This is a genomic window from Geobacter metallireducens GS-15 (genome assembly GCF_000012925.1).
Classification (GTDB): Bacteria; Desulfobacterota; Desulfuromonadia; order Geobacterales; family Geobacteraceae; genus Geobacter; species Geobacter metallireducens.
Genome location: NC_007517.1, coordinates 2,057,572 through 2,115,242, shown reverse-complemented (window position 1 = coordinate 2,115,242; position 57,671 = coordinate 2,057,572). Strand labels below are relative to the sequence as shown.

Here is a 57,671-nt window from a genome sequence, read left to right as displayed (position 1 = left end):
CAGCGCCCCGTGGACGCGGCGGACCGCTCCATCCTGATTTCATCCTGCCACAGCCCCATGCGTGAGGTGGAGGTGCTCCACGACACCCTCCTGAACCTCTTTGCCTCCGCGGACGATCTCACCCCCCGCGATATCCTCGTCATGACGCCGGACATCGAGACCTACGCCCCCTATATCTCCGCCGTGTTCGACGGGTGCCGGGACCCGCGGCTGAAGATTCCCTACTCCATCGCCGACCGGAGCATCCGGAGGGAAGGGGGGCTTGCGGAGACGTTCCTGGCAATCCTCGACCTTTCCGGCAAGCGGTTCCCGGTGACCGCGGTCACGGAGATCCTGGCCTCCTCCCCGGTTCACGGCCGGTTCGGCCTCGATGCCGGCCATCTGGAACTGATCCGCACCTGGCTGGAGGAGACCCGCATCCGGTGGGGAATGGACGGTGAGGAGCGGCGCCGTGCCGGGTTTCCCCCCTACCGGGAACACAGCTGGCGGGCCGGGCTGGACCGGCTCATCCTGGGATATGCCATGCCAGAGGAGGATGGCCGGATGGTGGAGGGGATTCTCCCCTTCGACGCCATGGAAGGGGAGGGACCGGCGGTCCTGGGACGGTTTGCGGGCTTCGTGGAAGGGCTCCACGCCTTGGTGGACGAACTGGACCGCCCCCGCACCCTGACGGAGTGGGTGCGGCTCTGCCGGCGGATTCTCGACGACTTTTTCGCCCCTGGGGAGGAGGGGGCTTTTGACCTGGCCACCCTGAACGGCATTCTCACCGAGTTGGAGACGGTGCGGGACGAGGCGGGATTCGGCGGCGCGGTGGCGCTGCCGGTGATCCGCGCCTGGCTCCGGGGACGGCTCGACCGGGAGGTGCGGGGGCTCGGCTTCATGACCGGCGGGGTCACCTTCTGCGCCATGCTTCCCATGCGGAGCATCCCCTTCAAGGTCATCGCGCTCCTTGGCATGAGCGACGGTGCTTTCCCCCGCCGGAACACCCCCCCCGGCTTCGACCTCATAGCCCGGGACCGGCGGCGGGGAGACCGCTCCCTGCGGGACGAGGACCGTTACCTCTTCCTGGAGGCCCTTCTGTCGGCCCGGCGGCATTTTATCATCAGCTACACGGGGCAGAGCATCCGGGACAACAGCACGCTTCCTCCATCGGTCCTCGTGGACGAGTTTCTCGACTACCTGGGGCGCCGCTTCTCGGACGGCACTCCGGACTTCCCGAAAAAACTCGTGAGCAAGCACCGGCTTCAACCCTTCAGCCCGACCTACTTCACCGGCGACGGCACGCTTTTCAGCTACTCGGAGGAGAACTGCCGGGCCGTGGCCCAACGCCTGAAGGGTGCCGTGGCGGTACCTACCTTCATCACCGAGCCCCTGCCGGAGCCTCCGGATGAACTGCTGACGGTCTCCCTTTCAGCTCTCCTTTACTTCTTCGATAACCCGGCCCGCTACTTCGTGCGGACCCGGCTCGGCATCCGGCTCGACGAGCTTCCGCCTCCCCTGGAAGACCGGGAGCCCTTTGCCATTGATTCCCTCGACGCCTACCGGCTCAGGGAAGAGATGCTGGACCTGGCCCTGGCGGGACGGGAACCGCGGGAAACCTTTGCCGTGGCCCGGGCCCGGGGGATACTGCCGCCGGCCCGCCAGGGGGAGCTCCTGTTCCGGGGGCTTGGCGACGGAGTTGAGGATCTGGCTGCACAGATCAGGGCGCTGACCGGTGGAAGGTCGCCGCTGGATCCTCTCCCCGTTGACCTTGCCCTGGGGCCTTACCGGATCACCGGGATGTTGGGGGATATCTGGCCCGTGGCGCTTCTGCGCCATAAGGGGGCGAAATGTTCGGGGCGCGATCAGGTACGGCTCTGGATCGAGCATCTGCTGCTGAATCTTCTCGCCCAGGAGGGGTATCCGGCCGCAAGCATCCTTGTTGCAACCGATGTTTCCCTGCGGTTTGAGCCGGTGCCGAATCCCATGGTGCACCTGGAGACCCTTCTCGGCCTCTACGGGCAGGGGCTCCGGGAGCCGCTCCGGTTCTTCCCCCGCACGGCGGCGGCCTATGCGGTAAAGGGAGAGCTTTCCGCTGCCCGCAACGCTTGGGGAGGGGAGTTCTTCCCCGAGGGGGACGACCCCTACTACCGCCTCTGCTTCGGCGGCATCGACCCCCTCGACGGGGAATTCGAGCGGATCGCCCGGGCGGTATTCGGCCCCCTGAACGAGCATCGGCAGGGCAAGGGGGAGTAAGCGATGGAAACCTATAACAACCTCACCATCGACCTATCGGGCCGCAACCTCATAGAGGCCAGCGCCGGCACCGGCAAGACCTACGCCATTGCCTGCCTCTACCTGCGACTTGTGGTGGAACGGGGGCTCAAGCCCGAGGAGATCCTCGTGGTCACCTTCACGGAGGCGGCCACCAAGGAGCTTCGCTCCCGGATCCGGGAGCGGCTGCGGGAGGCCCGCGATGTCTTCGCCGGGGCCGGAACGACTGACGACTTCCTCCTGAAGATGGGCGACACCAACCGGAAAGAATGGCCGGGGACCGAGGAAGCCCTCCGGCGCCTCGACCTGGCCCTGCGGACCTTCGACTGCGCCGCCATCTCCACCATCCACGGCTTCTGCTCCCGGGCCCTGCAGGAAAACGCCTTCGAGAGCGGCTCCCTCTACGACACGGAGCTTCTGGCCGATCAGAACCCCCTCATTCAGGAGATCGTTGACGACTTCTGGCGCCAAAGCTTCTTCGGGGCCGAGGCGCCGCTCCTTCCCCACGCCCTGCGGCTCAAGTGGTCCCCCGAAGGGCTTGCCCGCTTCCTCCGGGGGAAGCTCGGCAACCCTGAACTGCTGGTGGTTCCCCTCTACGGCGACGACGAGGTGGCGGCCCTTGTCAGTGAGTGCGAGGCCCTCTACGGCGAACTGACCCGTATGTGGGAGTCGAGGCGGGGTGAGATCGAGGAGATAATCGCCACCCACAAGGGGCTGCGCCGAGCCCAGAAAAACTATCACCCTGACCTGGTTCCCGGCCTTCTGGAGGGGATGGCGGATTACACTGCCTCGGGTAATCCGTGGGATCTCTGCCCGGGGTTCGAGAAGTTCACCACCGCCTATATCCAGGGCCAGGCCCTGCAAAAGAACGAGCCGCCGGAGCACCCTTTCTTCGACCTCTGTGACCGGCTGTTCCGCATCGTGGAGAAGCGATTCCTGGCCCTCAAGGGGAGCCTCTTTACCTTTGCCAGGGAGCGTCTCTCCCTCCTCAAGGCTGAGCGGGCCGTCCGCTCCTACGACGATCTCCTGACGGACCTCTACCGGGCGCTCCAGGGGCCCACCGGGGCTGATCTGGCCGATCGGCTCGCAAGCCGCTACCGGGCGGCCCTCATCGACGAGTTCCAGGACACCGATCCGGTCCAGTACCGGATCTTCAGGGAGATCTACCTGGATGCGGCCACACCCCTCTTTCTCATCGGTGATCCCAAGCAGGCCATCTACAGCTTCCGGGGGGCCGATATCTTCGCCTACCTGGAGGCCCGGAACGATGTCCCCGCGGAGAACCGCTTCACCATGGGGGAGAACTGGCGCTCCACCCCATCCATGGTGGAGGGGATCAATGCCCTGTTTCGGCAGAAGCGTGAAACCCCCTTTGTGGTGGAAGCCATCGGCTACCCGGAGGTGACGGCGGCTAAACGGGAAGAGCCCCTCCTTCTCGACGGCCGCGACCCGGCCCCCCTCCAGCTCTGGTTCATGGCACGGACTCCGGAGGACGGCGCGGGCATATCCATGGGGCCGGCCAGGGAACGAATAGTGATGGCTGTGGGGGCCGAGATTGCCGGGCTGCTCGCCGACGGCCGGGAGGGGCGAGCCACCATCGACGGCAGGGGGGTGGTGCCCGAGGACATTGCCGTCATCGTCCGGAGCCACAAGGAGGCTGCCCTTGTCCAGGAAGGGCTGCGGGGGCTCGGTATCCCGTCGGTGGTCCAGAGTGCCATGAGCCTCTTTGCTACGGAAGAGGCCCGGGAAATCTGCCGGATATTGGAAGCTGTCGCCGAACCATCCAGCGAAACCAGGGTGCGGGCCGCCCTTGCCACGACCATCCTTGGCATGTCTGGCAACGATATCGCCCGCCTCCTGGAGGACGAGCGGGGCTGGGAGGAGCGACTCGAAGCGTTTCGGGAGTACCACGATTTCTGGCAGGGACGCGGCTTCATGACCATGTTCCGGACCCTCCTGGCCCGGGAGGGGGTGCGGGAGCGGCTTCTCCCATTTGTGGACGGGGAGCGGCGGCTTACCAACGTCCTCCATTGCGGTGAAGTTATCCATGGAGCCGCCATGGAGGGGAGTCTCGGTGTGGCCCCCCTATGCGCCTGGTTCGGCGAGCGGGTAAATTCGCCCCCTCCCGACGAGGAGTACCAGATCAGGCTCGAATCGGACGAAAAGGCGGTACGGATCGTTACCGTCCACGTGAGCAAGGGGCTCGAATACCCCATCGTCTTCTGCCCCTTCACCTGGGGGGGCGTCCGGGATGACGACGATACGGCCGTCTGCCACGACGGCTACCGGATGGTGGCCGATTTCGGTTCTGACGACTATAAATCCCGACGCCTGAAGGCGCGCAACGAGGCCCTGGCCGAAAACGTCCGGCTTCTCTACGTGGCCCTCACCCGGGCCAGGCACCGCTGCTATCTGGTCTGGGGCAAGTTCCGCTACGCCGAGACCTCGGCCCTGGCCTATCTCCTCCACCATCCCGCCGACAGCCGCGAATGCGACATTAAGGCGGTACTTGGCGAGGTGATGAAGGGTATCTCCGATGAGGCGCTCCTGAAACGCCTTGATGGCCTGAAAGAGGAGGGGGGAGGGGCCATTGCCGTTACCGTTGATCCTGCGCCCGAAGCCGCAAGTTTTCGGTCAGGGCCGGAGGGAGCGGCAACTCCAGTTTGTCCCCCCTTCGGCAGAAAGATCGAGAGCGACTGGAGGGTTGCGAGCTTCACCTCCTTTGCGGCACGGCACCGCCCCGAGGAGGAACTTCCCGACCGGGACCAGCCTGCCACCGTCGTTGCCGATTCCGAAACGGCAGTTTTTGAGGTTTTGCCGGCAGAGGGGACTATTTTTGCCTTCCCCAAGGGATCCCAGGCGGGGATTGTCCTCCATGCCGTTTTCGAGAACCTTGATTTTGCCGCTGCCACCGACGCAAAGGTGGTAAGCGTCGTGGCCCAGGAACTGGCGCGCCACGGTTTCGGCGAAGAGTGGCGCGGGGCGGTTTGTGCCATGGTTCGCAACGTCCTGGATGCCCCCTTGGACAAAGGGGATAGTGCTTTCCGGTTGGCCGACCTGGCGCCGCACAGTTGGCGCGCTGAGATGGAATTCTTCTTCCCCCTCCGGTTCGTGGGATCAGAACAGGTGGCTGCGGTGCTGCGCAGGTGGGGTGCACTTCCCGACGGTGCCACCCTTGCGGAAGTGGCCGCCCGGCTTGATTTCTCTCCAGTGCAGGGGATGGTGCGCGGCTTCATGGATATGGTCTTTGAGCACCGGGGAAAATATTACCTGATCGACTGGAAATCGAACCATCTTGGCAACCGTGTTGACGATTATGGCCGTGAGAACCTGGGCCGGGAGATGGAGCGCAAGCTCTATCCTCTCCAGTACCTCCTCTACACGGTGGCCCTCAACCTTCACCTGAAGCAGCGGGTTCCCGGATACCGGTATGAGACCCACTTCGGCGGTGCCCTGTATGTCTTTCTCAGGGGGGTGGAGCCCGGGCGTCCCGGCTGCGGCATCTACCACGATATCCCCCCGAAGGGGCTGATAGACGAGCTTACCTCGTGCCTGGTGGCACTGAAGGAGCACAATGATGGCGCCTGAAACCAGCGACTACCGCGACATAGATTTCCGTTTCGCCGATTTTATCTGCCGCCTTGCCGGGAACGGGAGCGATGAGTTGCGGCGGGCGGCCCTCCGGGTGAGCAATGCAGTTGGCCAGGGACACATCTGTGTCGACCTCGCCGCTGAAGCGGAAGGGGAAGAGGAGAGCGGCTGCTATACCGAACTCCTGCGCTCATCCGGTGTTGTGGGAAGTCCCGGTGAATTTGCCACGCTGATCCTTGACGATACCCGGCTCTACCTCTACCGATACTGGAAGTATGAGAGGGAACTTGCTGAAAAAATAAGAGATAACGCTGGGCGGACCTATCCGGTGGATTGCCGTTTGCTGGGAGAGGGGGTGGTACGGCTCTTCGGCCCTCCCACCGATGGGGGGGAGACCGACTGGCAGCGGATAGCGGCGGCAGCCGCACTGCGCAGCGGCTTCACGGTCATTTCCGGCGGGCCGGGAACCGGAAAGACCTCCACCGTCGTCAAGATCATCGCCCTGCTCCTGGAGCAATCCGGCGACGACGGGCTGGGCATCGCCCTCACGGCGCCCACGGGAAAGGCTGCCGCGCGGCTCAAGGATGCGATCCGCGGGGCCAGGGAAGGGCTTGCCGGCTTGACCCCGGTGCAGGACCGGATTCCTGATGATGTGACGACCATCCACCGGCTCCTGGGGGTGATTCCGGGGGCAAACCGTTTCCGGTACAACCGGGGGAACCCGCTACCCCACGACGTGGTGGTGGTCGATGAGGCCTCAATGGTGGCACTCCCCCTCATGGCCCGCCTTGTGGAGGCAATGGCGCCCAAGGCCCGCCTCATCCTCCTGGGGGACCGGGATCAGCTCGCCTCGGTGGAAGCCGGCGCCGTCCTGGGCGACATCTGCGACACTGGCGATACACCTATGTATTCGACGGAGTTCCGTCGCTATGTTGAAGAGGCCACGGGGGAGCGTCTGGAAATGGGCTCAGGTGATGAACCACTTTCACCCCTTGCCGATTCCCTAGTTATCCTCCGCAAAAACTATCGTTTTGGTGCCGACAGCGGCATCGGCGCCCTCAGTCGCGCCATCAACGACGGGGACGGGGACAGTGCTCTGGCGCTCCTTCGCGAAGAGGGCACCTCCGGCGTTGCCTGGCGCGAAACCCCGTCCGTCGAAGCACTGGAGCAGGCCCTTGCCCCCGAGGTCATTTCGGGATACGGCGATTACCTCTCCCATGACGATCCCGCAACGGTCCTGGCCGACTTCGACCGGTTCCGGGTGCTTTGCGTCGTGCGGGAAGGTCGGTATGGCGTTGCCGGCCTCAATAGTGCAATCGAGCGGATACTTGCCGGCAGGGGGATCATCTCTCCGAACCGGCGCTGGTACCGGGGGCGGCCGGTCATGGTGACCGTCAACGATTACGCTTTGCGACTCTTCAACGGCGACGTCGGGATCACACTTCCCGACCCGGAGAATCCCGATACCCTCGCTGTTTTCTTTCCATCCGCAACCGAAGGTGTCCGGAAGGTGTCGCCTCTGCGCTTGCCGCCCCACGAAACGGTCTTTGCCATGACGGTCCACAAGAGCCAGGGGAGCGAGTTCGACAGGATACTCATGGTGATCCCCCCCGTCGAAAACCCGGTGCTGACCCGGGAACTGCTTTACACCGGCATCACCCGCGCCCGCGCGGCGGCTGGACTCTGGTGCGGAGAAGCGGTGTTCAATGCCGCCGTGGCCCGCCGGGTCGAGCGCAGGTCGGGTTTGCGGAATGCTCTGACCAAGTAAGGGACAGGGGTGTTGTGAGAGTTTTTTCTTGACACCTGATAAAAGATGGGGTATTTGTCACGTCTCTTTTGCGGCGGTGTAGCTCAGCTGGTTAGAGCATACGGCTCATATCCGTAGTGTCCGGGGTTCAAGTCCCTGCACCGCCACCATATCTAGACTGACCCCTCTTGGACTAAGAGGGGTTTTTTAGTTTATCCCCTTTGCATGAGAGCTTCCAGGAGTGAGCCGGTGAGATCGGTCCACGCAAAAGTCCTTGCCTTTTCCACTGAGCATTCCCTTTTCACTCCCGGTGATACGGTTGTTGTTGCCGTTTCCGGCGGTGCCGACTCTGTTGCCCTTCTCGATATCCTCATCTCATTGTCAGACCTCCGTTTGAACCTTGTCGTCGCCCACTTGAACCATTCTCTGCGTGGCGCCGAGTCTGACGGAGACGAGCGCTTTGTCGCCGACCTCGCCGCCTCCCGCGGCCTTCCTTTCGCAGGTGAAAAAGCTGACGTGCGGGCCTTGAGTATCCGGGAGCGCCTCTCCCTGGAGGATGCTGGTCGCCGTGCCCGTTATGAATTCTTCGACCGGGTAGCGACGCAGTACGGCGCCCGCTCCGTGGCCCTTGCCCACCATGCCGACGACCAGGCCGAGACCCTGCTGCTGAGGCTTCTTCGAGGGGCTGGCGTCACGGGGCTTTCTGCCATGGCCCCCCGCAGGGACGGGCGGTTCGTGCGTCCGCTCCTCACGCTCTCACGGTCCGAGATTGAAGGGTACCTCCATGGCCGGGGGCTTCGCTTCCGTATCGACTCATCCAACGCTGACACGGCCTTTCTCCGTAATCGCATCCGTCACGAGCTCATCCCCCATCTCGTTCGTTTTAATCCTGAGATTTCCCGACGCCTCGCGGTGACTGCCGATCTTCTTGCCGTAGATGAGGAGGTGCTTGAAACCGTTGCTGACGAGGCTCTGAAGCGGACTGCACGGGAGCACTCCGGTGAAGGCGTGATTCTTGACGTGGCCGGGTTGCTCCGTGAGCCACGGGGAGTGCGCTACCGTATCTACCGCCGGGCCGTTGCCCTCGCAATGGGAACGTTACGGGGGCTTAGCTACAAACACGTACTGCAGATAGATGGTCTTGTCCGATCACCAAAACCGAACCTCCATATCCCTGTACCGGGAGGGGTAGGGGTTGTTCGTGCTTACGGACTCGTAACATTCAAGGCGGCGGGAGTTGCCGGTATTGAGTGGGAAGATGAACTCATCATCGAGGGGCCGGGATGTTATCCGCTGCCCGATGGTGGGGAGATGGTGATTGATGTCGTTTCGCCCCCCGCGGATTTGGTAACGCTCCCTTCGGAGCGGGCATGCTTTGACCTTGATTGCGCGCCGTTTCCCTGGGTGGTGAGAGGGTTTCGCCCCGGCGACCGGATCAACCCCCTCGGAATGACGGGGACCAAGAAGGTCAAGGATATCTTCATCGACGAGAAAGTCCCGCGGGAACGCCGGCGGCTCGTTCCCCTGGTTTTCAGCAACAGTGAACTTGTCTGGGTCTGCGGGTACCGTACCGGCCACCATGCCCGTGTCACTGAAAAGACTGTATGCACCGTGCTCGCAGAGGTCCGAACCAGCACGGGAATTGCCCTTAAATGACTTGTCAACGGCCATGGGTTATGATAGCTTTTTTCAATTAGTTAGATACATCGCACATACAATGGCCGAAAGGCCGTAGGACACATCCACGGGGGTTATCCTTGAACCAGTTCTACAAAAACCTGGCGCTCTGGCTTGTGATCAGCTTGATGATGATTCTTCTCTTTAACCTGTTCAATAAACCGCGCACCACCTCTGAGCGGTTGAGCTACAGCGACTTCATCACCGCCGTCGACGCGGGCAAGGTGAATGCGGTAACCATTCAGGGAAATGAAATTATCGGCAAGTTTGCCGACGGCAAGGAGTTCAGAAGCTACAAGCCCTTGGACGCCACGCTCTCGGACAAGCTTCTCGAGAAGAAGATCAGCATTTCAGCCAAGCCGGAGGAAGAGAAGGTTTCCTGGTTCTCCATCTTCATCTCCTGGTTCCCGCTTCTTTTTCTGGTGGGTGTCTGGATATTCTTCATGCGTCAGATGCAGGGGGGTGGCGGCAAGGCCATGGCCTTCGGCAAGAGCCGGGCTAAGCTCCTTACCGAGGCCCAAGGACGGATCACCTTCGAGGACGTGGCAGGCGTCGACGAGGCCAAGGAAGAACTGGAGGAGATTATCCAGTTCCTGAAGGATCCGAAGAAGTTTACCAAGCTCGGCGGTCGTATCCCCAAAGGTGTGCTCCTGGTTGGCCCTCCGGGAACCGGCAAAACCCTCCTGGCCCGTGCCGTGGCCGGCGAGGCGGGCGTTCCCTTCTTCTCCATCTCCGGTTCCGACTTTGTCGAGATGTTCGTGGGGGTCGGTGCATCCCGAGTCCGTGACCTCTTCGTCCAGGGGAAGAAGAATGCCCCATGCATCATCTTCATCGACGAGATCGACGCTGTCGGCCGCCACCGCGGGGCAGGACTCGGCGGCGGACATGATGAGCGCGAACAGACCCTTAACCAGCTTCTGGTTGAAATGGACGGTTTCGAGTCCAACGAGGGTGTCATTCTGATCGCCGCAACCAACCGTCCCGACGTTCTCGACCCGGCTCTCCTTCGTCCCGGCCGCTTCGACCGCCAGGTCGTTGTTCCCCAGCCCGACGTGAAGGGGCGGGAGATGATCCTCAAGGTTCATACCAAAAAGACCCCCCTGGGGCCCAACGTCAATCTCGATGTCATTGCCCGCGGAACCCCCGGTTTTTCGGGCGCCGATCTGGCCAACGTGGTGAACGAGGCAGCGCTTCTTGCTGCGCGCAAGGACAAGAGTGTTGTGGATATGCAGGATTTCGACGATGCCAAGGACAAGGTCCTCATGGGGGTCGAGCGCCGGAGCATGGTCATCTCCGAGGACGAAAAGAAGAACACCGCCTACCACGAGGCGGGCCATACCCTGGTGGCAAAGCTCATCCCCGGTTCCGATCCTGTTCACAAGGTTTCCATCATCCCCCGCGGCCGGGCCTTGGGAATCACCATGCAGCTCCCCAGCGAGGACAAGCACAGCTACTCGAAGGAAGCACTCCTCAATCGCATCGCCGTTCTCATGGGGGGGCGTGCCGCAGAGGACATCATCTTTGGAAGCCTCACCACCGGTGCGGGCAACGATATCGAGCGGGCCACGGATCTTGCCCGCAAGATGGTCTGCGAATGGGGCATGAGCGACAAGATGGGCCCCGTGTCCTTCGGCAAGAAGGAGGAGTCGATCTTCCTGGGCCGCGACATGTCCATGCACAAGAACTACAGCGAGGCCACAGCCGTGGAGATCGACGGCGAGATCCGCAAGATCGTCGAAGATAGTTACAGCCGCGTAACCACGCTTCTCAGGGACAACATCGATATTCTCCACAAGCTTTCCCTGGAGCTTATTGAGAAGGAAAACCTGACTGGCGACGAAGTGGAGCAGATCGTCAGGTCCGTCAGGGGAACGGTTCCGGCTTCCGAGGAAATTCCTGCCTCCTGATGGGAAAATCCGATGAAATCGTGGTTCCGTCTTTCTGGAGGCTAGCGAAGCGGTCTCTTGACCTCTCCCGGCGTCCCTGCATCATGGGGATCCTGAACGTAACCCCTGACTCCTTTTCCGACGGCAGCCGCTACCTTGATCTTGACCGTGCGGAAGAGCGCGCTCACCAAATGGTTGAACAGGGGGCGGACATCGTCGATATCGGGGGGGAGAGCACCCGCCCCAATATTGCACCGGTGGATGCCGATGAGGAACTTCGGCGGGTCATTCCTCTGGTCGAACGGCTTGCAGGACGCATTCCGGTGCCGATTTCGGTGGATACCTACAAGGCTGTTGTGGCTCGTGAGGCGCTCCGCGTCGGCGCCGAAATCGTGAACGACATAAGCGGCCTTACCTTTGACCCGGCCATGGCTGCCACAGTGGCGGAAGCCGATGCCGGGCTGGTGGTGATGCATACCCGCGGCAGACCCGACACCATGCAAAGGGATACCGCTTATGGCAACCTGATCGCCGAGGTGATTGATTTCCTTCGTCAGTCCGTGTTGATTGCGGAAGCCGCTGGAGTTTCCAAGGAACGGATTGTTGTTGATCCGGGAATTGGCTTCGCCAAGAGCGTTCAGGGCAACCTCGAGATACTGAGGCAACTTCGGGATGTTGCCAGTCTCCAACTCCCCATACTTGTGGGAACCTCTCGCAAGTCGTTTATCGGTACCATTCTCGGCCGCAACGTGGATGAACGCCTGTTCGGCACAGCGGCAACGGTGGCCCTTGCAGTCGCCAACGGTGCCTCCATCATTCGGGTCCACGAAGTACGTGAGATGCGCGACGTGGCGGATATGGCCCATGCCGTGCTTCACCCCCACGCGTATTGATTCACTGAACGAGCTTTCCGTGTTTGTAACGCCGCCGAACTTCCAGCGGCCTGGTGCCTACGATGCCCGATTCCCTTCAGCTTTTCGGGTGGCGAGATCTGGTAGACATCACGCTCGTCACCTTCATTATCTACCGGGTTATCCTTCTCCTGAAGGGGAAGGTAGCCGCACGCCTTCTTCTCATTCTTGCCATTCTCGGCACACTTTACTTTCTTACCAGTCTTGTCGGCCTTGACACACTTCACTGGATTTTGAGGTCTCTGTTCGGCTCCTTCATCATCATACTCGTCATTGTGTTCCAGCATGACCTGCGTCGTGCGCTGGTCAGCCTGGGAAGGAGTGGCAAGGAAAGGGATTATGAGGTTGAAGAGGCCTCTGAGGCCATCGACGGCCTTACAACGGCGCTGGCTGATCTTTCAGCCCGCCGGCATGGTGCTCTTATCGTGATCGAACGTGAGATGGGAGTCTCGGCCCACCTCCAGACCGGAACCGAGATCGATGCAAAGATAACGAGCGAGATTCTAACCTCTATTTTTCTCCCCTATTCGCCCATCCATGACGGTGCTGTCGTTATCCAGCGTGGTAAACTGACAAAGGCCGGCTGTTTTCTCCCCCTCTCCCAGAACCCGGCCATCAGCAAGAGCCTTGGCACCCGACACCGGGCAGCCTTGGGGCTTACTGAAGTGGTTGATGCCGTGGCCCTCGTGGTTTCCGAGGAGACAGGCCAGATGTCTGTGGTTATCGGTGGCAAACTTATGCCCATGCCCGATGGGGGTAGTCTCCGTAAAGCTCTCAAACGGCTCATAGAGCCCCAATGGCTGTCGTCATGAACTGGAACAATTTCTCAACCAACTGGGACCTCAAGCTTCTTTCCCTCATTCTGGCAGTGATCGTATGGGGTGGCGTATCCGGAGGACGCACCGCCGAACTGGAACTTACGGTGCCCCTGGAACTGCGCAACCTACCTCCCGGCTTTTCTGTGGCTAGCGCCGTTCCCACGGAGGCCTCAGTAACCGTTGCCGGGCCGAAAATTCTTTTATTGAAGCTCCGTAGTGAAAGGATTATCATTCCGCTCGACGCACGGGGGGTGGGCGAGGGAACCACGCTGTTCACGGGTCTTGAACGCAGGCTCGGTCTCCCTCGGGAAGCAACAATCACCCGTCTTTTTCCTGCAACGGTTGAAGTAAGGCTGATCCGTTCCAAAACAGTCCAGAAACCGTAATTTCGCTATCCAGGAGTTGTTATATGAAGAAGCTTTTCGGTACTGATGGCGTTCGCGGCGTGGCGAACGTTTATCCCATGACGACGGAAATGGCCATGCAGATCGGCCGTGCCGCAGCCTATCTGTTCAAGAACGGCAACCGGCGGCACCGGATCGTCATTGGCAAGGATACCCGCCTTTCCGGTTACATGCTGGAGAACGCCCTGGTGGCCGGTATCTGTTCCATGGGAGTAGACGTACTCGTGGTAGGGCCACTGCCAACCCCGGGCATTGCCAATATCACCTCGTCCATGCGGGCTGACGCGGGAGTGGTCATCTCGGCATCCCACAACGCTTTTCAGGATAACGGCATCAAGTTCTTCTCCCGGGATGGTTTCAAGCTCCCCGATGAGATGGAACTCAAGATCGAGGAGCTGATCTTTTCCAAGAAGATCGATTCCCTGCGCCCCATTGCCACCGAGGTGGGGAAGGCCTACCGGATCGACGATGCGGTGGGGCGCTATGTGGTCTTTCTCAAGAACACCTTCCCCAAGGAGCTTGATCTCACGGGGATGAAGATCGTCCTCGACTGCGCCAACGGTGCCGCCTACAAGGTGGCGCCGGCAGTCCTGGAGGAGCTTGGGGCGGAGGTCATTCCCTACGGCATCAAGCCCAACGGCACTAACATCAATGCCGGCTTCGGATCGCTTCACCCCGAGGTGATCAGCGAGGCAGTCAAGGAGCACCGGGCCGATCTGGGCATAGCCCTTGACGGCGACGCCGACCGGGTCATTTTTGTGGACGAATTCGGCAACGAGGTGGACGGCGACCACATCATGGCCATCTGCGCCACAGATATGCTCAAACATAAGAAACTCCGCAAGAATACCCTCGTGGCAACGGTTATGAGCAATATGGGGCTCGACATAGCCGTGAAAAAGGCTGGCGGGAAGGTGATCAAGACGGCAGTCGGGGACCGCTACGTGGTGGAGGAGATGCTGAAGGGAGGCTACAACCTCGGCGGCGAGCAGTCAGGGCACATGATCTTCCTTGATCACAACACCACGGGGGACGGGATGCTCTCCGCCCTCCAGGTCCTCGCCATCATGCGTCGAAGCGGCAAGACTCTCTCCGAGCTGGCCGAGGTGATGATTCCGCTTCCCCAGGTCCTCGTCAATGTGCGGGTTACCGAGAAAAAGGATATCATGACGATCCCCGAGGTGGCTGCACTCATCCGGGGGGTAGAAGATAAACTGAAGGACGAGGGGCGCATCCTCATCCGCTATTCCGGCACTGAGCCGCTGTTGCGGATCATGCTGGAAGGTCAGGACAAATACCAGATTACCGGGTGGGCCAAGGAGATTGCCGACCTGGTTGAGAAGAAGATCGGAGGGAAGTAGGTGGCAAAGCTTGGCGTAAATATTGACCACGTGGCAACAATCAGGCAGGCGAGGGGAGGAGTGGAACCCGATCCCGTGGCTGCCGCCGCTCTGGCGGAGTTGGCCGGAGCCGACGGGATTACCATTCACCTGCGGGAAGACCGCCGTCATATCCAGGACCGGGACCTGAAACTCCTTCGCCAAACCGTGAAGACCAAGCTCAATCTGGAGATGGCGGCAACGGCAGAGATGGTTGCCATAGCCCTCTCCGTAAAGCCCGACATGTGCACTCTCGTTCCCGAAAAGCGTCAGGAGCTCACTACCGAAGGTGGACTGGATGTGCGAATTGCCATGCAGGGGATTGCTGAAGCGGTGGAAAGGCTCCAGAATGGCGGCATCGCGGTGAGCCTCTTTGTCGATCCCGACCCCGACCAGGTGAAGGCTTCCAGCAAGGTTGGATCCGACTACATCGAGATACACACCGGGGCCTTTGCCGACGCAAAGGATTGGAAGTCCGAGCAGGATGAGTTGGAGCGGATTGGGAACGCCATTAAGCTTGGCGCCAAGCTCGGTCTCGGTATCAATGCCGGTCATGGCCTTAATTACACCAACATCAGGAAGGTTGCGGCCCTGGGGGGCATCGAGGAGTATAACATCGGCCATTCCATCATCTCCCGGGCGGTCCTTGTGGGACTCGACCGGGCAGTGCGCGACATGGTGGATCTCATCAAGTACGCCTGAGGTATCCGTGATTTTCGGCACCGGCATTGATATCGTCGACATAACCCGCTTCGAGCGTTTTCTGGAAGAGAGGAATACGCGTCTGTTCGAGCGCCTGTTCACCATTCATGAGCAAGAATACTGTGCGGGAAAGGCCCACAGTGCCCAGCACTATGCCCTTCGTTTCGCAGCCAAGGAGGCCTTTCTCAAGGCGTGCGGCCTCGGGCTTCGCGAAGGATTGACCTGGCATGACGTGGAGGTTGTCAACGACTCCCTCGGCAAGCCGGACCTGCGACTTTACGGCAAGGCACAACAGCTATTCGCTGATATGAATCTCTCGAAGACATTTGTATCCCTTTCCCATGACGGGAATTTTGCCGTCGCCATGGTGGTTCTGGAGCGGGTATGAAGGTTGTTACCGGCGAAACCATGCAGCGGATGGACCGTCGCTCCATCGAGGAATTCGGCATACCGGGCATTGACCTCATGGAAAATGCCGGCCAGGGGTGCGCTGCGGCCATTATTGAACGATTCGGACCGGCTGCGGGACGGATGGTGCTCGTTGTTGCCGGCAAGGGGAACAACGGTGGCGACGGATATGTAATTGCCAGGCTTCTGCAGCAGGAAGGGTGGGAAGTTCAGACCGTCGTCCTTGCCCTGCGCGAAGAGATTGCCGGTGATGCCAAGGTTAACCTGGATCGCCTTGATCCAGAAACCGTCATGTTTTCGCCTCCTCCGGCAGGGCTCGCTCCTTTTGCCCCCCACCTGGAACGGGCATCGGTGATCGTAGACGCCCTCTTCGGCACGGGTCTCAAGAGTGAGGTTCAGGGTAGCTTTGCCGAGGCGATTAACCTTCTGAACGCTGCGGGAAAACCGGTCGTGGCCGTTGATATTCCCTCGGGGATAGACGCAGGGACCGGTCGGACTCTCGGCGTCGCGGTCAAGGCTGATGTAACCGTTACCTTTGCCCTTGCCAAGCTTGGCCATGTCCTTTATCCCGGTGCCGAGCTCTGTGGCGATCTCCGTGTAGTTGATATCGGCATCCCTCTTCAGGTTGCCGCTGATGCCGAAGGGTACGATTTTGTCGACCATGGGACGGCTTGTCGTCTGGTTCGTCCTCGGGATCGTCGCGCCCATAAGGGGAGCTTCGGCCATTGTCTTGTTGTTGCCGGCTCCACCGGCAAAACCGGTGCCGCTGCCATGGCTGCAAACAGTGCGGTTCGTGCCGGCTCGGGACTGGTGACTTTGGCGGTTCCCGAACGCCTCAACGCCATTCTGGAAATGAAAACCACCGAGGCCATGACCCTGCCACTTCCCGATGGCGGTGCCGGACGCTTGGTGCAGGATTCTGCGCCGGCACTGCTCGAAGCCATTGGCGGCAAATCAGCCGTCGCGTTGGGGCCGGGCATCTCGTGGCATTTAGACACTGCACGCCTTATCCGCCATCTCGTCACCAAGATCGAGACCCCTCTTGTGATAGATGCCGATGGTCTGAACGCCCTGTCCGAAGACCCCGCCATCTTGCAGCGAAAACGGAGCAACTGCATCGTCCTTACCCCGCATCCGGGCGAAATGGCCCGTCTTACCGGCACCTCCACCGCGATTATCGAGGCAGACCGGATTGCTGCGGCGCGTGAGTTTGCAGAACAGAATGGCGTGTATATGATACTGAAAGGTGCCCGTACGGTCATTGCTGCGCCGGACGGACGGGTCGCCATCAACGGGAGCGGTAACCCTGGTATGGCGTCGGGGGGGATGGGTGACGTCCTTACCGGCATCCTGGCATCTCTCTTGGGGCAGGGATACGAACCCTTTGACGCCTGCCGGCTCGGCGTGTTCATTCATGGTCACGCCGCAGATTTGGTGGCAGCCGACAAGGGAGAAATCGGCATGTCGGCCGTCGACGTTCAGGAAAGACTCCCCTGGGCATTCAAAACGCTAACCCTATAATTGAAAGAAAGGATGCTAATATGTTGAAAGTACGAGATATAATGACGACTGATGTCGTGTCGGTCAAAAGGGAAACCACAATCAGGGAGTTGGCGGAGATATTCACGAAACATCGGGTCGGCAGCGTACCGGTAGTGGATGAGAGCGGCAACCTCATCGGCATCGTCACTGAATCGGACCTTATCGAACAGGATAAAAGCCTTCACATACCTACGGTCATCTCTCTTTTCGACTGGGTTATTTACCTTGAGAGCGAGAAAAAATTCGAAAAGGAACTCCAGAAGATGACCGGCCAGACTGTCGGGGATCTCTATACCGACACTGCGGAGATGGTAACGCCGGATACCCCCGTGAGCGAGGTGGCCGATATCATGAGCAGCAAGAAGCTCCATGCTTTGCCGGTCGTGGAGGGAAAACGGCTCGTCGGCATGGTTTCCCGCATTGACCTCATCAGAACAATGGTGAAGTAGCGCGTTGTGGTTTCAGTTACTTCGCACAGTGTTGAAGAGACTATCCGGCTGGGTGAGCGGCTTGGGCGACTGCTGGAGCCGGGGAGTTTTATCGCCCTCACCGGAGAGTTGGGCGCAGGCAAGACCCAGTTTGTACGGGGGGTAGCCTCCGGTCTGGGTATTGATAGCTCTGTACCCATTACAAGTCCTACGTTTACCCTTCTGAATGAGTACCAGGGACGAATCAGACTTTACCATTTCGATCTCTACCGTCTTGGTGGCGTCGATGATGCAGCAGAACTCGGTTTTGACGAGTACTTCGATGGGAATGGAGTCTGCCTCGTCGAGTGGGCCGAACGGCTTGGTTCTGATATCCTAACGGAACGTCTTGATATTATATTTGATTATTTAAGCGATACCGAGCGGCGTATCGACTTTATTTCGCACGGCTCAAACCATGAGGCATTATTAAAAAAATGTTTTGACCGTCGTTTGGATTCCTGCTATTAAGGGACGACGCGAAGCGGCGTATTCATTAGGACTCGATACGTAAAGGAGGAACGGTAGATGGCTCTGGTGGTCCAAAAATACGGCGGCACCTCAATGGGATCGATTGAACGGATCCGCAATGTTGCCAAGAGGGTCGCCAAGACCTACGACGCGGGCAACGATATGGTGGTCGTCGTTTCGGCCATGTCCGGCGAAACCAACAAGCTCGTGGCCCTGGCCAATGAGGTGTGCGAGTTTCCCGATAACCGCGAGTATGACGTTCTGGTTGCCTCGGGCGAACAGGTATCCATCGCCCTTCTCGCCATGTGTCTCAAATCCATGGGATACAAAGCAAAATCCTACCATGGCTGGCAGGTGCCGATCATTACCGACAGCGTCTTCAGCAAGGCCCGCATTGAAGAGATTCCCGACGCAAAGGTGAGGGCTGACCTCAAGGACGGGACTATCGTTGTCGTGGCCGGTTTCCAGGGGATAGACAAGGACGGCAACGTTACCACGTTGGGGCGCGGCGGTTCCGATACCTCGGCCGTGGCCATGGCTGCCGCCATGAAGGCCGATGTCTGCGAGATCTACACCGACGTTGACGGTGTCTACACCACCGACCCCAACATCTGTGAGGACGCCCGTAAGATCGATAAGATTTCCTACGACGAGATGCTGGAACTGGCGAGCCTTGGAGCGAAAGTGCTCCAGATTCGTTCAGTCGAATTTGCCAAGAAATACAATGTGGACATACATGTCCGCTCAAGTTTCAATGACAATCAAGGGACTATGGTCACCAAGGAGGATAAGGACATGGAAGCTGTACTCGTTTCGGGTATCGCCTACGACAAGAATGAAGCTAAGATTGCCGTACTGGGCGTGCCGGACAAACCGGGGATTGCCGCCAAGATTTTGTCGTCCCTTTCCGATGCCAATATCTCGGTCGATATGATCGTCCAGAACGTGAGTGGTGGCGATCTTACCGATTTCACTTTTACTGTCACCAAGGCCGACTTCAAAAAGGCACTTGCCATCACCAAGGAAATTGCCACTGAGATCAAGGCAACGGGCGTGTCGGCCGATGAAAGCATTTCCAAGGTCTCCATCGTCGGCGTCGGCATGCGGAGCCATGCCGGTGTCGCCACCAAGATGTTCCAAACCCTTGCAAATGAAGGAATCAATATTCAGATGATTTCCACCTCCGAGATCAAGGTGTCTGTCGTTATTGACGCCAAGTACACGGAACTCGCCGTGAGGGTGCTCCACGAGGCATTCGGCCTTTCCGGCAAATAGCTTCAGATTAACTTCAGCGTATTCGTGTATAGCGTCTAGTGTCCGGCAACGCCGGCATGCTAAACGCTATACGCGTATCTAACACTTCATTTCAAAGGTGAATCAATGAGTCTCGTTAAACTGTACGATACCACCCTTCGTGACGGCACCCAGGCAGAGGACATATCGTTCCTCGTTGAAGACAAGATCCGTATCGCCAATAGGCTTGACGAGATCGGAATCCATTACATTGAAGGGGGGTGGCCCGGCAGCAACCCCAAGGATGTCGCCTTCTTCAAAGACATCAAGAAGGAGAAGCTCTCCCAGGCGAAGATCGCCGCTTTTGGTTCGACCCGCCGCGCCAAGATAACCCCTGACAAAGACCACAACCTGAAGACCCTCGTGCAGGCCGAGCCCGATGTCTGCACCATTTTCGGCAAAACCTGGGATTTTCATGTTCGGGAAGCATTGCGCATTTCCAACGAGGAGAATCTCGAGCTGATCTTCGATTCTCTTGAATATCTGAAGACCCGGGTTCCCGAGGTTTTCTACGACGCAGAGCACTTCTTTGACGGCTACAAGGCCAATCCCGACTATGCCATCAAAACCCTCAAGGCTGCTCAGGATGCCAAGGCCGACTGCATTGTGCTTTGTGACACCAACGGCGGTACTATGCCGTTCGAGCTTGCCGAGATTATCCGCGAGGTTCGCAAGCACATCTCAGCTCCCTTGGGCATTCACACACACAATGACTCCGAGTGTGCGGTCGCTAACTCTCTTCATGCGGTCAATGAGGGGATTGTGCAGGTTCAGGGCACCATCAACGGTTTTGGTGAGCGGTGCGGTAATGCCAATCTCTGCTCCATCATGCCTGCCCTCAGGCTCAAGATGAAGGCGGAGTGCGTGAGTGATGAGCAATTGAAGAAACTTCGGGATCTCTCCCGTTTTGTGTACGAACTGGCGAACCTTTCCCCTGACAAGCATCAGCCTTATGTGGGTAATTCAGCCTTTGCCCACAAGGGCGGGGTCCACGTGAGCGCCATTCAGCGCCATCCCGAGACCTATGAGCACATGAGGCCTGAACTGGTCGGCAACATGACCCGGGTGCTCATTTCCGACCTCTCCGGCCGCTCCAATATCCTTGCCAAGGCCGAGGAATTCAATATCAACATGGACAGCAAGGATCCGGTTACCCTTGAAATCCTCGATAATATCAAAGAGATGGAGAATCGGGGGTACCAGTTTGAGGGGGCCGAGGCTTCATTTGAATTGCTGATGAAGCGTGCTCTCGGTACTCATCGGAAGTTTTTCTCGGTTATCGGTTTCCGGGTTATTGATGAGAAACGCCACGAAGACCAGAAGCCTTTTTCCGAGGCGACTATCATGGTCAAGGTTGGCGGCAAGGTGGAGCACACTGCGGCTGAAGGCAACGGTCCAGTCAACGCTCTCGACAATGCCCTTCGCAAGGCCCTGGAGAAGTTCTATCCGAAACTGAAGGAAGTGAAGCTTCTTGACTACAAGGTTCGCGTCCTGCCGGCAGGGCAGGGTACAGCCTCATCCATTCGCGTTCTCATCGAGTCGGGCGACAAGGAAGCGCGGTGGGGGACGGTTGGTGTCTCGGAAAACATCATCGATGCCTCCTATCAGGCTCTGATCGACAGTATTGAGTACAAACTCCACAGGACAGAGGATGCGGAGGGCGTCAATAAATGAGGGAACGGGCGCATCTCATTGCGCTCTGGACCCTAGCAGTTCTGGCAAGTACTGTTTTAGTCACGAAAGGCCGTGGATTGCCACTCACTGAGGGTGGATCCACGGCCTTTCTTCTTGACCGCTCCAATGGCGTTAGGGTTAAGGTTACCGGTATTCAGGGAAAGTCTGGCGTTTATTGTCTTCCCGAAGACGCAGTCTTAAAGAGCGTCATAATTATGGCGTATCGAGGACTCACGGCAAATGCTTCAAAATCGTCCGACTTTGCCACTCGTCTCAAAGATGGAGACTGGGTAATGTTTGAGAGGGATGCCTCAGAACCAGTCAAAATTTCGTTGAAAACGATGCCTGCAACTGAAAGGATACTTCTAGGTATTCCACTTGACCCAGCCACAATGACCGAATCAGAATGGGAGCTACTTCCCGGGATCGGACCAACTCTCGCACGAAGGATTGTATTTGACCGTCAATACAATGGCGGTTTCAGGTCTATTAGAGACCTCGAGAGAGTTTCAGGCATAGGGAAAGTGACGGTGGACAAGCTGGAGCGATATTTCCCAAACACTGTAACGCATTGAATTATCAATAATAATTATTGATCGGGACAAGATTGAGAGTGTCATTCATTAGAGCTTGACCCGTTTGGCACATATGGTGAAATCTTCACTGCACTCACATCAAACTCTGCAGTGGAGGGGCTCCAAATGAAATGTCCAAAGTGCAAAGGGAGAATGTTTGCTGAAAAGTTTTATGATTTTGTAAGATCGTTCGACGCTTGGAAATGCACCTGCTGCGGCGAAGTGATAGACCCGACAATTCTGGCCAATCGGGCGAGAAATCATAACCTCTTCTTGGGCTAATAGGTTATCCCAAGAGGATCCAAAGAGAGGAAAGCATGGTCTTTCCTCTCTTTTTTTGTCTAAAATGATGACACGTTTAGGAGTCCTTTTATGGGGTTGGGGTCAGAGAATCTGGATACGAAGCGCTTCACGGATGAAATGCTCGACTGGGTCAGGGGCAGAGGCAAAATACTGATAGTGATCCATGATAACCCTGACCCGGACTGTCTCGCTTCGGCCATAGCGCTTCGCCATCTCTTCGTTATGAAGGTCAATCGCGAGGCTACAATCGCTTTTTCGGGCATGATTAGTAGGAGCGAGAATCTTGCCATGGCGAAGGAACTCGAAATTCCTCTAACTCCAATAGGGCTTATCAACTTCCGGGAGTTCTCCGTGGTCTGCATGCTGGACACGCAGCCAGGGACCGGGAACAACTCACTGCCAGCCGACAGCAGTGTTGATATTCTCGTCGATCATCATCCGATGCGGGAAACAAGCGAGAAGTGCCGATGGGTCGATATTCGTGAGGATTACGGAGTCACGGCAACCATACTTTACGAATACCTCGTGACTCAAGGCGTCTATCTGGGGACCAAGCTGGCAACAGCACTTTTTTACGCCATAAAATCAGAAACTCAGGATCTCGGCAGGGAGGCGAACAAGCCTGACCGAGACGCTTATCTCAAGCTGTTTACACTTTCCAACAAGAAACTTCTCTACGAAATCACTCATCCGAAACTTCCTGTCGAATATTATCTTATGGTGAATAGGGCTCTCGAAAATACCAAGATCTACGGGAAGCTCCTGATAACTAATCTCGCACAGATGAATTTTCCCGAAATGGTTGCCGAAATGGCAGATTTTTTCTTAAGGTTGGAAGGAATAGAATTAGTGCTTGCAATGGGGCAGTACGGCGATGGGATGCTGTTGTCGTTACGCACGATCCGGCACGATCTGAATGCCGGTATTCTTATTGGGGTTTTGGTTGAGGGAAGAGGGCACGCTGGCGGTCATGGCATGATGGCAGGGGGAAAGATTGAAAATGTGCCCGCTTCACCGGAGGCAATTCACGAAGCCGAGGATTTCCTTGCCAATAGACTCCTGGCTGAGCTTCATATTGTCGACACCAAGCCGCAAAGATTGCAGGAACTCAGAGAAAAGCGAAATTTTAACGATCCACTACGTGAGGTGTAAGGTCTCGTCATGTCATGCAGATTGACATCCTCCAGCCTATCGTTTAGTGTACGCAGCTTAAAATTTAGCACAGAGAGGTGAAATATGCGTTCGGACGGCCGTGAGGCGGGGAGCCTCAGGGGCATAAATATTACTCGGCATTATATCAAGCATGCGGAAGGGGCTGTGCTTGTGGAGTTTGGCGACACCAAGGTCATCTGTACCGCATCGGTGGAAGAGAGTGTCCCTCCATTTCTCCGGGGGAAGGGGACCGGTTGGGTGACTGCCGAGTATTCGATGCTTCCCCGTTCGACTCACACGCGTTCTTCGCGCGAAGCTGCCCGTGGAAAAATCGGTGGAAGGACCCACGAAATACAGAGGTTGATCGGCCGTTCGCTTCGTGCCGTCACAGATTTGACGCTTCTCGGGGAGAGAAGTGTCCTCATAGACTGTGATGTTATTCAGGCTGACGGAGGAACCAGGACTGCTTCCATAACCGGAGCCTATGTCGCTTTGGTGGATGCCTTGCACTTGCTTGTGGAGCGTGGTGTGTTGCCGTTGCTCCCCATCAAGGAAGCCGTTGCGGCGGTCAGTGTCGGAATAGTGGATGGCAACATTCTATTGGATCTGAATTACGTGGAAGATTCAGCGGCCGAAGTCGACATGAATTTTGTCATGACATCATCTGACCGTTTTGTAGAAGTACAGGGTACTGCCGAGTCGGAACCCTTTACCGTTGAACAGATGGACGGCATGCGTGTAGCTGCAGTGGAGGGAATACGAAAGCTTTTCTCGATTCAGAATGAGGCTCTTTCCCGATGACTGACTTGATTGTCGCCACGAGGAATAAGGGGAAGCTCCTGGAAATTGGAAAGATCCTAGAAGGAGTTCACTGCAGAATATACTCTCTTGCTGATTTTCCCGATCTTCCAGAGATTGAGGAGGACGGCGTAACGTTTGAACAGAATGCTATTAAGAAGGCTTCTGCAATAGCGCAATTAACCGGACTTCCTGCGCTAGCAGACGATTCAGGGCTTGTCGTCGATGCTCTCGGTGGGAGGCCGGGCGTTTTTTCTGCCCGCTATGCAGGGACTGGCGCCACTGATGAGACGAATAACGCAAAGCTCCTTGAAGAGTTACGGGGAACCCCTCCTGAAAGACGCGGAGCTGCCTTCCATTGCGTTATAGCTCTCTGTTTGCCTGATGGTTCATGCACCACCTTCTCGGGAGAACTCAGAGGATCTATCCTTGAAGTTCCCCAAGGGGGTGGTGGGTTTGGATATGATCCCCTGTTCTTTGTGGAGGAAGAAGGTTCGTCCCTCGCAGAGTTGCCTCTGGAAAGAAAAAATCGTCTCAGCCACCGAGGCAAAGCTTTAGAGTTGCTGAAGGGGAAATTATCTAAGGCGTGACGTAGAAAAAAGCTTGCATGCCCTCAATGGGTGTGCTATTAATGCAACTTCTTGCGGGGTGTAGCGCAGCCTGGCTAGCGCACCTGCCTTGGGAGCAGGGGGTCGGAGGTTCGAATCCTCTCACCCCGACCATCTCTGCGCCTGTAGCTCAGCTGGATAGAGCAACGGACTTCTAATCCGTAGGTCAGAGGTTCGAATCCTCTCAGGCGTGCCAAACCCAAATTATGGTGGCTATGGTGAAGGGGTCTAACACACATGACTGTGACTCATGCATTCGTGGGTTCAAATCCCACTAGCCACCCCAATTAATGCAAAGCCCCGTGATAAACGGGGCTTCTTCGTATGTGGGTAGTTCGTACATCTGCGAGAGTGGCGGAATTGGCAGACGCACTGGACTTAGGATCCAGCGGGCAACCGTAGGGGTTCGACTCCCCTCTCTCGCACCATCCCAGTCATGCAGAGGATTCCCCCCCGATAGATATTCAATTCAATTCAATCTGCCTTTCATTCAGTAACAACTCTGTCTGATATTCAAATAATCCAGAAAAGAAAGGATAAGTGATGACGAGTACTGTCGAGTCTCTCAGCAGCGTGAAAAAAAAGATTTCTTTCGAAATTCCGGCGGAGCGTGTTTCTGCCGAGATAGAAAAGGTTTTTGGTCAGATTCAGAAGCGTGCCGCCATCAAAGGGTTCAGGAAGGGAAAGGTACCCCGTTCCCTTGTGGAACAGAATTACCGGTCGATGATGGAGAGTGACGTTCTCAAGAACCTTTTCGACGAAACCTATTTCAAGGCCTTGGCCGATCATAAAATATTTCCTGTTTCCCATCCTCACATCGAAAGTGATGAAGTGAAGCGTGGTGAAGCGTTGAAATATTCAGCAACGGTTGAGGTTTTTCCGGAGATTGATGTCAAGGATTACAAAGGTCTCGAGGTGAAGAGGGAAAGATTTGTTTCCGATGTTGCACCCGTGGAGGCTCGCCTCAACGAGATGCGGGAAGGGATGGCCGAACTCAAGCCGCTGGAGGAAGGTAAATGCGCCGAGACTGGCAATTTCGTCGTGATTGATTTTGTCGGGTCTGTCGACGGCATACCCTTTGAGGGCGGAGCTGCCGAAAGCTATCAACTCGAACTTGGATCTGGACGTTTCATTCCTGGTTTCGAGGACCAGCTTGTTGGTGTCAAGGCCGGGGAGCAGAGAACCGTTGAGGTAACGTTCCCGGAGGAGTACGGGAACAAGGATCTTGCCGGAAAGGCGGCTAGCTTCGCCGTTACGGTCAAGGAGGCAAAGGTTAAGGAACTCCCGGAGCTTGACGACGAGTTCGCGATGCAGTTTGGTGAGTTTGAGACTCTTGAGCAACTGAAAACCAAGCTTGCCGAGTTGCACAAAGATCAGGAGACCGCCAGGATCAAAGCTGATGTGCAGGACCGTATCGTCAAGGCGCTAATCGGAAACAACGAGATTGAAGTCCCGTCGACTCTGGTGGAGCGGCAGCTTCAAATGATGCTGTCGAATATGAAAAACCGCCTTGCTCAACAGCGCCTTTCCCTGGAGATGATGGGAATGGACGATGAGAGTTTCAAGACCCATTATCGTGATTCCGCCGAGAGTCAGGTCAAAGGGTCGCTGCTCCTGGAAGCCGTGGCTAAAAAGGAAGGAATCACCGTAAATGATCCTGATGTCGAGGCTAAGCTTCGTGCCATGGCCGAAGAGGCCGGACAGGATTTTGATCGGGTAAAGGACTTCTACGAGCAGAATCATAATGCCAAGGAAAATCTTGTGGCTCATCTGAACGAGGAAAAAGTCTTGGGGTATCTTCTGGAGAATGCTGTCGTAACGGAAGTGGCCAAGGACGAACTCTAATAACATATGGTTTCCGGAGGGAATATGCTCGTACCGATCGTGGTCGAACAAACCGGCAGGGGAGAGCGCTCTTACGACATCTATTCGCGCCTTCTGAAGGACCGGATCATTTTTCTTGGCGGCCCCATTGACGATCACGTGGCAAATCTTGTGATTGCCCAGCTTCTCTTCTTAGAGGCCGAGGATCCGGACAAGGATATTCACCTCTATATCAACTCTCCGGGAGGTGTCGTGACTGCCGGTATGGCGATATACGATACCATGCAGTATATAAAGGCTCCCGTCTCCACGATTTGCGTCGGCCAAGCCGCTTCAATGGGAGCTCTTCTTCTTTCCGGCGGCGAGAAGGGGAAACGGTTCAGCCTGACCCATTCCCGGATCATGATCCATCAGCCGCTTGGCGGTTTCCAGGGGCAGGCGACCGATATTCACATCCACGCCCAGGAAATTTTGAAGATGAAAAAAAGGCTCAATGAGATCATCGCCGAAAATTCAGGGCAGGCTCTTGAGAAGGTTGAAGCTGACACCGAGCGTGATTATTTTATGTCTGGTGAAGAAGCAAAATCGTATGGTATTATTGACGCAATTATAGCGCGTAAACCCACCAGCGGAGGTTCTCGGTGAGTAGAAGAAACGACAGCAGCGAAAATCTGACCTGTTCTTTCTGTGGCAAGAGCCAGGATGAGGTGAAGAAGCTCATCGCAGGGCCGACGGTCTATATTTGTGATGAATGCATCGAACTCTGCAATGATATTATTGCCGAAGAAAGCAAGCTTGAAGAGGCCATGGGACCGGACGTAAAGAAACTTCCCAAGCCCCGTGAAATCAAGGATGTTCTTGATGAGTACGTCATCGGTCAGGACCGGGCCAAGAAAATCCTTGCCGTTGCTGTCTACAATCACTACAAGCGTATCGAGTCCATGGGTAAGCCAAGCGACGTGGAGATGCAGAAAAGCAACATACTCCTCTTGGGTCCCACCGGTTCAGGCAAGACTCTTCTTGCCCAGACCCTTGCGCGGATTCTCAGGGTTCCGTTCGCGATGGCTGACGCCACCAATCTTACGGAAGCCGGGTATGTTGGTGAGGATGTTGAGAATATTATCCTCAACCTCCTGCAGGCTGCCGATTACGATGTGGAGCGTGCCCAGAAGGGCATTATCTATATTGACGAAATAGACAAGATTGCCCGCAAATCCGATTCTCCGTCCATAACCCGCGATGTCTCGGGGGAAGGGGTTCAGCAGGCGTTGCTCAAAATAATTGAAGGCACCGTTGCCAGCGTGCCTCCAAAGGGTGGCCGAAAGCATCCCCAGCAGGAATTTCTCAAGGTTGATACCTCAAACATTCTGTTCATCTGCGGTGGAGCCTTTGCCGGCCTCGATAACATCATTCAGCAGCGTATTGGTGTCAAGACCCTTGGCTTTGGTGCCGACGTCAAGAGCAAGGTGGAGAAGAAGGCCGGTGAACTCCTTACTGACGTTACCCCGGAGGATCTTCTCAAGTTCGGGTTTATCCCAGAGTTTATTGGGCGTCTTCCGGTGCTTGCCACGCTTCACGAACTGGACGAGGCAGCAATGGTTCAGATTCTCAAAGAACCGAAGAGTGCTCTCGTCAAGCAGTACCAGAAACTCTTCGAGATGGAACACGTGAAGCTCAAATTTACCGATGGTTCACTCGTCGCTATAGCGCGTGAAGCTCTGAAGCGCAAGACTGGTGCCCGGGGGCTTCGATCCATTCTGGAAAATGCCATGCTCGATATCATGTACGAGATTCCTTCTCAAACCATGGTAAAGGAAGTAGTCATAAGCGAAGATGTAATCTATAACCGGGAAAAACCGATCATAGTCTACGAAAGTGTGGCGGAATCCGCCTGATCTGAGGAACTAGATGCACGATAATCAAGGTAGTCAACCGCTCAAGAGAGGGGATCTGGAAAGATTCCCTCTTTTACCATTAAGAGATATTGTTGTGTTCCCGCACATGGTTGTTCCGCTTTTTGTCGGAAGGGAGAAGTCCATTTCTGCCCTGGAAGCAGCCATGAACGATAACCGTCTGATCTTTCTCGCTACCCAGAAAAACGCCAAGACCGAAGAACCGAATGAAGAGGATATCTATTCGATTGGTACGGTTTCTCAGGTGATCCAACTCCTCAAGCTCCCCGACGGAACCGTGAAAGTTCTCGTTGAGGGGAAAAGGCGAGGTGTTATTGCGTCATATCACCCTGAAGCGAATCATTTTATTGTCGAGGTGCAGCCTCTTCCTGGCGAGTCAGAAACAACCTCTGAGATGGAAGCCCTTGTACGCAGCGCCCGTTCTACCTTTGAGAGTTACGTGAAGCTGACTAAGGGAATACCGCAGGAAACCGTCAGTGCGACCCTTAATATTACCGACCCCGGCAGGCTTGCCGATACCCTGGCGCCTCATCTCAACCTCAAGCTGAGTGATCGGCAGGAACTTCTTGCTCTTGCCGAGTCGGGTCATCGGTTAGAAAGGCTCCTTGCCTTCATGGAGTCCGAGGTCGAAATCCTGCAACTTGAAAGTAAGATTCGCACCCGCGTCAAGAAGCAGATGGAGAAGAACCAGAAGGAATACTACCTCAATGAACAGATGAGAGCGATCCAGAAGGAGCTTGGGGGAAAGGACGACTACAAGCAGGAGATCGCAGAACTCGAGGAAAAGGTTTCACAGGGCAAGCTCTCCAAGGAAGCAAAACAAAAGGCATTGGCCGAACTGAAAAAGCTCAAGCTCATGTCCCCTGCTTCTGCCGAGGCGGCTGTTGTCAGAAACTATGTTGACTGGCTTGCTACACTCCCGTGGGGAAAGCTCTCCAGGGAAAAGCACGACATTGTTGCCGCAGAGAGAATACTCGACGAGGATCATTATGGGCTTGTCAAGGTCAAGGAACGCATCCTTGAGTTCCTGTCCGTACAGACGCTCGTCAAGAAAATCAGGGGGCCGATTCTGTGTCTTGTTGGCCCTCCCGGGGTTGGGAAGACATCCCTCGCGCGCTCTATTGCCACAGCGACTGGCCGAAAATTCGTCAAGATGTCGCTGGGGGGCATGCGTGACGAGGCTGAAATTCGCGGGCATCGTCGCACGTACGTGGGGGCCATGCCCGGCAAGATTATCCAGAACCTGAAGAAGGCGGGGAGCAATAACCCCGTATTTCTGCTGGATGAGCTCGATAAAATGAGTTCAGACTTCCGCGGTGACCCGGCATCTGCAATGCTTGAAGTTCTTGACCCCGAGCAGAACGCCCATTTCAGCGATCATTTTCTCGATGTTGAGTATGATCTTTCACGGGTAATGTTTATTGCTACCGCCAACTCAATCCATGGGATACCACGCCCGCTGCTCGACAGGCTTGAGGTTATCCGACTCGACGGGTACACCGAGCATGAAAAGCTAGCAATTGCTGAACGTTACCTCGTGAAAAAACAGATGGAGGCCAATGGTCTTGCCCTGGAGAGGGTGAGTATTTCCTCGAAAGCAATTTTGGATATGATCAGATTTTACTCACGCGAGGCGGGGGTGCGGAACCTCGAGCGCGAGATAGCTTCGGTATGCCGCAAGGTTGCCCACCGCATCGTGAGAGGCGAGAAGAAAAAATTTACACTCCAGCCCAAGCACCTCAAGGATTTTCTGGGCCCTCCCCGATTCAGGATTGGAACAGCCGAGGAAAAGGATTCAGCGGGTGCCGTTACCGGCCTTGCGTGGACTGAAGTCGGCGGAGATCTCCTCACCATCGAGGTGGCAATTGTTCCTGGAAAGGGGAAGCTTACTATAACCGGAAAGCTGGGTGAGGTAATGCAGGAATCGGCCCAGGCGGCCATGACTTATGTAAGATCACGTGCCCATATTCTTGGGCTTGAGCGGGATTTTTATCAGGCAATCGATATCCATATCCATGTTCCTGAAGGTGCGATTCCAAAAGATGGGCCGTCTGCGGGAATCACCATCGCAACGGCAATTACTTCGGCCTTGACCGGTAGAGGTGTTCGCCGGGACATCGCCATGACCGGAGAGGTGACCCTGAGAGGCAATGTGCTTCCCATAGGCGGACTCAAGGAAAAACTTCTTGCCGCACGTCGCGGGGGGATTAAAGAAGTAATAATCCCCGGAGATAATCAGAAAGACCTTCATGAAATTCCCCAGGAAGTATATGAGGGAATGACTATTACATCCGTTTCCCATATGGATGAAGTCCTGTCAAGGGCTCTTCTTGAAGGCACATTATCCGTGGTTGCTCCCTCTGGCGTAACAGTCTCTGAAGGTCAAGCAACAAATATTGTTACTGCCCATTGAGAAATAAAATTATGGTTGACAGGATGTATGGTGGTTTGGTATAAACAAAATCCGTTTTGTAAGGGCTTTGTTGTCGGAACTGACGTTATTTTAAGTGGTTAGTTCATTGTTCTTACTTATATTTGGGGTCGTAGTTAAGTTGGTTATAACGCCGGCCTGTCACGCCGGAGGCCGCGGGTTCGAGCCCCGTCGACCCCGCCAAATATAAGGGCGAATAGCTCAGCTGGGAGAGCGCCAGCCTTACAAGCTGGATGTCGGGGGTTCGATCCCCTCTTCGCCCACCACATAATGTCGTAAGGAGACTTATTCAGTACGGCATTACTGAAGTAAACAGTTGAATAGTTTGGGGTCGTAGTTAAGTTGGTTATAACGCCGGCCTGTCACGCCGGAGGCCGCGGGTTCGAGCCCCGTCGACCCCGCCATCTGCAAAAAAAGGTCATGCATCGCATGGCCTTTTTTTGTTGCTTATTTTTATATAGATCCTGTGTTATTTTCATTCAGTTGACCTGCTGAAACATAATTCTCTATCCTGCAAACAAAATTTATTTGTATGGGCGTCCGGTTTGCTAGCGGCGGCAGCATGGGAATAACGTATCTGAACCAGCGTATTTTGTGGAGGGAGAAAATCAGGTGAAGGTATATGTCGTCGTACCAACCTATAACGAGAGTGACAATATCGTTGCACTTATGGAGAAGATACTGGCTCAGCGTGACAACATACATGTCCTGGTGGTGGATGATAATTCTCCGGACGGCACGGGAGAAATCGCTGCCCGGATGAGTAGTGACAATCCACGTATCCACGTGCTCCGCCGTTCTGGTAAAATGGGGCTTGGCTCAGCCTATTGTGACGGATTCAGAGTGGCTTTGAGGGATGGGGCCGATTTCATCATCGAAATGGATGCCGACTTTTCCCACGACCCGGCAACTATTCCAGCGCTCCTTGCCGCTACGGACAAGTATGACGTTGTGGTTGGATCTCGCTATCTGAACGGCGTAAGTGTTGTCAATTGGCCCATCAGACGACTGATGCTCAGCTACTTCGCAAGTGTCTACACACGATTCGTAACCGGGCTTGCGCTTCGAGACTGCACCAGCGGCTTCAAGTGCTTCCGACGTCGAGTTATTGAATCCGTCGACTTGGATACGATACGGTCCGACGGATACTCATTCCAGATTGAGATGAACTACCGTTGCGTCGAGCGAGGTTTCCGTGTCGGCGAGATTCCGATTATCTTCATTGACCGTCATGCGGGAAGTTCCAAAATGTCGAAGAAGATTGTCCGGGAAGCCGTCTTGATGGTCTGGAAGTTAAAGCTAGGTTCATTGGTCAAAAAGCTGACTCGCAGGGGGGACCGCCATGCTGCATGATGGCTGGGCAGTTATCTGTCAGGTTGGTTTGTGGGGATGGATAGCCTCGACTATGGTTCTTATTGTTAAGGCATTCCCAAAACGCGGGACAATGAACGGTAAGGCCGCTGCAGGGTGGGGGGGAGCGATGGCCGTCTTTTTTACCATCTGGATTGTGGGGATGATGCTGGCATGAAGTCTGTTCTTCATTCGTGTTCTGTACGGTACTTATTATATCTCTTGCTCGGTCTCATCCTTCTGGGTTGTGCTGGAGTAGGCACCAGCCCCATTGCTCTCCATGACCCTGCAGTTGACCTTGTCTGGCCTCCGCCGCCTAATCCGCCCCGAATCCGATTCCTCCGCGAAATAACCGGACCAGAACAGATTGTGCCGATTCAGAGTAAGGTTGGGCGCCTTTGGCAAATCGTTACCGGGGAAGAGCGGGTGATGATACCCCTGATGACGCCATACGGATTAGCCAGTGACGGTGGCTCCCTCCTCTGCGTTGCGGATTCCTCTACACGGGTAGTACAGTGCTACGATCTGAATAATCGTGAAGTTTTCTACATCCGCCAAGCCGGGGACGAGCCGCTCGCAAGTCCCGTTGGAGTGGCCTTTGATTCGAACGGTAATGTGCTGGTGTCTGATTCAATCAATGCCAGGGTATACGTTTTTTCGCGCCAGGGAGAGTACCTTCGGGAGTTTGGCAACGGAGAGACCACGTTCAAAAGGCCGGCCGGGATTGCTGTTGCCGGTAACGGTGATGTTTATGTGGTTGATGTGTTGGCACATAAATTGAAGAAGTTTGACAAGGATGGACATTATCGTGGGGAGTTTCCCCGCGACGGGAGTGGCGAGCCACTCAGCTTGCCGTCCAACGTAGCGGTGGATAGGGAAGGAAACACCTACGTAACTGATTCCATGAACTTCACTATAAAAAAATATGATCGTAATGGAAATTTCCTTAGGAGTTTCGGCGAAGTCGGCGATGCCCCCGGTTCATTCGCGCGACCGCGGGGGGTGGCCGTGGACAGCGAACTTCATGTTTATGCTGTGGATGCCTCATTCGATAATTTTCAGATATTTGATCAGGAAGGGAAACTCCTCCTTTTCGTGGGAAAGCCTGGTAACGGGCCGGGCGAGTTCTATCTCCCGAGCGGATTATTCATAGACAAGCATGACCGGATCTTTGTTGCCGACACGTATAACAAACGTATCCAGATATTTGAGTACCTGAGGCAAGGCACGCCATGATGGTTAAAACAGACAACCTTTTTCCGGTTTTATTGTTTCTGATTGTTGTTTTTTTCGATACAGGCGCCGGTTTTGGTGCTCAAGGCCCCAAGTTCACGGAAGGCGGCAACAAACATAACCTCTCGTTCAGCAATACCGGCGTGAACTACAAAGCTACGAACGCTTCCGATCCAAGGGGCAAGCAAATCTGCATTTTCTGCCACACCCCCCACAACGCCAAACCTCAAACGGTCCTTTGGAACCGTAACGATACCACCCAGACCTTCGGCCATTATTCATCCAACACTCTTGCCATCCACACCGACCCTGCGGCGAAGACCTCAAGCGATTACAAGTCTGAGCCCAATGGTTCATCGCGCCTCTGTCTAAGTTGCCACGACGGCGTCACTGCACTGGGAGCCGTTTTGAACGGTGACGCCATTGAGGTGAACAACAACGTCAATACGGTTATGTCGGGGACCCATGTTTTTAACCGAACAAAGATAACCAATTCCCACCATCCGGTTTCATTTGTGTATAACGCCTCTGTCCGTGATCGGCTCAATGTCTTGGAGGGACCTGGTAATTCGTACCAACTTCCAACCAATGCTAAAATTCGTCTGGATAGAGAAAACAGGATGCAGTGCATAACCTGTCATGATCCCCATCAGACGCAGTATAACGATCCTTCCACGCCTTTCTGGGTTCTTGACGGAACGTCCGCAACAAATGCCCACGACTCGGTGTGCACTAACTGTCACAATTTCACGAATAATCCATGAGTAAGCAACAATGGCGATAAAAAATCTTATACTTACATTGGCGTTTTTGTTGTTTATGTCACCTGCGCCTTTCGCTGCATCCTATCCAAAAGATGCAGTTCACCTTGATACCAATAAGGTGTCCACCGGTTGTTCCACCTGCCACCTGAGCTTCAATTTCAAGTCGGGCGGTGGTCCTGAAACTTGTATAATCTGTCATGGTGACCCTTCAAGGTTGAAGCAATCATATAAAAATATGCCGAAAAATTTTGCTCCCGCCGGAAGCAATAGAAAAAATATTGAAGCGGAGTTCCTCAAAACTTATCACCATCCGGCGTTTGATGCCCGAGGGATTCACCAAAGCAACGAGATTCTCCCTGAGACGGATTCCCGTATCCCACGCCACGCCGAGTGCGTTGATTGCCATAATCCCCATTACGTTACCAGCGAGAACAAGTTCGCAGGAATCAGGGGAAAGCGGGTGGGTAACGTAATTTCGTCCGTAAACAAGGAATATGAACTTTGTTACAAGTGTCACGGTGAAAGTGCCAACCTGCCAGGGAGGCAAGTAAACAAACGGATGGAGTTTGCACTGACCAATCCTTCCTTTCATCCCGTGGAGGGGGAGGGGAAGAATACGGCGGTCATCAGCCTTCTGAAACCGTACAAAGAAAAGAAAATTAATGCGGGTGAAGTAGCTACAATTTCATGCGGTGACTGCCATGGGAGCGAGAATCCAGAGTCCCCACGAGGGCCCCATGGTTCGCAGTATGAACATATCCTCGTGGACCATTATTCGACAAGCGACAAGCAGTCGGAAACACCCTATACCTATGCTCTCTGCTACCGTTGTCACGATCGTACGAGCATTCTCGGAAACGAGAGCTTCCGTTACCATGCCTTGCACATTCAAGGAAGAGGAGGTGGAAACGGTGCCGACTCAGGAACTTCATGCTATACCTGTCACAGCTCCCACGGGAGTCCGGATAATAAGTATCTGATTACCTTCAATAAATCAGTAGTGTCACCAAACTCTCAGGGGCAACTCAAGTTTGTAGAGAAGGGTATTTCGACATTCCGGGGCGAATGCTACCTTTCCTGTCATGGTGTCGATCACAATCCCAAGGTTTACTAGACCCACAGAGGTGCCAGGCGATGTCATTCGTGAAGCAGGGAATTGGGGCTTGCGTTGCGGTGCTTGTTCTCTCGGGAACAGGGATTGCCGCGCCGGAGGTTCCGGATGGCGCAGTCAATCCCCACACCTCTCCCGAGAGTTGTGGGGTCTGCCATGTACTCCCCAAGGAAAAACTGGGAAGTTTTTTTGTTGCTAATGCAACCAAAAGACAGCTCCTCACCAACCAGGTGGCTCTCTGCAGGCAGTGTCACGGCATGGAGTTCGGCCACGGCATCGGCATGAAACCGGAGATGAACCGAGAAAGTCTCCCTTTGGCTGAGGACGGGACCATTACCTGTGCCATCACCTGCCATGCCATGCACGTTAAGAATCCTGGCAATCAGGAACAGGAGCGTTATCATCTGCGTCTTCCCCTGTCGAAAATCTGTTTATCATGTCACGAAAAATGAACTGCAATAGTTGATGCCACGGAATGTTAAGAATACGCTAAAACTGCGTATCTATTTGGTTTTTTGTTTATGTTTTGATTCTGTTGTGTTAAGAAAGACCTATGGCTCTCTACACTTGCAAGCTTGGCTCCACAGAAGGCAGAATCATTGTCAAGGAATTTGAAGCGGTAAATCCCGAAATCCTTCGCGTCAGTCTGGAGGAACAGGGTTTTTTTGTCTTTGAAGTAAAAAAAAAGCCGTTGCAGTTTTTGTGGGAAAGGGGCGGACGCAATAGGAGGGTGGACAACAAGACCCTTCTGACCTTGAACCAGGAACTGCTGGTTCTCATCAAGGCCGGCCTACCAATCATACAAGCACTGGATACCATTCTAGAGCGCTTTGATCGAGGGCAACTCGCGGATATTCTCAAGGAAGTCCGCGAGAACGTCAAAGGAGGCATGGCTCTTTCCGATGCCTTGGAAAAGTATCCTAAGGCGTTTCCCCATCTCTATGTTGCTTCCGTCAGGGCCGGCGAACGGACAGGAGACCTTCCCCTTACCATCAGGCGTTACATCGCTTTTCTGAAGAGGGTAGAGGAAGTGCGGAAAAGATTCGTCTCAGCCCTCGTCTATCCATCGATTCTTGTTACCGTGGCAACCATCGCGATTGCTTTCCTGCTGGTGTACGTGGTCCCGACCTTCAGCCAGGTTTATGCCGATGCCGGTTCGCAATTGCCGCTCCCCACAAGGATTTTGATCTCGTTCTCCTCAACACTCAAACACTACATTCTCTTTGTTATTGCATTGATCGGTGCCGTTGTCATGGCCCTGCGTCGATGGGCCGCAACCGAGCGGGGGCGCTTCTGGGTTGACGATCTCAGGATTCGCCTCCCTTTTATTGGTGAGGTTTTCTCGAAGTTTGCCGTTGCTTCCTTTACCCGCACTCTCGCAACGGTCATCGGCAGCGGTATTCCTATCGTGGAGTCGCTGAAGATGTCGGTCGGCACGCTTAATAATGTGGTTCTCGAAAGAAGGCTTCTCCAGGCGGTTGTTAAGGTGGAGGAGGGGATGAGCCTCTCCAATGCCATCGAGTCGGTAAAATTCATGCCACCTCTGGCGCTCCGCATGCTCGGGGTAGGAGAGACGACCGGATCTCTGGAGGAGATGTTGAGCGACATCTCGGAATATTTTGAAAGTGATATCGATGCACGGCTTCATCTCCTTACCACTGCCATCGAACCCGCCATTATGATTGTCATGGGGCTGGTGGTCGGCGTCATCATCATTACCATGTATCTTCCGGTATTCAAGATCGCTGGGACAGTTGGATAATCAAGGGTCGGAGACTAATTGCGGGCACAGGGCCTGATCGGATCAAACCATTATGAAGCATGTCTTTAAAAGGAAGAATATCGGCGAAATTCTTATCGAACGCGGGTCATTGAGAACCGATGACCTTCCCTTCGTCGTCGAAAGACTGAAGGCGACCGCAAAGCGTTTCGGGGAGATATGTGTCGAGGAAGGCTTCATTACCGAAGAGTCCCTGGCGGAGTCCCTGGCGGAGCAATTCGGCTTGGAGTACGTCGATGCCCGGGGACTGCGCCCCAACGAGGCAATTCTCAACGCGCTTCCTCCCGATGCCATTTACCGGTTCCGATTTGTTCCCTTGGAGGAGCAGGACAACAGCCTTGTCATCCTCATCTCTGATCCCACCGATGTCATAAAACTTGACGAGCTTGAACTGCTCCTCGATCGGCCTCTTATCATTAAATTGGCCACTGAATCGGCGATTTCCGCCATCCTGAAAAAAGGAGAGGCCACGAGCCGGGTCCTCAAGGAAGTTTCCGAGGACTTCATGCTCCAACTCGTGCGGGAGAACGAGACGGGTGAGGAGATCCTCTCCATGGAGAAGATCTCCGCCGATACGAGCCCGATCATTAAGCTGGTCAACTCTACCGTCATGGATGCCCTGACGCGAAGGGCAAGCGATATCCATATCGAAACGGCGTTGGAAGGGGTTGTCATCAAATACCGGATCGATGGGGTTCTCTACCGAGCAACGGAGACACTCGACGTCCATTTCCAGGCACCGATCATCTCACGCCTCAAGGTCATGAGCGAGCTCGACATTTCAGAGCGGCGCATTCCCCAGGATGGACGTTTCAAGGTCCGGATTGCCGACAAGGCCATCGATTTCCGCGTTTCTATCATGCCGAGCGCCTTCGGAGAAGACGCTGTTATCCGTATCCTCGACAAGGAGAGCATCGCCTCCGATCTCAAGGGGCTGACCCTTGAAACCCTTGGCATGAACCCGCGGGAGATGAAAAGACTGCGGAAAAAGGTCCGCGAGCCCTACGGGATGGTGCTAGTAACCGGACCAACCGGGTCAGGCAAGACCACGACCCTGTATGCTGCTCTTACCGAGATTCATACCGGTGAGGAAAAGATCATCACCATCGAGGATCCTGTTGAGTATGCCTTGCGGGGGATTGTCCAGATTCCGGTCAACGAGAAGAAGGGGCTGACCTTTGCCCGGGGATTGCGCTCAATCCTTCGGCACGACCCTGACAAGATCATGGTGGGGGAGATCCGCGATCCTGAAACTGCTCAGATCGCCGTGCAATCCGCACTGACGGGACACTTGGTATTCACCACGGTACACGCCAATAACGTGTTTGACGTTCTCGGTCGTTTTATTCACATGGGTATCGACCCCTACAACTTCGTTTCCTGCCTGAACTGCGTCATGGCCCAGCGATTGGTGCGCAAGCTTTGCTCCCACTGCAAGTTGCCGACTGTGCATCCTGATTCGGTACTCATTGAATCAGGACTTGACCCGGAGCAGTGTCGCAGCGTAACCTTTTTCGATGCGCGCGGGTGCGACGAGTGTAACGGCACTGGTTATCGCGGTCGCTCCGCCATAATTGAGCTGCTTGATCTCAACGACCACATCCGTGAACTGATCATGTCTAAGACGCCGGCTGCCCAACTCAAGGTGGCCGCCCGGGAAGCGGGAACGGTTTTCCTTCGCGAGTCGGCTGTGGAAAAGGTCTTGGCCGGAGAGACGTCTCTGCGGGAAATCAATCGCGTCACCTTTGTTGAATAGCGCTTGGTCCACTTTATCGATGAAAGGCTTTCATGTTTTTTTCCCGTAATGCAGTGGGGATGGAGATAACCCAGCATGGGGTCAGGATGGCAGCGGTTGGCGGAAGCAAGAACCGTCCGAAGCTGCTCGCCTGTGAAACCGCCCAGTTCCCGGCCGGAACCGTTAGACTCGTTCATCGGGAGCCGAACGTTGTGGAGCCGGCTCTTTTCGTGAAGGAGGTGAAAGAGGCGTACCTGAAGCTTCTTCACCGTACCGGCCTTGTCTCGGTGTCACTGCCCGACGCCTGCGGGCGGGTGGTCATCCTTGACCTGGAGACTCGCTTTAAGAATCGTGACGAGGGATATGACATTATCCGGTGGAAGCTCAAAAAGAGTCTTCCTTTCGACGTAAACGAAATGCATCTTGATTATCAGCTGCTGCGAGAGAAAGAGAACGGCGAGATATCGGTTCTTGTGGCAATCATTGCACGGCAAGTGGTCAGCCAGTACGAAGAACTGCTGGCCGAAGCGGGAATTCAGCCGGCTCACATCGATTTCACCTCATTTAACCTCTATCGGCTTTTCTCTCCGCGGATAGCCATGAGCGAAAGTTCCCTGTTTGTTGCATGTCATGATAATGTGTTGAGCATACTTATATTTCATCAAGATGTACTTGAGTTCTACCGGGCAAAGGAACTGCCGGGCTCTGATCTTGATATGAACCGTGTTTTCATGGAAACCAATAATTCGCTCCTTTTTTATCGTGACAAGAATCCTGGGCGGGAGTTTCGCGAAGCCTTCTGTCTGGCGCCCGCCGGGGATGGTGAGTTGTTCAGGACAGTCATTACCGAAGCGTGTGGTCTGGAGCCCTTCATGCTTTTGCCGGATACGTTCGTTGGCAATCCGGCCTCTTCCGTGGGGGGTGGTGGGGTGCCATTGGCTTCCTTGGCAGCTGCCCTTGGTGCTGCAACGAGGAATCTCTGATGGATCTGAAGATCAATCTTTCGACTCGCTATTTTATTGATACGCGGAAATTGAATGCTGCATTGGCCGCTGCTGTCGCCCTGCTGGTGCTGGTCCTGTTCTTCGTTGTCAAAGGGGTCGCCACGAACGCCGGTCAGGCAAAGCAACTTGAAGGTGAACTGGCGAAACTTCAGGAACGATTTGCGACATCGGCCAAGGGAGTGACAGAGCAGGAGTATCAGGGAATCATAAAGAAAATTTCAGTCGCCAATGGAATCCTCAAGAAAAGAGGGCTTAATTGGCTCCTTCTGCTCGATCAGTTGGAGTCTGTAGTGCCCGATGGCGTTACTCTTTCATCCATAGAGCCGAAACTCAAAGAGGGGACCCTGACGCTCGCTGGAACTGCGAAGGAATTTCGCAATTTGAGGACCTTTGTGGAAAATCTCGAAGGAGCCCCCCGGTTTTCCGACGTGTTTCTCCAGAGCCAGACAGAAGTCAAAGAGGGAACTGATCAGAGGGGCGTGGGATTCACCGTTACGTGCAAGGTGGATTTCCTATGACCAGAAATCAGTTTCTGGAGGTCCTTAAGGCCAAGCGGATGTCAATTGCCGTGATCCTCGTTCTCATTCTGGTGAATATGGGGATCGTGATGTACTCCCAGCTGGTTCAGGAGCCGAAACTCGTCAAGCTCCAGAATGAATGGACTGAGAAGCGTCGTCTCGTGACGGGTGGTGGGGACCTAGGGACGATTTATCGTCAGGGGACAGCCGACCTTGCAGCGTTTCAGGAGCGTATACCTCTGAAGCGGGATTTTACCCGGCAGATGATGGAAGTTTTTGAAATAGCTGCCAACAATGGGTTGAAGGTCAAGGGAATCACCTATAAACCCGAGGCCCAGAAGGAGGCAAATCTGGTCGTCTATGGTGTGACAATGAGTCTCGATGGCCAATACGCCGGCATAAAGAGTTTCATTTCCGATCTTCAGTGTCACGGAGGTCTTTTGACGATAGACTCGATTTCCCTCTCAAACACCAGCATGATCGAGGAGGCGGTTTCTCTCAAGATGCAACTTTCCGCCTATCTGCGTCCGGAGGGGAAATGAACCGTCAGAGGCTCATTCTTTCCATTCTCCTTGTGGTGCTCGTGGTCGCCGCCATCGTGAGCTACATCAGAATGCCGTGTCAGCAGACGGTATCGAAGGTGACATCCCCCCCGACGAAGGTCAGCCGTTCCCCAAAACCTAACGGAGCGGCTGCAACCGACGATAGAAAACTCAGGCTTGATCTTCTTGAATGTACTTCAAACCGGTTTGCCGGTTTTCGACGAAATATATTCCGTCCTATTTTCCGCGGCGAAACGCAGCAATCGCGTCCGTTGCCGTTGACCTTGCCGAAGGCCGTTCCGCTTCCTCCTCCGCCTGCAGCTCCAGTGGCGCTGCCGCCCCCGATGCCGGTCGCACCGCAACCGCCGCAGGTGGTGCGGGACATGGCAAAATTCACCTTCCTGGGGTTTCTCAAGAAGGATAACCACAAAACCATCTTCCTTGCCCGTGACAAGGAGATTATCCTGGTACGCCAGGGCGACAAAATTGCCGGGAACTACGAAGCGACAACCATCACCGATGAGGCGCTGTCAATCCGCTCTCTTACCGACGGAAGCGAGATGGTGATTCCCCTTGTCGAGAACCGGCCTCTCGCCGGCCAGATACGATGAACGTCCGATGGTTTAAGGAGCCGCATACATGAGGATCATCTTCAAGATAATAGCTTTCTTGTCCTTTTTTGCTTTCCTGTCAGGGTGTGGGGCCGGACTAACTGCATTCAGCAAGGGAGAGCGGCTTGAGCGGGAAGGAAAGCTCGACGAGGCTGTCATCAAGTATTCCGAGGCGGTCGCATCCAATCCGGAGATGAACGAATACCGCATGAGGCTCCTCAAGACGAGCGAGGAAGCGGCGCTTCGGCATCTGAGCAAGGGAGATGAGTTCATTGCCCTCAAGAATTACGATGCAGCGCTTGTCGAGTACCAGGCAGCAGTTGCCCTCGATCCGTCGCTTCAACGGGCGAAACAGGAGAGCGACAAGCTCGTTCGCCAAAAGAATTCGAGAACCTATTTCAAAGAAGGACAGGATTTTGAACGGGGTAACAAACCAAGAGAAGCACTCCAGGCCTATCGCAAGGCACTTGACCTCGACGGGCAAAACAAAGAGGCAAAGGAAGCCCTTGAGCGTCTGTTGAGCACAAAAAAAACCCGACTGGAAGGGTATGAGCTGAATCTGAAGTCCACAAAGCCAATTACCCTGAAATTCAAAGACGCAAACCTGAAAGACGTCTTCTACATAGTTACCCAACTTTCCGGAATCAACTTTATCTTTGATGACACAATCAAGGACCAAAAAGTAACGATTTATCTGGAAAATGCAAATTTCCAGCAGGCCCTCGACCTGTTGACCAACATGAACAAGCTCGGTAAGAAAGTGCTGAACGAGAGCACCATACTCATCTTTCCTAAAACACCCGAGAAATCAAAGCAGTATGAAGATCTGGTCGTCAAGACGTTTTTCCTGAACACCCTCGATGCCAAGAAGGCGGTGAACCTTCTCCGGACGATGCTTCAGGTTCGCAAGGTTTACGTTAACGAAGAGTTGAATGCTATTGTTGTGCGTGATACGTCTGAACTGGTCGATGTGGCGGGCAAGATTCTCGAAGCCAATGATGTTCCCGATGCCGAGGTGCTGCTGGACGTTGAGGTCATCGAGGTGTCGAAACGGAACATAGAGAACTTTGGCCTCGCCCTGAGCAAATATGCCGTGTCCCTGAATACCCAGACACCGGGCGGGGGGTTCCTGAATGATACATTTTCAAGGGCATCGGTGAGTTCAAGCACAGGAACTACTATACAGGGAACAGCTGGGAGTGAGTTGTTGCAGACGTTCTCATGGAACGGTTACAGCGGATTTATGACGGTCCCCAGTGCCTCGTACAGTTTTGGCAAGAGCATTACCAACGCGGAGGTGCTTGCCAATCCGAAAATCAGGGTCAAGAATCGGGAAAAATCCAAGTTCACCGTTGGTACCCGCGTGCCGATTACAACCACGTCAACAACCGGCACAACCGGCGGCTTCAGTGTGAACGTCCAGTACGTGGATGTCGGCGTCAAATTGAACGCTGAACCGACCATCATGCTCAATAACGAGGTCTCTATCAAGCTGGGACTTGAGGTCAGTTCGATTATCGATAAGCAGACAGTGGGCGGAACGGACTCTGCGACAACGGTCGTAACCATCGGAACCCGTAACCTCGATACGGTCTTGAACCTCAAGGATGGAGAAACAAGTGTCATTGGTGGATTGATTGAAGACAACAAGCAGAAGGGAAAGCAGAAAATCTTTTTGCTGGGTGACATCCCCATCATTGGCCCGCTTCTATCCAACAACTCCAACGATAACCAGAAGCGTGAACTGATTCTCGCCATTACTCCGCGTCTGGTCCGTTCCGTCACCGTTCCCGAGCCTGATCTTGTTTCCTTCTGGTCGGGCAAGGAGGACGATCCCTCGGTTGTCAAACCATTCGCTTCATTTGAGCTTGAGCCGGAGTTTGCCATCGGCCAACCCAAAACCGTCAAGCAGCCGGCAGCATCGCCTGCACCGGTTCCTGCTTCTGTCTCTGCACCTGCCCAGAGAGTTGCGCCTCTACAACCCGTTCCCGGTAGTCCGGCACCCACGGCAGCCCCGCAGACAACGACTTCCCCGGAAGTCAAACAATCGGCGGCGCCGGCTCCAGGTCAGCAGCCTGCCCCGCCGTCCACAGCGCAATCCCAGGCGGTTGCGCCCCTTCCCGTACCGGCTTCTCCTGCGGCTCCTGCCGCGACGGTGGCAGCAGCGTCTGCCGTCCCTGTTGCTGCAGCACCTGCGCCAGCCGTGCGCGGAAGCCTTAATATATCTGCACCGGCAGCTGTGAATCTCGGCTCCCAGTTCAAGGTCGAGATCAGGGTCTCCGACGTCAAGGGCCTCCTTAAGGCGCCCTTTGTCCTTATCTACGATCCGATTTTCATAGATTATGTGGGGGCAGTCGAAGGGACGTTCCTGAATCGGGATGGCAAGCCGACCAGCTTCAACGCCCAGGTAGATAAGGCGAAGGGAAGGGTGACCATTACATTGGCGCGAACCGGTGCCGAAGGCATCGACGGTGCCGGTTCGCTCCTCACCGCGACCTTCACTGCCAAGAACAAGGGGCCGGCCAGCCTCGGCCTCCAGAGCGTGAACTTCACTGACCAGGCAAATAAGCCGATTGATGTCGTACCCTACAATACGGTTGTCGAAGTTAAGTGAGCGTGAAGTTTATCGGTGTCTCGACAGTGAGGTATATACGAAACCGTAAGGGATTGAGCTTTATTGAGCTCATAATGACTGTAACCATTCTCGGTATACTGGCGACAGTGATAGTTCCCTTTACCCAGATGACCGTCAAGCGGAACAAGGAGCTTGAGCTGCGCAGATCCCTCAGGGAGATCCGCACTGCCATAGACGAGTACAAAAAAGCCTATGACGACGCCCACAAGGGGAAACAGATCCTGAACGAGACAGGATATCCCGAAACCCTGGAGGTTCTGGTTACGGGTACCGATTTCGGCGGCGAAGCGAAGTCGACCAAGAAAAAGTTCCTCCGGAGGATTCCCGTAGATCCCTTCAACCGTCCCGCGTCAGGGGAAAAGCCCGAATGGGGTCTGCGTTCCTACAAGGACGAGCCCGATAGCACGACGTGGGACAATTCGGACGTGTATGACGTCTATTCCCTGAGCGAGGGTACGGCCATCGACGGGACAAAATACAAGGACTGGTAACGTGCCGAGCTTCCGAAAAATGCTAACAAAAAGCAAAGGCTTTACGCTTGTGGAGTTGATGATTGTTGTGACCATCATCGGCATCCTGGCCACCATTGCTGTGCCGAGCTACAAGTGGAGCCTCATCAAGGCGAGAGAGGCAGTGTTGCGGGAGAACCTCTACAGCATCCGAAGCAGCATAGACCAATTTTACGCCGACCAGGGGAAGTATCCCGATACGCTTCAAGATCTTGTCGACAAGAAATATATCCACGGTTTACCGACGGATCCCTTTACCAGGAAAACTGACAGCTGGGAAACTATCGCCCCCCCGGCTCCGACTGGCGGGGCGGACGCCGGTAAACAGGAAACCGGTAATGTCTACGATGTCCATAGTGGTTCTGATCTGGTGGGAACTGACGGGAAACCGTATAAAGAATGGTAACGCGTTGCGGGTAACAACCGCACGGAGGCAGTGACGAGGAAAGAGGATACGATGATTCAGTTCCACAATGTTTTCCTGTCGTATCAGAGCGACGCGGCAGCTTTGAACGACGTTTCCCTCAAGGTCCCCAAAGGGGACTTTGTTTTTGTTACCGGCCCTTCCGGTGCGGGAAAATCGACCCTCCTGAAACTGGTCTACGGGGCGCTTTCCCCCTCGCGGGGGCAGGTCCTCGTTGACGGCCAGAACATCACCCGACTCACCCGGACACAGATTCCGCTTCTGCGCCGAACCATCGGCGTTGTTTTCCAAGATTTCAAGCTCCTCCCCAATCGGACGGTTCTGGAAAACGTGGCCATAACCCTTGAGGTGCTTGGCTGGAGTAAGCGTGATATCGGCAAAAAGGTCTACCATGTACTAAAACAAATGGGGATCGAGCACAAGATCAACGCCACCCCCCTAAGGCTTTCCGGAGGGGAGCAGCAACGGGTCGCCCTGGCCCGGGCGCTGGTGAATGAGCCGAAGATTCTCCTGGCAGACGAACCGACCGGCAATCTGGACGACGAGAACAAGGAACAGATTCTGTCCATATTCCGGGAAGCGAACATCAAGGGTACCACGGTGGTGGTGGCGACCCACGACCGCCGGGTGATCGAGAACAGCCATAGGCGCGTTATCGTGCTCGATAGGGGCCGCGTTGCGGAGGATACCGATGTCCCGAAATAAGCCGTCCATTCGTCCCGCCATGTCCAGTGACGGGGTAGGGGGGAGGATCCGCTACTTCTTTGCCCGGGCACTCCTCAATATTCGTCAGAACGTTCTGGTGAACGTTCTCGCCATCGGTACCATAACCCTGGCGCTTCTTATCGTTTCGCTGTTCCTCCTCATTTTCGTGAATCTGGAGTCTACGGCCGATGAGTGGAGTGGGAAGATTCAGGTGACCGCGTATTTCAATACTGAGCCAACCCCTCAGGAACTTTCTGCTATCATGACGAGGGTGAAGGCCATTGATGGGACTGATAAGGTCGGGTACGTCAGCAAACAGGAAGCCATGAAGCGTTTTCGCGAACGTCTGAAGGGCCAGGAAACTCTTCTCGAAGGGGTTCCGGCGGACGTGCTTCCTTCTTCCATCGAGATAACTCTGAAGCGTAATAGTCGTGAAGATGCCGCTATGGAGGCTTATGTTGGCAGGCTCAAAAAAGTTCCCGGCATAGCGGAGGTCCAGTATGGCGAAGAATGGGTCAGGCGCTTCAATACGTTCATGAACTTCCTTCGCTTTGTGGGAGCGCTCCTTGGAGGATTCCTCCTGATGGCAGTGCTCTTTATTGTGTCAAACACCATAAAATTGACAATCTACGCCAGAAAAGAGGAGATTGAGGTGATGGAGCTTGTGGGGGCCACCCGATTTTTCATCAAGGCTCCTTTCCTCATTGAGGGAATCATCCAGGGCGCTGCCGGAGCAGTTCTGTCACTTCTCATTCTTGTGGCTGCTTTTTTCGGTTTTCTCCACAGCGCGACGAATTTCGTCAACTTCTCCTCGTCGGTATCGGGGCTTTCGTTCCTTCCGCCATTGTATATTGCCGGAATTCTTGCCGGAGGAGTGGTCCTCGGGTTCCTTGGTAGCCTCACTTCCCTGAAACGATTCATCAATAACCCGCAATGAGATGGCTACAGTCCATAACCGCTTTGCTGGTGGTGCTCCTTACGGCGGCTGCAGCCGATGCCGATGTGCGTGACCAGTTGCAGGGGGTCAAGAAGGAAATCAAGGAGAAGAAGCAACTTCTGAAAAAGACCACAAAGGTGGAGCAGCAGGTGTCGGGCGAACTGCAAGCCATTGACCGGAACCTCAAACAAAAGGAAGCTCAGTTTGCGTCCCTTGCCAGGGAGCTCCAGGGCGTGGAGCGAACCATCTCCAAGACCGAGACGGAAATTAATACTGTACGGAATGAAGTTGAGCAGAAAAAGCATGAGATTGAGCGCCGACTTGTTGCCGTCTATAAAGCCGGGGAAATCGGTAATGTGAGGGTTTTTTACTCCTCTGAGTCGTTCCCCCAGATGGTAGAAAATCTGCGGTACATGAGGTCGGTCATTGATAACGACCGAAAACTCTTTGCCGACTACAACAAGAAAATTGCGGAACTTTCAAAGCTTAAGGTGGTACTCGAAAACGATGCCAACCGTAAGGAACGTCTCAAGATTGGCATCGAGCAGAAAAAGCAGGAGATCGCAGGCGAAAAAAGCAACAAGGCGGCCTATCTCGTAAAGGTGCGGCAAGACAAGCAGGCCCATCTGGCGTCCTTGCGTGAGCTCCAGGCCAACGCCGGAAGGCTTCAGGCAATGGTGCGAAAGCTTGAAGCCATGAGTAGAAAAAGCTATACTTCAGCTGCTCGGAAACCATCGGCAAAAGGGATGTCGCCGGTACTTCCTCCCATTTCGGACAAGGGTTTCGGTGCTCAGCGGGGGAGACTGTCGCTGCCTGTTAGTGGCAAAATTGTGAGCGGATTTGGACGTCATAAACATCCGGAATTCAATTCCTACACAGTAAGTAATGGTGTTTCCATAGCAGCCCCCTCTGGTGCCGATATCAAGGCTGTCTACGAAGGCAAAGTCATTTTTGCAAACTACTTTAAAGGTTACGGTAATATGGTGATTGTTGATCATGGCGGGGGATTTTTCAGCCTTTACGCCCATGCTTCGCGAATCGCCAAACGGGTGGGAGCAGAGGTGGCGAGAAACGAGACAATCGCCAGTGTCGGGGATGTCGATTCCCCGCGGGGTGATATGCTCTATTTCGAGATCCGTTATCAGGGACGTCCGGTCGATCCGGCGTCATGGTGCAGGTAGACTTAACTAATCATCGCGGGAGGCATGATGTTTGGAACCAGGAAGGGTAAAAAAATTGCGCTGTTGGCGGTAGTGCTCTTTGCGATGCTTGCGGGAGGAGGCTTTGTTGCCCAGAAACACTGTGCGGCACAGGGCGGAAACGATTATGAGTCCATCGAATTATTTACCGATGTCCTCGCCATCGTAAAAAAGAGTTACGTCGAAGAGGTCGATACCAAGAAACTCATCTATGGGGCCATCAACGGTATGTTGGCATCTTTAGATCCCCATAGCTCCTTTATGCCTCCTGATATGTACAAGGAAATGAAGATAGACACCAAGGGATCCTTTGGGGGACTCGGCATAGAGATAACCATCAAGGATGGTATCCTGACGGTTATCTCGCCAATTGAGGACACCCCAGCTTTCCGTGCCGGAATCAAGGCTGGCGATCAGATTTTGAAGATTGATGACCGCTTCACCAAGGACATGACCATTATGGATGCCGTAAAGCGAATGCGCGGCGCGAAGGGGACCAAGGTCATCCTGACCATCGTGCGGGAGGGATTTGACAAGCCGAAGGACTTCACCCTCGTACGTGACATCATTCAGGTTAAGAGTGTCCGTTTCTCGTCTCTCGACAATGGTTATGGTTACATCAGAATAGCCCAGTTTCAGGAGAAGACAGATGATGATTTGGTGAAGGCTCTTGCGACGCTGAAAGAGGAAAATGGCGGGTCCTTGAAGGGGCTTGTCCTTGACCTTCGCAACGATCCTGGCGGGCTTCTGGACCAGGCGGTCAAGGTTGCAGACCATTTTGTCGAGCAAGGACTTATTGTCTATACAGAAGGTCGAGAGAAGGATTCACGGATGCAGTTCAACGCCCACAAGGGAGGAACGGAACCAGCCTATCCGATGGTTGTGCTCATTAACGGTGGCAGTGCGAGTGCTTCTGAGATCGTTGCCGGTGCCTTGCAGGACCACAAGCGGGCAGTCGTTATGGGGACGCAGAGTTTTGGCAAGGGTTCGGTGCAGACAATCATTCCGCTTTCTGATGATTCGGGACTGCGTCTTACCACAGCGCGTTACTACACGCCGAACGGGCGATCGATCCAGGCAAAGGGAATAACCCCTGACATCATTGTGGAACGTGCCGAAATTCAACCAACCGAGAAAAAGGATGGCCATATCCGGGAAAAGGATCTGGAAAACCACTTCGAGTCCGGAGAGAAGGTGGAGGGGGAAGACAAGAAAACGGAGAAAGGGAAGGTTCCCGCCGCCAAGAGTGATGATCAGTTGAAAGGAGATTACCAAGTGTTGCGCGCGCTTGATCTCCTGAAAGGATGGGAAATCCTTAAGACGATGAATAGGGCTAATTAGGTCTATTAGCGGGGCAGAAGTAAAAAAGAGGGGAGTCCATCCCCTCTTTTTTTATGCGTCTGTTTTTAAAGGGAGCATTTCTTGACTCATTTCTCCTTTTGTAGTACAAAACGTGAAATCGTTTGTAATTTAATTATGGTTAATAAAAATGAACCCACAGCCTTCAGGTGCAACGGTTGATAAAGGATCGGTCAACCCTGAGCAGATTTCCATAAAAACCTTCGGTGGACTGGGACTTTCTTATCTCAATTCCCCAATGACCATTTTATGGGAAAGCCAGAAGGCGAGGATACTCTTCTGCTATTTGCTCATTTCCTACGACCAGTGGCTCCACAGAGACAAACTCATTGACATGTTGTGGCCTGGCTGTGACCCGGTCTCCGGCGCAAAGAATTTCAAAACCACCTTGAGCAGACTCCGCAAGTCATTTATGGGCCCGCGCAGTATTAATCCCATTATGACTCTTGGTGAAGCCATCCGTCTCGATTTCAATATTTTCTCCCTTGATTCGAGCCAATTCAAAGGATACGCTCAGACCGGAATCAAGATGCTGGCTCGTGGAGACATCTCCGGGGCCAGGAGATATCTCGAAGCTGCTCAGGATGAATATTCTGGGGAGTTCCTTCCCGAAGAGCCCTTCGATCATCATATCTGCGCTGAACGAGCGGAACTTGAAAGACTTCACGAATCAGTCCTTACTTCTCTTCAAAAGGTTTACCAACTCGAGGGCAACAACGATGCCGTTGAAGCCATTTCCTTCCTCAAAGCCGTTCACACAAACAGCTGATCTATCTATAGAGCTGCCAGGCTAAACCTTCATGTGCACAAATGCATCTGAAGGACCATATTTTTTGGCATCGTATGTGCTTTACCCTCAATCAAGAGATTGTTTTTCGTGGTGAATCTTGGCCCAAAAGGCTCTGCCACTCATGCTATTCCTGGTTGCGTCGCTGCAATTGCGTCAATTAGCGTGATTGTTTTTCTGAAACGGCCATTTTTGAGGCAATAATCGTAATAATCAGCAGACAGCATACCAGGTCATGAATGCCATCGTAATCACACCTCTGGCATGGTATCCCGGATTTCTGCTGAACGATTCTGTTTTACGGAGGAAAGTGAATGAAAGTCAAAAGCCTTTCCCTTCTTCTGTTGGGTGCTCAACTAATCATTTCTCCAATGACTTTTGATGCTGCGGCATCCTGCACTGGTCTCAACCTGGTGGATATGGGCAACGGGAGATACAGGGTTGTTGCTCTCGGCCTCATCAATGTTGGCGCTATTGATTTTACACTCACTTACGACAAGGCATCATTGTCGAGCCCTAAGGTCGTCAGTGGTGACTTAGCCACCTGGCTGGTTTTCGTGCCGAACGTTGTAGAAACGTCTGGAACGGTACAGGTAGTCATGGTCAATGAGCCGCCTGTTTCCGGTTCTGGCACGGTGGCAACTGTTACATTTTCTCCAGTCAGCAAGTCGTGGGGGAAACCGGCGCTCACCTGCCAGTTAACCGGTCTTGACGCATCGAATCAACCAATTGAGAGCCCCTTGACGAGTGAAGACGGTAAAGATGATACTGGCTTATCTTCAGGCACGGGAGGTTCCACAAACACAGGCTCCACTGACACAGGCTCCACTGACACAGGTTCCACAAACACAGGTTCCACAAACACAGGTTCCACAAACACAGGTTCCACAAACACAGGTTCCACAAACACAGGTTCCACAAACACAGGTTCCACAAACACAGGTTCCACAAACACAGGTTCCACAAACACAGGTTCCACAAACACGGGTTCCACTGACACGGGTTCCACTGACACAGGCTCCACAAGCACAGAAAATTATCCCGACAAGAGTTCCTCAGACACGGGTCCCGCGGACAAAGGCTCCTCGGGCAGGGTTTCCTCAGGTCTGGCTCCCTCAGTCACAAGTTCAGTGGACAAGGGTTCAGTGGACAAGGGTTCAGTGGACAAGGGTTCAGCGGACAAGGGTTCAGCGGACAAGAGTTCAGCGGACAAGAGTTCAGCGGACACGCAGGGTTCCAGGATACCGTTTGTAGCTCAAGGTACAATAATTTTACCAGACGCACCTCAGTCGCCCTTGGAACCTACATCGCCCGATGCACAGGAGCCGGCTTTGGGCGACCAACCCGCGCAGTGGCAACCATCTCCGGAGGCTGCCGACCGGGAGGACAAAGAGCATCAGCCTCCAACAGCACCCATTTCTCCACATACGGTCCCTACCACATCGGTACAGGAACAAAAATACGCGGTTTTCAAGGGAGTGCTTGAGCGATTCAAGGGTTATTCGGGTGACAGGACACCAAAAGCTCTTAGGGCATTGTTTGATGAACCCGTGGCCACATCAATCAAGCAGGATCCTGCGATATGCATTACTGACGGGAAGATGATGATAAAAGTCCTGCTTGAATTGCCTGAAAGCGGCAGTAATGCGCCAAATTTTGCCCTGAGAGGAGCCCGCCTCACGTCCTTGCAAAAGCAGGGAGACAACCGATGGCTGATAGAAGCCGTTCCTGAAGCAGGAAAAATTGAGGCTACGCTTACCATCGTAAATGGGGAGAAAATTGTAGATTATCCTTTAACCGTCGCTCCGAGGGTGGATGTCGATGTTGACAAAAACGGTGTGACGGATGAAGGAGACTTTTCACTCTTCCTTTCCAAGAATGGAGCCGCCAAGGTGCCGGCATATGACCTCAACGGTGATGGAAAGCATGATTATATAGATGACTATATATATACCGCCAATTACTTGACGGCTGGCGGAGGCAAAAAGAACAAGAAGTAAAGTTCCCTGTCAGGACAAAAGCCCGCCATACAGTGGCGGGCTTTTTTGTTCGTTGCCCGCCAGAACGGCGGTGTGTTATACACTACCAGCGTACATACCACTTACAGGATGATTTGTGGCTACATCTCGAAATGGCAAAATCAAGGTAAACAGAAAAAAAGGCGGACGTAATTCTCGTCCTCTTGTTGGTTTCATTATTCTTGCAGTCCTGGTTGTTGCGGCGGTGTTCCTTATTGATGGCCTGCTTAATCAGAAGCGCCCAGAGAAAAAACCGGAACCTCCAAAAGTCGTGGCACGGCATAAGCTCCCGCCCCGGGAATCCGCGGCGGAAAAGGAACCCGTTGTCCATGAGGACTATACGGCGACAGTGGTGCCGCCACCGACTGAGCGGCATGTCCGCCCACGTCCTGCCGGTTCCGGAAATCTCGCTATCATCATTGACGACATGGGAAAGGGTATGCAAGAAGCCCGATCGATCATTGACATCGGCGTACCGGTGACGTTCTCTATTATCCCGGGGCTTCCGAAGGTGCGTCAGGTTGCCCAAGAGGCACAACGGCGCGGGATCGAGGCAATGATCCATCTTCCCATGGAGCCGAAGGGGTATCCGGAGCGCCGTCTCGAGGAGAACGGTCTTCTTCTCAGTCAGAGTAACGATGAGATTGTGGTCCGGATGAACGGTTATTTCAAGGAAGTCCCCCAGGCGGTTGGCGCCAACAATCACATGGGGTCGGCATTCACCGAAAACAAAGAGAAGATGGCGATAGTGCTGAGAGTGCTGAAGGAGAAGGGGCTGTTCTTTGTCGACAGCAAGACGTCGGCAATATCTGTGGGAGAGTCGACTGCACGAGAGATGGGCTTGAGAACCGCGTCACGATCCGTCTTTTTGGACAATATTCAGGATGTTGGATATATTTCGAAGCAGATCAGGCAGGCTGCTTCCATCGCTCGCAAAAGGGGCAGCGCCATTGCCATCTGCCACCCCCATCCCGCCACTATCCAAGCCTTAGCTGCAGAACTGCCGAAGTTGCGGGATGAGGGTGTCACCCTTGTCCCCGCGTCATCCCTGGTACACTGAACCGTTTCCGTCAGTTGGGGGGCAGGACCTGCTGGGCAATCCTCTGTCTGAGGCGTGCGAACCCTCGGTAGCATTCTTCCTGGAGGATCGCTTCCGGCTTTTCCTGGTGAACAGGGTGAACGAGCAGAAAAGAGTCGGGTGAGGCATCCAGGCGGTTGCCAAAGGTTTCAGATAGCAATGAAAACAGCCTGCTTTTCTCCCTGGTCAGCATCCCCCCCTCAAATTCCCGCAGAGGATAGGCCTTTTTCAGAAGATGTACCCCATCGAGGCCAAAACGGTGGAAATCGACTGTTGTGCCGCTGCCATTGGTCACCGGCCTGAAGACGAACGCCGATTCCCTGGCTGCATCACGCATGATCTGAAGGGTGGGATCGTCATCCGCCAGATTGATGTCCAGGTTGTAGACGTTCGTCATGAGAAGACGGAAGAAGCACTCTTCTTCGAAAAAACCGGCGGCACTGCCGTCGGAGACCTCAAAGTAAAAAGACACCCTGTCACTATCTTTGCCGGAGACGGGGCGTCCACAGAGAAGACACTCCGACTTGATCCCCGATAGTCTGGCAAAGAAGGCTTCTTTCTTCCTAACTTCCTCACTCTGGAGCCACTGGTGGAAGAGAAAGGCGCGGGGTTCGGCGGTTGCTCGGAATTCAGTGATAATCGTCTGGGCAAGTTGGGCGAATTGGCCGTGGACTTCCGTCCACTTGGCATGGGTGAGGATCGGGTAGATCTTTCCGTCCGGGTTTGTATTGAGGCTCTCCACCTTGGGGCTCTTGGAGATGTAGGTTTCGAAACAACGATAGCCCCGGTTGATGGCGTAGGCCTTCAGGAGGGTCTTTTGGTCGGAGAAGGGGCCATCGAACTTGATTCGCTCGTCGACGAGACAGGGGATGAGCGAAAGGCTCTTGCGATCAAGGCCTCGCTGCTCGAACAGGGCGAAAATGTTACGACAGTTCTCAAGGCTTGGCATGTCCTTGACAGGTATAATGGCCCGGTCGGCTGCAAAGAGTGCATTCTGTGTCAGGATGTCCAGATCGGGCCGGGTATCGATGACAACTACGCCGGGGATTCGGGAGAGAGCCAGAAGCCGCGCGAGCATCATCGGCGTTTTGACGGTCCCTTTGAGGTCTGAAAGATTCGGCGATGAGGGGATGTAGCCGACTCCGTATTGACCGGTGTGAATCAGATCTCTCCCCGGAGTTTCAAGGAGGAGGTCGGCCACGGTGCCGGTCGTGCGCTGTCCCCTGATTTCAAACATCCGGTCGACGGTGAAATGGTTGTCGAAAGAGAAGATGGAAACCGGCAGGTTTTCATCAAGAGCTTTCAGGTAGATGGCAAGATTGGTTGCGAGGGTGGTCTTGCCGACCCCCCCCTTTTCTGAGGAGACGGTAATGACGTATGGATAACTCTGCATGGCGACCATACTACACTGAGGGGACAGCGACGGTCAACCGGTTTGACACGCCGCGAACCCTATGCTAGAACCGCTGCAACTAGCAGTATTTACGAGGAGATTTTGTGGAACTCTTTCCTGAAAAACGGATTTTAACCGTATCCCAACTCACCTCCCTCATCAGGGGAGTACTTGAAGAGAATTTCGAGCACGTTTGGGTGGAGGGTGAGGTTTCAAACCTTGCAATGCCTGCTTCCGGGCACCTGTATTTTACGCTCAAGGATGCCGGCGCCCAGATTCGCTGCGTTATGTTCCGTGCGTCAGCTCGAGCCCTTAAATTCCGCCCCAGGGATGGTATGGGATTGATCGTCAGGGGGCGGATTACGGTTTACGAACAGCGGGGTGACTATCAGTTTCTCGTTGAATATCTGGAGCCGCGGGGAGTCGGAGCACTCCAGCTTGCGTTCATTCAGCTAAAGGAAAAATTGGCCAAGGAGGGGCTTTTCGCCGAGGAACATAAGAGGCCGATCCCATCCCTGCCGCAGCGGATCGGAGTGGTGACCTCGGCAACCGGGGCAGCTATTCACGATATTCTCAACGTCCTGAACCGACGCTTTGCCAACGTGGAAGTTCTCATCAGACCCGTCAAAGTCCAGGGTGAAGGGGCGGCTGACGAGATTGCCGAAGCGATCATCGACTTCAACCGTTACGGTGCTGTTGATGTCATGATCGTGGGGAGGGGAGGGGGATCGCTGGAGGATCTGTGGGCCTTTAACGAGGAGAAGGTCGCTCGTGCGGTCCACCGCTCCAGAATACCAATCATATCTGCCGTGGGTCACGAAATCGATTTTACCATTGCAGACTTTGTTGCTGACCTTAGGGCACCGACTCCATCGGCAGCGGCAGAACTGGTCGTCAAGAGCAAAGAGGAGTTGGCGTCGAAAGTCGAGTTCCTCCGTCACCGGCTCATACAGACACTGCGGCGCATTCTGGCCGATGCTGGTGGTGAGTTGGAGAGCTTGAGCCGTGCCCTCCGCGACCCTACCGTGCTTTTAGGACACCTCTCCCAGCGCTTGGATGACATCTTCGTACGACTTGAACGCGCTATTGCGGGAGACCTTAAAGACCGTGGGAGGATGCTAGAAGCACTCAAGAATCATCTGAGGCTCAGAAATCCGGCCCTTAAGGTGGAGCGTGCACGGGAACGGGTTATTGCTTTGAGCGACAAAAGTGAAATAGCCCTGCTTCGTCACGTCGACCGCTACCGTGAGGCTGCGGCCGTGCATTCGGCACGGCTGGAAACGCTTTCTCCACTCGGCACCTTGGCGAGGGGGTACAGCGTAGCCCTTAAACTGCCTGAACGGGTTCCTGTCAAGACGTTCAGGCAACTCGCCCTGAAAGATAGGCTTGAACTTCTTTTTCATCACGGACGAGCCTGGTGCCGGGTGGAGTCCCTTGACGAGGATGCGTCCTGCAGCCATGAATGAAATCGTGCGCGCGCCGTCAGGGCAATTTGGGGAAACTGGTGCAAATCTGCTATACTTTCTTCTAGAAAAGCTGCTCAGATTCGGGAGGTGCTTGTTATGAAAAACATCTGGAAGGAACGCGAAAAGGCTCTCGAAAATCAGTACATCTACAAGCAGGAACAAGACAAAATCGAGAGAATGCAGAAGGAAGAGCGCGAGCGCCTGGTACGTGAAATGTGCCGGAACCGTTGTCCCAAGTGCGGAGACGAGATTAAAGCAATGACCTTCCGTGGGGTTCCCCTGGATCGTTGTCCCGGGTGCGGCGGGGTATGGCTTGGGCCGAACGATCTCAGGATTCTCGCCTCGAAGGATCACCGTAGTTGGTTCGAAAAATGGTTCAAGGAAGAAAACGAGACATCCGAAAAGGTTGCGTAGTTCGGCACGTTGTCCAATAGCATCAGCAATAAAAAGCCGGCTCCCCATCAGGAAACCGGCTTTTTATGACATCAAGGGTGCTACTTCCTGTGGCAGAGGCCGCAGCGCGTTGGCCCAGTTCCCCTCACCTCGTGGCATCCCTTGCAGGTCTTATGAGCGTAGTCTTTGCCGAAATTGGCAATTCTTCCAGGGGTTTTGTCGTGACAGTTCTTGCATTCCTTGAGGAGATCCGTGTGGTGTTTGTGATTAAAGGTAATATTTCCGTTTTTTGCCGGGAATATCATGGTATCCGCAGCCTTGACGACGGGTACGTTAACCATCAAAACAATCAGCAGGGGTACGGTCCTTTTCATGACGAGAGTCCTTTGGCTGTATCATGAATTCCTGCATTAAGCCGGATACTGTGAATGGACGTGCGACTGATGCGTGCACCGTGTTCAGGATGCCGGCGCGATGATAACCTTCCGGTCGTCGACGGTGAGGCGGCCCTGGGCAAAGAGATTGACCGCTTCAGGGTAGATGTGGTGCTCTTCCTTCTGGATGCGGGCCGATAGCGTATCCTCGGTGTCATCGTCGAGAACCGGTACGACGGCTTGAATAATAATCGGTCCAGTGTCGGTTCCTTCATCAACGAAATGCACCGTGCACCCAGAGACTTTGACACCGTACTGCAAAGCCTGACGTTGGGCGTGAAGGCCAGGGAATGCCGGAAGTAACGCCGGATGGATGTTCATGATTGCATGGGGAAATGCTCCAATAAGGACCGGGGTAACGATCCGCATGAAGCCGGCCAGCACCACGAGGCGCACCCCGTGGGAGCGAAGCAGTTCAACCAGGGCTGCGTCGTACGATTCACGGCCCGCATGGATCCTGTGGTCGAGGACGTGGACGGTGATACCGTGGCACTTCGCCCGGTCCAAAGCATAGGCATCGGCCTTGTTGCTGATGACGCAGGCAATTCGGGCTGGGAGGCTACCGTCCTCGATCCGGTCAATGATGGCCTGGAGGTTAGAGCCGTTTCCTGAGACAAGAACGCCGATAGTAAGAAGATCAGTCATGGGAATTAACCGTTTAGATCATTTCCACCGACTCGGTGCCGGCCTCACACTTGGCCACTTCGCCGATGACGAAAGCCTTCTCTTGGAGTCCCGAGAGGCGTATGAGGACTTCGTCCACATCGTTCTCGGGAACAGCCAGAACCATACCGATGCCGCAGTTGAAGGTGCGATACATCTCGGTCCACTCCATATTCCCGCCGTTCTGCAGGATGCG

Annotated in this window: 52 protein-coding genes and 8 tRNA genes (2 of these 60 only partly in view); 56 read left to right on the top strand and 4 right to left on the bottom strand. The window is 54.7% G+C overall.

Features of this window, described 5'->3' with window-relative positions; translation table 11 throughout:
- The 54 genes from recC to GMET_RS09315 form a co-directional block, all read left to right on the top strand.
- Nucleotides 1–2,235, top strand: partial view of an exodeoxyribonuclease V subunit gamma gene (gene recC, locus GMET_RS09575; RefSeq protein WP_004511950.1) — the 3' portion only. It extends 948 nt beyond the left edge of the window; 2,235 of the gene's 3,183 nt are visible here — the last part of the coding sequence; its start codon lies beyond the left edge, outside the window; it ends in the stop codon at nucleotides 2,233–2,235.
- Between the two features lie 3 nt (nucleotides 2,236–2,238).
- Complete coding sequence (gene recB / locus GMET_RS09570) at nucleotides 2,239–5,841, top strand: exodeoxyribonuclease V subunit beta (protein WP_004511951.1); 3,603 nt, start codon at nucleotides 2,239–2,241, stop codon at nucleotides 5,839–5,841.
- Nucleotides 5,831–7,612 (top strand): exodeoxyribonuclease V subunit alpha, encoded by a 1,782-nt coding sequence (recD, locus tag GMET_RS09565; RefSeq protein ID WP_004511952.1) that lies wholly within the window; start codon nucleotides 5,831–5,833, stop codon nucleotides 7,610–7,612. Before recB ends, recD begins: the two co-directional genes overlap by 11 nt.
- Before the next feature lie 72 nt (nucleotides 7,613–7,684).
- Nucleotides 7,685–7,761 (top strand) — tRNA-Met (locus GMET_RS09560).
- A gap of 55 nt (nucleotides 7,762–7,816) precedes the next feature.
- Entirely contained in the window at nucleotides 7,817–9,247 is a 1,431-nt protein-coding gene (gene tilS, locus GMET_RS09555) for a tRNA lysidine(34) synthetase TilS (RefSeq protein ID WP_238378896.1), read from the top strand.
- Between the two features lie 101 nt (nucleotides 9,248–9,348).
- Nucleotides 9,349–11,175 carry an ATP-dependent zinc metalloprotease FtsH gene (ftsH, locus tag GMET_RS09550; protein ID WP_004511954.1) on the top strand — a complete coding sequence of 609 codons (1,827 nt, stop codon included), beginning with the start codon at nucleotides 9,349–9,351 and terminating at the stop codon, nucleotides 11,173–11,175.
- The gene (gene folP / locus GMET_RS09545) at nucleotides 11,175–12,047 is read left to right on the top strand and encodes a dihydropteroate synthase (protein WP_004511955.1); all 873 of its coding nucleotides are present in this window, start codon (nucleotides 11,175–11,177) and stop codon (nucleotides 12,045–12,047) included. Before ftsH ends, folP begins: the two co-directional genes overlap by 1 nt.
- 62 nt (nucleotides 12,048–12,109) lie before the next feature.
- A complete protein-coding gene (gene cdaA, locus GMET_RS09540; RefSeq protein WP_004511956.1) occupies nucleotides 12,110–12,877 on the top strand; it encodes a diadenylate cyclase CdaA in 768 nt (255 codons plus the stop codon).
- Nucleotides 12,874–13,269 (top strand): CdaR family protein, encoded by a 396-nt coding sequence (locus GMET_RS09535; RefSeq protein ID WP_011365884.1) that lies wholly within the window; start codon nucleotides 12,874–12,876, stop codon nucleotides 13,267–13,269. Before cdaA ends, GMET_RS09535 begins: the two co-directional genes overlap by 4 nt.
- Nucleotides 13,270–13,292: 23 nt before the next feature.
- Complete coding sequence (gene glmM / locus GMET_RS09530) at nucleotides 13,293–14,648, top strand: phosphoglucosamine mutase (RefSeq protein WP_011365883.1); 1,356 nt, start codon at nucleotides 13,293–13,295, stop codon at nucleotides 14,646–14,648.
- Nucleotides 14,649–15,368 (top strand): pyridoxine 5'-phosphate synthase, encoded by a 720-nt coding sequence (locus GMET_RS09525; protein WP_004511959.1) that lies wholly within the window; start codon nucleotides 14,649–14,651, stop codon nucleotides 15,366–15,368.
- Between the two features lie 7 nt (nucleotides 15,369–15,375).
- Nucleotides 15,376–15,756, top strand: a complete 381-nt coding sequence (locus GMET_RS09520; protein ID WP_004511960.1) for a holo-[acyl-carrier-protein] synthase — start codon at nucleotides 15,376–15,378, stop codon at nucleotides 15,754–15,756.
- Entirely contained in the window at nucleotides 15,753–17,297 is a 1,545-nt protein-coding gene (locus tag GMET_RS09515) for a bifunctional ADP-dependent NAD(P)H-hydrate dehydratase/NAD(P)H-hydrate epimerase (RefSeq protein WP_004511961.1), read from the top strand. Before GMET_RS09520 ends, GMET_RS09515 begins: the two co-directional genes overlap by 4 nt.
- A gap of 20 nt (nucleotides 17,298–17,317) precedes the next feature.
- Entirely contained in the window at nucleotides 17,318–17,767 is a 450-nt protein-coding gene (locus tag GMET_RS09510; protein ID WP_004511962.1) for a CBS domain-containing protein, read from the top strand.
- Between the two features lie 6 nt (nucleotides 17,768–17,773).
- Entirely contained in the window at nucleotides 17,774–18,256 is a 483-nt protein-coding gene (gene tsaE / locus GMET_RS09505; RefSeq protein WP_004511963.1) for a tRNA (adenosine(37)-N6)-threonylcarbamoyltransferase complex ATPase subunit type 1 TsaE, read from the top strand.
- 57 nt (nucleotides 18,257–18,313) lie between these two features.
- Nucleotides 18,314–19,531: an aspartate kinase gene (locus GMET_RS09500; RefSeq protein WP_004511964.1), complete on the top strand. Its 1,218-nt coding sequence runs from the start codon at nucleotides 18,314–18,316 to the stop codon at nucleotides 19,529–19,531.
- 105 nt (nucleotides 19,532–19,636) lie between these two features.
- Nucleotides 19,637–21,223 carry a citramalate synthase gene (gene cimA / locus GMET_RS09495; RefSeq protein ID WP_004511965.1) on the top strand — a complete coding sequence of 529 codons (1,587 nt, stop codon included), beginning with the start codon at nucleotides 19,637–19,639 and terminating at the stop codon, nucleotides 21,221–21,223.
- Nucleotides 21,220–21,798 (top strand): ComEA family DNA-binding protein, encoded by a 579-nt coding sequence (locus GMET_RS09490; RefSeq protein WP_004511966.1) that lies wholly within the window; start codon nucleotides 21,220–21,222, stop codon nucleotides 21,796–21,798. The genes cimA and GMET_RS09490 overlap by 4 nt, the downstream gene beginning before the upstream one ends.
- A 372-nt stretch (nucleotides 21,799–22,170) precedes the next feature.
- Nucleotides 22,171–23,253 (top strand): DHH family phosphoesterase, encoded by a 1,083-nt coding sequence (locus GMET_RS09485; RefSeq protein ID WP_004511968.1) that lies wholly within the window; start codon nucleotides 22,171–22,173, stop codon nucleotides 23,251–23,253.
- An 84-nt stretch (nucleotides 23,254–23,337) separates the two neighbouring features.
- Nucleotides 23,338–24,054, top strand: a complete 717-nt coding sequence (gene rph, locus GMET_RS09480; RefSeq protein WP_004511969.1) for a ribonuclease PH — start codon at nucleotides 23,338–23,340, stop codon at nucleotides 24,052–24,054.
- Nucleotides 24,051–24,641, top strand: coding sequence for an XTP/dITP diphosphatase (locus GMET_RS09475; RefSeq protein ID WP_004511970.1), 591 nt, complete (start codon nucleotides 24,051–24,053; stop codon nucleotides 24,639–24,641). Before rph ends, GMET_RS09475 begins: the two co-directional genes overlap by 4 nt.
- A gap of 54 nt (nucleotides 24,642–24,695) precedes the next feature.
- A tRNA-Pro gene (locus GMET_RS09470) sits at nucleotides 24,696–24,773 on the top strand.
- Between the two features lie 5 nt (nucleotides 24,774–24,778).
- Nucleotides 24,779–24,855 (top strand) — tRNA-Arg (locus GMET_RS09465).
- 13 nt (nucleotides 24,856–24,868) lie between these two features.
- Nucleotides 24,869–24,945: transfer RNA gene (locus GMET_RS09460), tRNA-His, on the top strand.
- 59 nt (nucleotides 24,946–25,004) lie between these two features.
- Nucleotides 25,005–25,087, top strand: a tRNA-Leu gene (locus GMET_RS09455).
- Nucleotides 25,088–25,202: 115 nt separating this feature from the next.
- Nucleotides 25,203–26,504, top strand: a complete 1,302-nt coding sequence (tig, locus tag GMET_RS09450; RefSeq protein ID WP_004511971.1) for a trigger factor — start codon at nucleotides 25,203–25,205, stop codon at nucleotides 26,502–26,504.
- Nucleotides 26,505–26,528: 24 nt separating this feature from the next.
- The gene (gene clpP, locus GMET_RS09445; protein WP_004511972.1) at nucleotides 26,529–27,128 is read left to right on the top strand and encodes an ATP-dependent Clp endopeptidase proteolytic subunit ClpP; all 600 of its coding nucleotides are present in this window, start codon (nucleotides 26,529–26,531) and stop codon (nucleotides 27,126–27,128) included.
- The gene (gene clpX / locus GMET_RS09440) at nucleotides 27,125–28,378 is read left to right on the top strand and encodes an ATP-dependent Clp protease ATP-binding subunit ClpX (RefSeq protein ID WP_004511973.1); all 1,254 of its coding nucleotides are present in this window, start codon (nucleotides 27,125–27,127) and stop codon (nucleotides 28,376–28,378) included. The genes clpP and clpX overlap by 4 nt, the downstream gene beginning before the upstream one ends.
- A gap of 13 nt (nucleotides 28,379–28,391) precedes the next feature.
- Entirely contained in the window at nucleotides 28,392–30,809 is a 2,418-nt protein-coding gene (gene lon / locus GMET_RS09435; RefSeq protein WP_011365882.1) for an endopeptidase La, read from the top strand.
- A 124-nt stretch (nucleotides 30,810–30,933) separates the two neighbouring features.
- A tRNA-Asp gene (locus GMET_RS09430) sits at nucleotides 30,934–31,010 on the top strand.
- 7 nt (nucleotides 31,011–31,017) lie between these two features.
- A tRNA-Val gene (locus GMET_RS09425) sits at nucleotides 31,018–31,093 on the top strand.
- Nucleotides 31,094–31,154: 61 nt separating this feature from the next.
- A tRNA-Asp gene (locus GMET_RS09420) sits at nucleotides 31,155–31,231 on the top strand.
- 208 nt (nucleotides 31,232–31,439) lie between these two features.
- Nucleotides 31,440–32,180: a polyprenol monophosphomannose synthase gene (locus tag GMET_RS09415; protein ID WP_004511975.1), complete on the top strand. Its 741-nt coding sequence runs from the start codon at nucleotides 31,440–31,442 to the stop codon at nucleotides 32,178–32,180.
- Nucleotides 32,170–32,355, top strand: a complete 186-nt coding sequence (locus GMET_RS09410; protein ID WP_004511976.1) for a hypothetical protein — start codon at nucleotides 32,170–32,172, stop codon at nucleotides 32,353–32,355. The genes GMET_RS09415 and GMET_RS09410 overlap by 11 nt, the downstream gene beginning before the upstream one ends.
- A gap of 251 nt (nucleotides 32,356–32,606) precedes the next feature.
- Nucleotides 32,607–33,413 (top strand): 6-bladed beta-propeller, encoded by an 807-nt coding sequence (locus tag GMET_RS09405; RefSeq protein WP_238379022.1) that lies wholly within the window; start codon nucleotides 32,607–32,609, stop codon nucleotides 33,411–33,413.
- A complete protein-coding gene (locus GMET_RS18345) occupies nucleotides 33,410–34,174 on the top strand; it encodes a hypothetical protein (protein ID WP_004511978.1) in 765 nt (254 codons plus the stop codon). The genes GMET_RS09405 and GMET_RS18345 overlap by 4 nt, the downstream gene beginning before the upstream one ends.
- A 10-nt stretch (nucleotides 34,175–34,184) precedes the next feature.
- On the top strand, nucleotides 34,185–35,288 hold the full coding sequence (locus tag GMET_RS18340) for a cytochrome c3 family protein (protein ID WP_004511979.1): 1,104 nt from the start codon (nucleotides 34,185–34,187) through the stop codon (nucleotides 35,286–35,288).
- Nucleotides 35,289–35,308: 20 nt separating this feature from the next.
- Complete coding sequence (locus GMET_RS18335; RefSeq protein WP_004511980.1) at nucleotides 35,309–35,737, top strand: hypothetical protein; 429 nt, start codon at nucleotides 35,309–35,311, stop codon at nucleotides 35,735–35,737.
- A 101-nt stretch (nucleotides 35,738–35,838) separates the two neighbouring features.
- Entirely contained in the window at nucleotides 35,839–37,047 is a 1,209-nt protein-coding gene (locus tag GMET_RS09390; protein WP_004511981.1) for a type II secretion system F family protein, read from the top strand.
- A gap of 52 nt (nucleotides 37,048–37,099) precedes the next feature.
- Nucleotides 37,100–38,821 (top strand): GspE/PulE family protein, encoded by a 1,722-nt coding sequence (locus tag GMET_RS09385; RefSeq protein ID WP_004511982.1) that lies wholly within the window; start codon nucleotides 37,100–37,102, stop codon nucleotides 38,819–38,821.
- Nucleotides 38,822–38,880: 59 nt separating this feature from the next.
- A complete protein-coding gene (gene pilM, locus GMET_RS09380; protein WP_238378895.1) occupies nucleotides 38,881–39,783 on the top strand; it encodes a type IV pilus biogenesis protein PilM in 903 nt (300 codons plus the stop codon).
- Nucleotides 39,783–40,322, top strand: a complete 540-nt coding sequence (locus GMET_RS09375; protein ID WP_004511984.1) for a PilN domain-containing protein — start codon at nucleotides 39,783–39,785, stop codon at nucleotides 40,320–40,322. The genes pilM and GMET_RS09375 overlap by 1 nt, the downstream gene beginning before the upstream one ends.
- Nucleotides 40,319–40,864 (top strand): type 4a pilus biogenesis protein PilO, encoded by a 546-nt coding sequence (pilO, locus tag GMET_RS09370; protein ID WP_004511985.1) that lies wholly within the window; start codon nucleotides 40,319–40,321, stop codon nucleotides 40,862–40,864. Before GMET_RS09375 ends, pilO begins: the two co-directional genes overlap by 4 nt.
- Before the next feature lie 383 nt (nucleotides 40,865–41,247).
- Nucleotides 41,248–41,475: a hypothetical protein gene (locus GMET_RS19015; RefSeq protein WP_238378894.1), complete on the top strand. Its 228-nt coding sequence runs from the start codon at nucleotides 41,248–41,250 to the stop codon at nucleotides 41,473–41,475.
- A gap of 28 nt (nucleotides 41,476–41,503) precedes the next feature.
- The gene (locus tag GMET_RS09360) at nucleotides 41,504–44,089 is read left to right on the top strand and encodes a secretin and TonB N-terminal domain-containing protein (RefSeq protein ID WP_011365881.1); all 2,586 of its coding nucleotides are present in this window, start codon (nucleotides 41,504–41,506) and stop codon (nucleotides 44,087–44,089) included.
- 26 nt (nucleotides 44,090–44,115) lie between these two features.
- Complete coding sequence (locus GMET_RS09355; protein WP_011365880.1) at nucleotides 44,116–44,601, top strand: type II secretion system protein; 486 nt, start codon at nucleotides 44,116–44,118, stop codon at nucleotides 44,599–44,601.
- Nucleotides 44,602–44,620: 19 nt separating this feature from the next.
- A complete protein-coding gene (locus GMET_RS09350) occupies nucleotides 44,621–45,025 on the top strand; it encodes a type IV pilin protein (RefSeq protein WP_004511989.1) in 405 nt (134 codons plus the stop codon).
- 51 nt (nucleotides 45,026–45,076) lie between these two features.
- A complete protein-coding gene (ftsE, locus tag GMET_RS09345) occupies nucleotides 45,077–45,748 on the top strand; it encodes a cell division ATP-binding protein FtsE (RefSeq protein ID WP_004511990.1) in 672 nt (223 codons plus the stop codon).
- Nucleotides 45,735–46,685, top strand: coding sequence for a permease-like cell division protein FtsX (ftsX, locus tag GMET_RS09340; protein WP_004511991.1), 951 nt, complete (start codon nucleotides 45,735–45,737; stop codon nucleotides 46,683–46,685). The genes ftsE and ftsX overlap by 14 nt, the downstream gene beginning before the upstream one ends.
- Nucleotides 46,682–47,866 carry a murein hydrolase activator EnvC family protein gene (locus GMET_RS09335; RefSeq protein ID WP_004511992.1) on the top strand — a complete coding sequence of 395 codons (1,185 nt, stop codon included), beginning with the start codon at nucleotides 46,682–46,684 and terminating at the stop codon, nucleotides 47,864–47,866. Before ftsX ends, GMET_RS09335 begins: the two co-directional genes overlap by 4 nt.
- Before the next feature lie 27 nt (nucleotides 47,867–47,893).
- Entirely contained in the window at nucleotides 47,894–49,225 is a 1,332-nt protein-coding gene (locus GMET_RS09330) for a S41 family peptidase (protein ID WP_004511993.1), read from the top strand.
- A 148-nt stretch (nucleotides 49,226–49,373) separates the two neighbouring features.
- Entirely contained in the window at nucleotides 49,374–50,012 is a 639-nt protein-coding gene (locus tag GMET_RS09325; protein ID WP_011365878.1) for an AfsR/SARP family transcriptional regulator, read from the top strand.
- A 332-nt stretch (nucleotides 50,013–50,344) separates the two neighbouring features.
- Nucleotides 50,345–52,030 carry a hypothetical protein gene (locus GMET_RS09320; protein WP_004511995.1) on the top strand — a complete coding sequence of 562 codons (1,686 nt, stop codon included), beginning with the start codon at nucleotides 50,345–50,347 and terminating at the stop codon, nucleotides 52,028–52,030.
- A gap of 115 nt (nucleotides 52,031–52,145) precedes the next feature.
- Nucleotides 52,146–53,108 carry a divergent polysaccharide deacetylase family protein gene (locus GMET_RS09315; protein WP_011365876.1) on the top strand — a complete coding sequence of 321 codons (963 nt, stop codon included), beginning with the start codon at nucleotides 52,146–52,148 and terminating at the stop codon, nucleotides 53,106–53,108.
- Nucleotides 53,109–53,118: 10 nt separating this feature from the next.
- Here the strand turns inward: GMET_RS09315 and GMET_RS09310 are convergent, their stop codons facing one another.
- Nucleotides 53,119–54,528 carry a ParA family protein gene (locus GMET_RS09310; RefSeq protein ID WP_004511997.1) on the bottom strand — a complete coding sequence of 470 codons (1,410 nt, stop codon included), beginning with the start codon at nucleotides 54,526–54,528 and terminating at the stop codon, nucleotides 53,119–53,121.
- Between the two features lie 95 nt (nucleotides 54,529–54,623).
- Between GMET_RS09310 and xseA the strand changes: the two genes are divergently transcribed.
- Both xseA and GMET_RS09300 read left to right on the top strand, forming a co-directional pair.
- The gene (gene xseA / locus GMET_RS09305; protein ID WP_004511998.1) at nucleotides 54,624–55,985 is read left to right on the top strand and encodes an exodeoxyribonuclease VII large subunit; all 1,362 of its coding nucleotides are present in this window, start codon (nucleotides 54,624–54,626) and stop codon (nucleotides 55,983–55,985) included.
- 96 nt (nucleotides 55,986–56,081) lie between these two features.
- Nucleotides 56,082–56,399 (top strand): zf-TFIIB domain-containing protein, encoded by a 318-nt coding sequence (locus GMET_RS09300; protein WP_004511999.1) that lies wholly within the window; start codon nucleotides 56,082–56,084, stop codon nucleotides 56,397–56,399.
- A gap of 80 nt (nucleotides 56,400–56,479) precedes the next feature.
- Here GMET_RS09300 and GMET_RS09295 read toward each other — a convergent pair whose 3' ends face one another.
- The 3 genes from GMET_RS09295 to purM form a co-directional block, all read right to left on the bottom strand.
- Nucleotides 56,480–56,752, bottom strand: coding sequence for a cytochrome c7 (locus GMET_RS09295; RefSeq protein ID WP_004512000.1), 273 nt, complete (start codon nucleotides 56,750–56,752; stop codon nucleotides 56,480–56,482).
- An 84-nt stretch (nucleotides 56,753–56,836) separates the two neighbouring features.
- Complete coding sequence (purN, locus tag GMET_RS09290; protein ID WP_004512001.1) at nucleotides 56,837–57,457, bottom strand: phosphoribosylglycinamide formyltransferase; 621 nt, start codon at nucleotides 57,455–57,457, stop codon at nucleotides 56,837–56,839.
- Nucleotides 57,458–57,470: 13 nt separating this feature from the next.
- Nucleotides 57,471–57,671 carry the 3' portion of a phosphoribosylformylglycinamidine cyclo-ligase gene (gene purM / locus GMET_RS09285; RefSeq protein ID WP_004512002.1) on the bottom strand. 846 nt of this gene lie beyond the right edge of the window, so only the last 201 of its 1,047 coding nucleotides appear in the window; the start codon falls outside the window, past its right edge — the gene reads right to left on this strand; it ends in the stop codon at nucleotides 57,471–57,473.

What these genes read in the sequence shown, in the direction of transcription:
- recB (WP_004511951.1), top strand. Translation starts at nt 2,239, where the DNA reads ATGGAAACCTATAACAACCTCACCATCGACCTATCGGGCCGCAACCTC.
- recD (WP_004511952.1), top strand. Translation starts at nt 5,831, where the DNA reads ATGGCGCCTGAAACCAGCGACTACCGCGACATAGATTTCCGTTTCGCC.
- tilS (WP_238378896.1), top strand. Translation starts at nt 7,817, where the DNA reads ATGAGAGCTTCCAGGAGTGAGCCGGTGAGATCGGTCCACGCAAAAGTC.
- folP (WP_004511955.1), top strand. Translation starts at nt 11,175, where the DNA reads ATGGGAAAATCCGATGAAATCGTGGTTCCGTCTTTCTGGAGGCTAGCG.
- cdaA (WP_004511956.1), top strand. Translation starts at nt 12,110, where the DNA reads ATGCCCGATTCCCTTCAGCTTTTCGGGTGGCGAGATCTGGTAGACATC.
- GMET_RS09535 (WP_011365884.1), top strand. Translation starts at nt 12,874, where the DNA reads ATGAACTGGAACAATTTCTCAACCAACTGGGACCTCAAGCTTCTTTCC.
- glmM (WP_011365883.1), top strand. Translation starts at nt 13,293, where the DNA reads ATGAAGAAGCTTTTCGGTACTGATGGCGTTCGCGGCGTGGCGAACGTT.
- GMET_RS09515 (WP_004511961.1), top strand. Translation starts at nt 15,753, where the DNA reads ATGAAGGTTGTTACCGGCGAAACCATGCAGCGGATGGACCGTCGCTCC.
- GMET_RS09510 (WP_004511962.1), top strand. Translation starts at nt 17,318, where the DNA reads ATGTTGAAAGTACGAGATATAATGACGACTGATGTCGTGTCGGTCAAA.
- GMET_RS09500 (WP_004511964.1), top strand. Translation starts at nt 18,314, where the DNA reads ATGGCTCTGGTGGTCCAAAAATACGGCGGCACCTCAATGGGATCGATT.
- cimA (WP_004511965.1), top strand. Translation starts at nt 19,637, where the DNA reads ATGAGTCTCGTTAAACTGTACGATACCACCCTTCGTGACGGCACCCAG.
- GMET_RS09490 (WP_004511966.1), top strand. Translation starts at nt 21,220, where the DNA reads ATGAGGGAACGGGCGCATCTCATTGCGCTCTGGACCCTAGCAGTTCTG.
- GMET_RS09485 (WP_004511968.1), top strand. Translation starts at nt 22,171, where the DNA reads ATGGGGTTGGGGTCAGAGAATCTGGATACGAAGCGCTTCACGGATGAA.
- rph (WP_004511969.1), top strand. Translation starts at nt 23,338, where the DNA reads ATGCGTTCGGACGGCCGTGAGGCGGGGAGCCTCAGGGGCATAAATATT.
- GMET_RS09475 (WP_004511970.1), top strand. Translation starts at nt 24,051, where the DNA reads ATGACTGACTTGATTGTCGCCACGAGGAATAAGGGGAAGCTCCTGGAA.
- tig (WP_004511971.1), top strand. Translation starts at nt 25,203, where the DNA reads ATGACGAGTACTGTCGAGTCTCTCAGCAGCGTGAAAAAAAAGATTTCT.
- clpP (WP_004511972.1), top strand. Translation starts at nt 26,529, where the DNA reads ATGCTCGTACCGATCGTGGTCGAACAAACCGGCAGGGGAGAGCGCTCT.
- lon (WP_011365882.1), top strand. Translation starts at nt 28,392, where the DNA reads ATGCACGATAATCAAGGTAGTCAACCGCTCAAGAGAGGGGATCTGGAA.
- GMET_RS09410 (WP_004511976.1), top strand. Translation starts at nt 32,170, where the DNA reads ATGCTGCATGATGGCTGGGCAGTTATCTGTCAGGTTGGTTTGTGGGGA.
- GMET_RS09405 (WP_238379022.1), top strand. Translation starts at nt 32,607, where the DNA reads ATGATACCCCTGATGACGCCATACGGATTAGCCAGTGACGGTGGCTCC.
- GMET_RS18345 (WP_004511978.1), top strand. Translation starts at nt 33,410, where the DNA reads ATGATGGTTAAAACAGACAACCTTTTTCCGGTTTTATTGTTTCTGATT.
- GMET_RS18340 (WP_004511979.1), top strand. Translation starts at nt 34,185, where the DNA reads ATGGCGATAAAAAATCTTATACTTACATTGGCGTTTTTGTTGTTTATG.
- GMET_RS18335 (WP_004511980.1), top strand. Translation starts at nt 35,309, where the DNA reads ATGTCATTCGTGAAGCAGGGAATTGGGGCTTGCGTTGCGGTGCTTGTT.
- GMET_RS09390 (WP_004511981.1), top strand. Translation starts at nt 35,839, where the DNA reads ATGGCTCTCTACACTTGCAAGCTTGGCTCCACAGAAGGCAGAATCATT.
- GMET_RS09385 (WP_004511982.1), top strand. Translation starts at nt 37,100, where the DNA reads ATGAAGCATGTCTTTAAAAGGAAGAATATCGGCGAAATTCTTATCGAA.
- pilM (WP_238378895.1), top strand. Translation starts at nt 38,881, where the DNA reads ATGGAGATAACCCAGCATGGGGTCAGGATGGCAGCGGTTGGCGGAAGC.
- GMET_RS09375 (WP_004511984.1), top strand. Translation starts at nt 39,783, where the DNA reads ATGGATCTGAAGATCAATCTTTCGACTCGCTATTTTATTGATACGCGG.
- pilO (WP_004511985.1), top strand. Translation starts at nt 40,319, where the DNA reads ATGACCAGAAATCAGTTTCTGGAGGTCCTTAAGGCCAAGCGGATGTCA.
- GMET_RS19015 (WP_238378894.1), top strand. Translation starts at nt 41,248, where the DNA reads ATGGCAAAATTCACCTTCCTGGGGTTTCTCAAGAAGGATAACCACAAA.
- GMET_RS09360 (WP_011365881.1), top strand. Translation starts at nt 41,504, where the DNA reads ATGAGGATCATCTTCAAGATAATAGCTTTCTTGTCCTTTTTTGCTTTC.
- GMET_RS09350 (WP_004511989.1), top strand. Translation starts at nt 44,621, where the DNA reads ATGCTAACAAAAAGCAAAGGCTTTACGCTTGTGGAGTTGATGATTGTT.
- ftsE (WP_004511990.1), top strand. Translation starts at nt 45,077, where the DNA reads ATGATTCAGTTCCACAATGTTTTCCTGTCGTATCAGAGCGACGCGGCA.
- ftsX (WP_004511991.1), top strand. Translation starts at nt 45,735, where the DNA reads ATGTCCCGAAATAAGCCGTCCATTCGTCCCGCCATGTCCAGTGACGGG.
- GMET_RS09335 (WP_004511992.1), top strand. Translation starts at nt 46,682, where the DNA reads ATGAGATGGCTACAGTCCATAACCGCTTTGCTGGTGGTGCTCCTTACG.
- GMET_RS09330 (WP_004511993.1), top strand. Translation starts at nt 47,894, where the DNA reads ATGTTTGGAACCAGGAAGGGTAAAAAAATTGCGCTGTTGGCGGTAGTG.
- GMET_RS09325 (WP_011365878.1), top strand. Translation starts at nt 49,374, where the DNA reads ATGAACCCACAGCCTTCAGGTGCAACGGTTGATAAAGGATCGGTCAAC.
- GMET_RS09320 (WP_004511995.1), top strand. Translation starts at nt 50,345, where the DNA reads ATGAAAGTCAAAAGCCTTTCCCTTCTTCTGTTGGGTGCTCAACTAATC.
- GMET_RS09310 (WP_004511997.1), bottom strand. Translation starts at nt 54,528, where the DNA reads ATGGTCGCCATGCAGAGTTATCCATACGTCATTACCGTCTCCTCAGAA.
- GMET_RS09300 (WP_004511999.1), top strand. Translation starts at nt 56,082, where the DNA reads ATGAAAAACATCTGGAAGGAACGCGAAAAGGCTCTCGAAAATCAGTAC.
- GMET_RS09295 (WP_004512000.1), bottom strand. Translation starts at nt 56,752, where the DNA reads ATGAAAAGGACCGTACCCCTGCTGATTGTTTTGATGGTTAACGTACCC.
- purN (WP_004512001.1), bottom strand. Translation starts at nt 57,457, where the DNA reads ATGACTGATCTTCTTACTATCGGCGTTCTTGTCTCAGGAAACGGCTCT.